Origin of the sequence: Myroides sp. N17-2 (assembly GCF_002286775.1) — a bacterium.
Lineage (GTDB): Bacteria > Bacteroidota > Bacteroidia > Flavobacteriales > Flavobacteriaceae > Flavobacterium.
Genome location: NZ_NSGJ01000040.1, coordinates 1 through 47,700 on the forward strand (window position 1 = coordinate 1; position 47,700 = coordinate 47,700).

Sequence of the window (47,700 nt, forward strand, 5' to 3'; positions counted from 1 at the left end):
CTTCTTCGGATAACCTATTTACAGGTGTAAAGATCGGTTATCCGAGTTAAGAGGATGATTTAAAGCATATTATAGATATGAAAAGCTCCGATAAAAGTTTTTATCGGACACTGATGATTAACAAATTAATATTTTAAATAAATGGACTTGAATTTAGATTATTTCAAGTCCTTTTTTATTATATACATGCTAAGCACACCTAAGAAGGAACTATCTTTAGGAAACAGCTCCTTCTTTACATATAAATAGACTTTTAAAACATTTTTTCAACCTCACTCATTTAAGAATTCGATATACTCCCCTTCGAAAGAAAAATGCTCCATTACTTCATTACTTTTTTTTACTATACATTTATTTGAATTCTCAAATTTTATAATACTGTCGCCAACCTCAGCATATCTTCCAATAATATTAGTAGGAAATATATTTATAAACTCATCACTTTTAATTCTTATTTTTAAAAATGTATGAGGCAGTTTTTCACGTGGATTAAATTTTTCCTCTACCACTCCTTTAAATCCTGTACTATAATTAGTTAACACTTTATTTTCTCGTTGCAAATTAGTATAATATCCAATAACAAAAAAATGCAATGCTATTATAAGTCCAACTATAATTTTCTTCTTCATAATATAATTATTTTAGTATAGCTTTTTTTATGTATGTCCGTTTGATGTAATAAGACGAGAGTAATGTTGTAACTAGATAATTAAACTAGATAAAACCATTTTTTTTAAATTACTGTTTCTTGACTACTTACGTTTTTATATAAACAGTTCCTTTGCCCTATAAACTATCAGTATGACACTAATCGGAGATACATCTTTTTTTTATTAATATATCTCAAAATAAACAATAATCCTTATAGTAATCACTATTTTTGTTGTGTAGTACGATTTACAAAGACAAATGGCAAATTCAAAAGAACATTGGGAAGGTGTTTATAAGACAAAATCTCCTGATCAGGTAAGTTGGACACAAGTAGAACCGATTAACTCCTTGCGTTTAATAGCAGACTTTAATATCGCTAAAGATGCTAAGATTATAGACATCGGAGGAGGTGATAGTAATCTAGTTGATTTTCTTTTGACACAGGGATACACTGATATCACTGTATTAGATATATCAGGAGAAGCACTGGAACGTGCTAAGGCTAGATTAGGGGATAAAGCAAGTCAAGTTACGTGGATAGAAAGTAGTATAACTGACTTTGTACCTACTGAGAAATATGCTATTTGGCATGACCTAGCTGTGTTTCACTTTTTAACTAAAGAAGAAGCTAAGCAATATGTAGATTTAGTTAGCAAGGTGGTTAAAAAAGGAATTGTAATCGCTACGTTCTCTAAGCAAGGCCCTCTTAAATGTAGTGGATTAGATATTATTCAGTATAATGCTGAAGATTTAAATACACTATTAGAGCAGTCTTTTACTTTAGAAGAAAGCTTTTATGATGATCATACGACTCCTTTTAGTACTACACAAAACTTTGTCTATTGTCGTTTTTTAAAAAAATAAATAATTATAAATATGGGATTTAGTAGAGATATCCAATTTTCATCTGACAGACTATCTTACCTTATCGTAAATGATAGATTTAAAGAAGATATATTTCATGCATTAACACCTACAGTTGCTAAGTTTTTACCGTTCATACCTACAGGAAAACTAGAAGACACTCAAGGGTTTATAGACTATAGCTTAGGTGTTTTAGATCAAGGGACTGACATCACGTTAGTCGCTGTAGATAAAGACACTAAGGAGTTTATCGGATGCTGTGGTATACACGATATAAATGACGAGTCAATATCACTTGGAATCTGGTTAAAAGAATCAGCTTTCGGTAAAGGATATGGTCAGGAGCTTATCACTGCTTTAGAGACGTATGTGAATAAAAACCTTCCTGTTGATTACTTGATCTACAATGTAGAGAAAGACAACCATGGAAGTATTAAGATAGCTGAGAAACTTGGGTATATTTACCACAGTGATTTCGTAAGAAATATCAGCGAAGAGAAGATTCTTAATATGCTTCAATACCGCAAAGACAACGTAAAGAAATAATAAATGAGAAGTTCAAAAGGCATCCTGCTTTTTGAACTTTTTTTACAATAGAACAGCACAAGATTATGCAGTACAAAACAACAGAATTAGAACAAATCGACTTTAATACAATACCGTGGGAATCATTAGTTCACTATAACGGACGAGCTGATGACCTTCCGCCTCTACTTGATCAAGCGATAGGTAGTGATATTAGAAACAGTAGATATGCGCTATTCTCTATTGCGAATAATATCGAACATCAAGGTGGAGTGATTACTGTCACGCCAATTGTATTAATTCGCTTATTTCAATTGTTTGCAGAGACGCCACATAATCAAGATATGTTGCTTCGCATTATACTAAAAGTTGCTAAGGCTATTGGCTCACAGTGGGATCGTTTTAGAGATAGTGATGAGTTTGCTAATATCTGTTCTATACAAGATAGCTATAGTGACAAATCTCCTTTTTTATGGCCTGAGTTTGAAGACAGAGAACAGGATGCTTTAACATGGGCGTCTATGGATATGCAGAAAGTCTTTGATCACGCTTGGTTTTACACCAAAGAGGTTCTATGTGCATATCAACCTGCCGTAGAGCAAATCATCGCTCGTGATGACATTGAGCAAGGGCTAATCTATGATATCCTTACGGTTATCAAAATGGTTAAAGATCAAAAAAGAAATAGCTTATCTCTAGATAAAAAGTGGGCAAGTGATCGTCTAACTTATATCGTTATCAATGATACCTACTTAGACGATTTTATCACTCATCTAACACCTGAGATCACTAAATACCTCAGCTTTGACGCAAATGGCAATCGCCCTTTATTAAGCGAATACATCAGACGCTCGCGTATTGAAATCAACAATGGTACTGCTCTAGTCCTTGTTATCTTAGATAAAGAAACAAATGCGTTTATAGGAAGTTGTGGCCTAAGTGATATCAATGATGAGTCAGCAGAGATTGGCCTATGGTTAAAAGCTTCAGAACAAGGGAAGGGATATGGAACTGAAGTGACTAATACATTAATAGATATTACTAAGAATGAGATTAATACCTCATCTATCTTATATGCTGTAGAGAAAGGCAATCAAGCCAGTGAAGTCCTACCTCTTAAGTTTGGTTTCACACATAGCTATGATTTTATTATTGAACCAAGCCCTTTAAAAAACAGATTGAGAGAGATGCAACAATTCACTTTAATAATCAAATAATATGAATAACTCATTACCAATCACTTTTGCCATCAATAAGTCAAAGGTTGCTCTTTATCTTAGCGGTTCACTGTTATTAGTTATTGCAGGTATTTTTGTTTTTTACAATTGCTTAAATGGACAGGGAAGATATGTTCTTGGTTCTATCGAACTAACTTATGTTATCGCAATACTGTGTATTGTATTCTTTGGTTACGCCTCTGTTATGTTCCTCGTTAAACTATTTAGCAACAAACCAGGCATAGTCATTAACGAGCAGGGAATTATAGAGAATGCTACTGCTGTAGTAAATGGGTTAATACCTTGGAAGGATATTCAATCTGTTGAGTTATATACATTGCAGAGTCAGAAGTTTGTATTAATCTATGTACATAATCCTGAGGAATATATCGCTAAACAAAAGAATATCATTAAACGCAAGTCTATGCAGGCCAACCTTAAGACACATGGTACCTCGATATTCATTAATACGAATATGCTAAAGGTATCTGATGTAGAGCTTGCAATAGAAATAAAAAGACAACTAGAGTTACGACATTCTTAATCCATTAACCATGGCTAGACCTACTAATAAAACAGCATTATTAACGCATGCTGAAGCACTATTTGACAAGCTGATATCAACAATCAATTCACTTGACTCAACTCGTTTAAATGAAGATTTCAGTACAGATAGCCTTAATAAAAATATTAGAGATGTACTTATGCATTTATACGAATGGCATCAGATGTTTCTAACTTGGTATGAAGTAGGAATGAGTGGAGCTAAGCCTGTAATGCCTACTCATGGCTATACTTGGAAGACTACTCCGGAGCTAAACATTGCTATTAATCAAAAACACCAAAATACCACAGCGCTAGATAGTATCAAGAAGATCACTGAATCTCATCTAGCGGTACTTGCCATCATTAGACAACACAGTAACGATGAGTTATTCGAAAAGAAAAAGTACTCTTGGACAGGCAGTACTTCACTAGGTGCTTATTTAGTATCATCTACCTCTAGTCATTATGATTGGGCAATAAAATTCTTAAAGAAGAATGGCATCAAATAAGTGCCTGATGTTATTTTAGTTAAATACCGTCAACTGTCAACCGCTCCGCAAAGTCTCCCGACTTTGAGGAAACTTATCTCAAACTATTTCCACACATCGCATATTTCGGATTAAATACTAAACTGTAAACTATACCCCATAAACTTCTTAGCCTTACCTTGGTATGCAGCAGTTCTATGTGGGTAATTGACTTCTATTACCTCACTTATTAATAAAATATCTTCTCTATACTTCTTCCCTAATAACATAAGTATATCCATAGCAAAAGCCTCTGTTGCAACCTTAGAGTTATTAGATAACCAAAGTAGTGACACATCTACTAATTGTCTCTCTTGTTTCGTGGTCCTCACTACCTTCTTACTCTTGGCAACTAGCCAACAAATACGGCTTATTAAGCGTTTACTAGATTCATTAGTAATATCCTCTACTCTATCTAAGAAAGTAGCTAAGTAGGGCTTAATTCTAGTTATATCTTTATCTAAAATATCTTGTAACAGTACGCTACTCATGACATGAATAGGATCTTTAGTCTCAAAGCTATACTCAAGTAGAAACTGCAATACCTCTTCATCATTACCAATAACGGCTAATGTGTTCATCCTACTCTTAACGTGGATATCTGTCGCTAATACTCGCTGATAAAGTTCTGTATCTGTCATACTGTTTATTACTGATGTTCAAATATAACCATAATCCGCTCCTCAAAGTCTCCCGACTTTGAGGAATTACAATATTATGCCTTTATTTACTGTGACACGCAAAGTATTGCGTCTCTACCAACCTTTGCTCCGCAAAGTCTCCCGACTTTGAGGAAACTTATCTCAACGTATTTACACATATTCCGATTTAGCACTGTTAACTGTAAACCGCAAACCGTTAACCAAAAAAAAGCCCCAGTAATATCTACTAGAGCTTTCTTATTTTTATTCTGTAATACTATTTATGCTAATACTGGTATTATATGTTCCCAGTTTAACTGTTTTGCATAGTCCACTGGAGTTTTTCCTTCAGCATTCGGTTCGTTTTTATTCGCTCCTTTTGCTAATAACACCTCTACACTTGTTAAGTTACCTGAGATAACTTCTTTGTGTAAGAATGTATACCCTGCTTCATCTTTATTAGTCACTTCATCAGGATTCTCATCAATAAACTTCTCTAGACTTTCCTTCATATTCTTACTCATCGGATGCTCTATGATGTTCTCTGGATGCTCTCCTTGTTCGAATACATAGTTTACGTGATTAAAATCTCCGAAGTCTAATCCCCAAGCCTCATCGTGTTCTTTTCTTTCCTCTTCAGTCATGACAGAGCGCATAGCTTGTACTGTATATCCACCATACGTTTTACCATCACTGATAAACATCCAGTCACTAATCTGATCAAGTGTTACTCCTAACTCATCACCTTCTTTGATATCCGTGATTAAGTTTGGTTCATTTAATAACTCTCCATAAATAACATCTCCATCGAAGTCAACACTTCCTATCCACATATGCTCGATAATAGGCTCATCTTGGCCTTCTACTTCTTGTGTGAAAGCTACCTTTACACTCGCCATATCTAATCCTGGTACTATTCTTCTATATTCCCATGATAACTCTCTCCAAAAGTATTTGAATGTATCTTGAGCTTTCTTATATGCCTCTACTAAAATAGGGTCATCTCCTTTAGCGTAAAAAATCTTGTTCTCGTTTTCCATATTATATGCTTTATAATCTCAATAGACCTAACTGTGATCTGTTCTTACTTCAACACAATAGTGCATTGCTTTTGCAAAAATACTTATCTCTTTCGCTTATTCAAACGAATTCCTAAATAAACTCCTGTAATTGCTCCTAATAAGTGACCTTGCCACGAAATATTATCTCCTACCATCATCGGAAGCATTCCATAAACGATTCCTCCGTAAACAAAGAAGATAACAACGGATAATAACATTAACCAAAACTTCTTACTTACCCATCCACTTACGAATAAATAGAAAGCCAACATATAGATCACTCCACTAGCTCCTATATGACAAGAGTACACATCATTCTGTATCGCATTAAAGTTAGGTAACAGCCATACTCCCAATCCTGATAATAGCCAACCTGCTGTTAATACAGTCTTCGCTGACTTAGGATAAAACTGTAATGTCAAAAAAGACAAAACTAAAAAGGGAATAGAGTTACTCAATATGTGGTCTAGGCTTCCGTGAAAAAACGGAGATAATACAATTCCTTTTAGCCCTGTCACAGTCCAAGGAATTACTCCATAGCAACTCGTAAAAACACCTATATATTGCATAAAATACACTACCCACATTATCCCTACTAAGACAAGTGGGATAACTAAGGTCTGCTTCTGAATGTATACGCGTTTTCTCATTATTCTTTATTTTGAAATATATTTTGGATCAATGTAATCTGTAAGCCACACGCCATTAGCAGATAGATAAAACGCTATTCCATCCTTATACATCTTCTCTGCTAATATGGTCAACACTACTACTCTTCCATGACGAGAACCTACATTAGTAGCAGTTTCTTTGTCTTGACTAAGGTGTACATGTTGCCTGTTCATTTTCTTAATTCCTTCACTATTTATAGCACTTAAGAATCGGTCTGCTGTCCCGTGATATAAAAACGGTGGCGGACACTGTGATTCGAACTCTAGATCTACTGTGATAGAGTGTCCCTGACTAGCCCTAATCTTAGTACCATCCTCACTATAGGCATATCTCTTCTTATTATTGGTCTCTACTATTTCATCTAATTCTCCTCTAGTAAAAGATCTCTTGTGTTTACCACATTTATTGATTAACTCTTCCACATCTGCCCATCCATTATCATCTAAGGTTATTCCTATCTTACTAGGTTCGTGTCTAAGTATTAAACTCAGAAACTTACCTATACTTTTCTTTCTTACTTCATCCATTATTCTTCTAAATCTTTAAAACTCATACCTAATTCAGTTAATCTATGTTGTAGATTAATTAGGATATAGTTTTCTACTTCACTCTCTTTGTATTTCTTATATACCTCTTTATAACAACTTACTAATCGCTCATCATGTACACCTGCTAACCCTTGTATTGTATAGAGTATTACCCTTTCGTCCTGATCATATAGACATTGAATAAAGTAATCTAGATACACTTGCTTATTCTTTAATTGTCCTAAGGTATAAATAGCTTGCCCACGTATTTCTTTATTTGGAGATTGCAACCCTGCCAATACTAATTCACCATAATCAGGTGTCGCATCAGTCAGCACATAAGTATAAAAACGATAAGTTTCTTCATCTTCTATACTAGCACTATTGGCTTTAAGCAGTGGTAGCCAATATGGTTTATCCTTTCCATACCAATGTATTCTTTGCAATACATGTAGCAAGTTCTCACTCACTTGTTGTTCTAAAAAGGGAATTGCCTTAGTGAAGTTCTCTTTAGACAAAATAGTAGTCAAGTTCAACGCTATTGACTCCGGAGTATTCGGAATAACATCTATAATCTCTTGAATGATACATGCTTCAATAGTACTCTTTTTTAATAAGCCATCTAACAATGCCAATTGCTGTGTTTCATCAAGTGTATTTTTATAAGAATCCCATAAGAACGCACTATTTCCTCCTATCGAATAACCAAACCAACCCGCATCTTCACTTACTAAATCTCCCGAAATCACTTCGTCTAACCATCGTTCATACCAATCCAAGAAATGCTCTTCATAAGCAAAGACGGGCTGATAATCCTCGTTTAAATAGACTATTCTACCTCTATATTCTCCATTTAACACAAGACAAGTAGTGATCGCACATCCTTGAGTACCTATAGCTAATAATCCACTATATAACTTCTCTAAAACAGCATAGTAATCCTCATCCGAAATATCTTCTACACATAAGCTTTTAGAGTACTCATCCCATTCTTCTTCTTTCATACCCGGATGTAAGATAGACGATTTAGATATCGCACATTGAATATCTTCTACATTCACATCATCTAAGCACTCACCTAAGGGATAGATACCATAATAAGGTCCTGCGGCACTACCCATATAAGCATCTTCCACTACATTACCATTTCCTACTTGAGTTAGAAACGCTACATAAGCTTCAGGTAATTGGATAGTATATTTTTGTTCAAAATCACGTATTACCTTCTCACTAACGACATCTCCTATCTTATACTGATGAGCATCTGCACCAAAAACGATTAAATCCTGATCGCAGTCTGCTACTCTAGACAATTTATGTTTTATTCTCTCTATCTGTGTATTCATCTAACTTCTTTCTTTTCTCTGCAAATAAAATGATTATATATCAAAAGTTAGCTGTTCAGTCAGATTATAAGCTACCAAACTCTTTCTTGTACAAACTAAAGTTCTCAAAATCATAACAGACAAAGATTACCTCTTTGATAGCGTCATTACTATCTAAGAATGATTTTACAGTATCAATAGCTACTTTAGCTGCCAATTCTTTAGGAAAACCGTAAATACCTGTGCTTATATTGGGAAAAGCAATCGTGTTACACTGATTATCTACAGCTAGCTTAAGGCTATTGAGATAACAGTTCGCTAACATTCTTTCTTCTTCTTTCTCTCCCCCATTCCATACAGGACCTACTGTATGTATGACATAGTTAGCAGGTAGTTTCCCCGCAGTTGTGATTACTGCCTCACCTGTTTTACACCCACCTTGTTTGGCTCTTATAAGTCTACATTCTGCCAAGATGTCCTCTCCTCCAGCACGGTGAATAGCACCATCTACTCCCCCTCCTCCTAATAACGAACTATTAGCAGCATTAACGATAGCATCTACTTTCTGTTGAGTGATATCTCCTTGTATTACTTTCATCTTCTCATTCATATACTTTTATTTAAAAATTCTCTCGTAAAAATATTCAAATCAACACCTCTACACTCAGGCATAAAGTGCTTAATAATCGGAACGTAAGCATCATGCATACCGCTATATTCCTTAATCTTTTTTCTATTCTTTAGAATATACCCATCATAAAAACAATTCTTATCTTCTCCTACAACATGAATCACTCCTATATCAAGATAGGGATGCTTTCTACTAAAATATTCTAGCTTAGTATCATATTCATACACTTCCTTTTCTGCATTCTCATCATTTAATAACGCTTCTATATCCTTAAAAGCAATCAGAAAACGTTGAGTATGATAATCTATATTCACTACTCTACAAAAAGGAAACAACTCACTTAACTCTGCATTAAAGGCATTCTCATTATAATCAACTAATGGTAATAGGATATAAGACGCTTCCATAATAATTTGTTTTAAAGTTCTGATAACCTAATTTACTCTAAATAACGGATTGTATCGTAAACAAATCCTTAAGTAATCATAACTAAAACATTAAAATTACATCTTATACAAGATAAATAAAATATTTTAACCCTAACCTTACAGATTATAAATTAATCTCAATAATATTTTATTCTTTTAAATTCAGAATACACTATATACAGATAAACGAAAAGTACCTATACAGAAAGACCTACCAATATGCTATAATAGCCTCTTGACTGAGTTGCACCTCCATTACCTCTGCTTCTTTATTATCTACTAATAAACAGTCATACTTATCTAATGTGAAAACTTCTTTATTCAGTGTAATTTCACTTCTCTCAATAGCGAATATACAGAGTACTCTTTGCTTTATACTAAAAGAGGCATCACTCACCATTACTACCTCCTCTGTAATACTATTATGTAGCATTAGATTAAAATCTTTGCCTTCAGAATAGGAAGTAATTCGATCAGTAGAATTGAATGCAAAAAGAGTATTATTTGCATAATACTCTTTCTTATCATTTAAAACTAAGTTAAGATCTCCTTCTAACATCACTAAATATCTGTGATACCCATCAAATCTAGTAAACTCCGAAGGTACTGATTCAATAGTCGCACTGCTAATTCGAAATTCAAAATATCTATCTGCATATGCAGCTCCTTTAGGATAGATAGCGTACTCATGAGTCTGTCCACCTGTCCATAAGGCAGGAATGACTTGCTCTTTTCTTATTATCTCAATATTCATCAATAATCTTTCTTATTTTATCTAAAGGTAGTCTTATAGTGGAAGAAAACGTACGTCTTTTTCGTATGTTTTATCTACTACTAATATAACACAAGGGTGTGTCGTAAAAGTCCTAACCTCATCCTCTTGCTTAATCACATAAGTCAATTCTAGAGCGTCACCATTCTCTACTAATTTAGCGATTTCGAATGTAGTATCTTTCTCTGATGGTTGACCTACTAATGCTAATACAAATGATTTTTTAAAATCTATTTCAGTTGGTTTACCATCTTTTCCCATCACTGTAGCCATCCCAAAGAAACGATCAAAGTGATCTTGAGAAGTAATACGCAAGCTCTCTACCTTCTCATTCTTCACTGTATTAAGCACATAATACCCTTTAGCTACTCCATAAGGGACGGCTTCACTTTTAGTTTCTTCCTTTGTCTCTATGGCATTCACTCCATCAACTTTCTCATTCTTTGCTGTATTGCAACTTCCAAGTGCAATTGCAAACATCGCTATAACCAATACGTTTTTTATCATAACATTATTTTTATATATAACTTATTAAAATTGATTTTATTGTAATTCTATTCAACTTAAACTCTTAATTATTATGTCAATTTTAAACTTTCTGTATTAATATACTTTACTAAAGTATGCAAATAAACCTAATAATAGTATAAAAAAACAAAGCTTTTTTGACATTTATCGTCACTATTCAAAGATATTACTATATTTATCCCAAACAAATGATATCTATCATCACAATCGATTAACTATGAAAAGAACAACTTTTTTTACAGGAGCTATACTTGCTTCTACTTTCACCTTTATGACGCTGACTGCGTGTAACAGTGATGATAATAACAATAGCAACAACGGAAAAGAATATGTCTCTGAGAAAGACTATTCAATGACTAAGCTAGATGAAGCTAGTTCAATAAAAATAATGACATATACTATGCCTTATCTAAATGGTAAGACACAGAATGCAACAGCCTTAATTATGTATCCTAAGACACCTAAACCTACAGATGGTTATCGTATCGTAGTTTGGGCTCATGGTACAGTAGGGGTAGCAGATGCCTGCGCTCCTAGTCAGAACCCTTTAGGTGAAAACTTCAAAGTAGCTGCTCAGGCCTTATTAGCACAAGGATACGTTATCATAGCCCCTGATTATGAAGGGCTAGGTACACCAGGTATTCATCCTTATTTACATCTAGCTAGTGAAGCTAACTCTGCATTATATGCTGTGAAAGCTGTAAAAAGTCAGTTTAAAAAAGACTTTAACGGAGCGTGGATGTCTGCAGGACAATCTCAGGGTGGTCAAGCATCACTTGGGATAGCTGAGTTTGCTAATAATGACGCTTCTTTTAAAGGAGCAGTAGCAGGTGCACCTGCTTCTAGTTTAGGTAAGATTATCCTAGAAGTAGCCCCTATAGCATTAGCAGGTCTTGAAACTCAAGAAATAAAAATGAATCAACCTCTAGAACAGAGAAGTTCTGTATCAGCTTATTCTACTTTACTAGCGTATGCAGCACTAGCTGGTGTAGGTATTAAAGCAGAGAAGCCTTCTTATGATTATACTTCTATATTTGAAGATAGAGCTAAGGGATTTGCTAAACTTGCAGAAGGTACTAATGGAGATAATGGTGACTGTCTTGATGGTGTTCGTCAAGCTTTTATGGCTGACATTATAAAGTTCATGAAAGAAGATCCTAAAAACAAAGTAATGCAATATCCAGGTCTTAACGCTGACAAATTTAAGAATGACCCTATTATTAAACAATTCTTACTAGATAGTCAGCCAGGTACTAAAAAGATAGACAAACCTGTATTAGTTATCCAAGGGAAAGCAGATACTAATGTACCTGCTGTCGTAACTTCAGCTATGGTAAAAGGACTACAGGATTTAGGTTCTCCTAATATAGAGATTATCCTAGTAGATAATGCAGGACACACACAAGCTATTGTTTGGAAAAACAAAGAACTAGTAGAATTTATCAATAAATATATGCCTGTTAAATAAGCATTTATCTAACGATAACAACAATAAAATAAGGTCACTAACATAACGCTAGTGACCTTATTTTATTTATATACCTTTAATACCCAAGAGTATTTAAGCACATTCTTAATTAAATTTCGTGTTGTAACACAAAGAACTTGTTATAAGTCTCTTTTCTAGGTTTTCTAGGATAGAATACTATACCTACTGTACCATCAGATACAGGGCTAATACCAGATAGAACCAAATCATTATTATCAATAGACAACACTTCTTTAGTTAACAAGTTTTGGTATCCTTTCTTATTCTTGTTATAGAATAGCTCTACTAACTCATCATCTTTAATCACTAACCATCCGTTACCAAACTCTGTAGTGAACTGTACTGCATTAGCATTATCGCTAACACGTTGTGGTTGCCAAGTACCGAAGAACTCATCTCCTATATTAAACAAGTCTCCATACATCCCTTCTCCATCTGCATCTATCTCTACGATACCTACTTCTCCATTCTCTTCACATAATAAGAATGACTTCTCATCAAAAGATAGTGTCAAGGCCTCATGTACAAATGGGAAATCGAACTCTAATAATCTTCTTCTGATCTCTTCTCCATTTACATCTATTTGGCGGTGTAACCATCCGTCTTCAACCTCAGTGATCAAGTGAATCTCTCCATTGCGTACACAGATTTTATTGTCCTTAGGAAATGGTATCGCAACTTTATTCTCCTTTACTAATACTCCATCTACATACTCTAATACACTCATCACATCACCTGCCTTATCACTCCAGATATCTACATTATAGAAGATACTGTGATTAGCTGTACATCCTACGAAACGTCCGTCTAACGACTTACTTCCCTTAAATCCTTTTGTACTTTTATCCAATACTGCATAAGAGAACATCTCTTCTACCTCTTCGTCAGTACTGACTAAAGAAACAAAATTCTCTTTACTAGGGCTTAAAAACAAAATAGGCAATACTCCTCTTGTCTCTTTCTCCTCCGTTGTATTTCCCTCTTTATCTATGATAGTATATACTAATTCGTATGGACTAGTAGCACCCTCATTAGAGTTAACATAATTCGCGACTAACAATCCTTCTTTACTCCAACAGCTCCCTTTCACACTTAATGCATGAGGTACTTCTATTGTAGATATTAATCCAAAAGGTGTTTTTTCGTTCATAAGATTTTGATCATTTTTAATTCATCACAAAGGTAACAAAAACAATACAGACATCTGATGTCTATCACACAAAACTTGTTAGTCTACTATTTCAAACTAGATAACCTAAAAAAAAACATCTTAGTCAGAAATATCAAAAGGCGTTTTTTTGTGATGGCGTGATGATGTTGTCTGAAAGTTTAATAATCTTGTTATATACAAACTACTTTTTCAAAAAAACAAAAAACCGAAATCACAAAAAAACAGTAAAGTAATTAAATAACCACGTCCCCTATCTCATTTGCCATTTTCTTAAACATAGCAGAAGCAAATGGACATAGCGGTAATACTTTAATCTGTTTCTCTCTTACATAAGGAATAACACCCTCTAGTAAAATAGCCTTCCCTACTCCCTTTCCATTAAATGCTTCTTCCACACCTGTATGATCAATAATAATCTTATCTGTACCTGCCACAGAATAAGTCATCTCTCCTGCACGTTGTCCATCTATATAAGCTATAAATGCTCCTTTATTCTCTTGAGCTTCATGTTTTATTTCCATAATCTTTTATTTATTGGTTAATGTTATAGTAAGCTTCTATTTTCTGCCGCTAGTTCCCTAAATCTAAATAGCTAATTCCGTATTTATAGTCACTTCGCCTGTCAATACCTTATGTACAGGACATTTATCAGCTATCATATATAATCTCTTCGCTATATCAGCATCTAAAGAAGCTCCTTCGAAATACACTTTTCTATTAAAAGTAGTTTTCGTACCAGAACCATCCCTAGTCATCGCCACCTCAACGATAATCTTATCTGCCTTCCATTGTTTTCTATCCATATACATACGCAACGTCGCAGCAGTACAACTCGCAAGAGAAGTTGCTAATATCTCAAAAGGGTTAAATCCCTTATTTTGTCCTCCAAGATCTGTAGGTTCATCTGTAATTAAAACATTTGTTCCTGCTGTAACCTCAGTATAATATAATTCGTTGCCTAATACGGCTTTCACTGTAATATCCATCTCTTATTTTGTTTTGTTTTTAAATGATTTCATTCCATCAGGAAAAGGTACATAGCTATCACTATCGCCCTCAATTAATGGAAATACCTCGTAATTCTGATTAATCCAATCTTGTTTTGCTTGTTCTAATTTATCTGTATCGTGCGATACGAAGTTCCATAAGATATAACGCTCTTCAGGCAGTGGATGGCCTCCGAAAATATACACTGTTGTATTTGGCATCATCTCAAACTCACATAGTGTACTATCATTTGCTATCAGTATATTTTTAGATTCATACTCATGCTCACCACTCTTCACGCTTCCTTCTAAAATATACATCGCTGCCTCTCCAAATAAACCATTACCTATGCTAATCGTTTTTTGTTCTGTTGACTTTATCTCTATATAATATAAAGGGCTGTAGACAGGTACAGGTGATTTCTTTCCTAATGCCTCTCCTGCAATAAGTTTATAAGACACGCCATCCTCTTGCCAACTCGGCAACTCTTGAGCTTCTATATGCACAAAAGAAGGTTCTATATCTTCAAGCTCTTTTGGCAGAGCTATCCATATCTGCAATCCATGTAAGATTGTATCCGGTTTATTAATTCGTATATCATCAGGCATACGCTCTGAGTGCACCACTCCCTTACCTGCTGTCATCCAGTTAACCGCGCCAGGAGTGATACGCTCTATACTACCAATACTATCACGGTGCATAATCTCTCCTTCGAATAAATAAGTTAACGTAGAGAGCCCAATATGCGGATGAGGATCTACATCTAGGTTATCGTGATCTACCACTGAGATAGGTCCCATGTGATCTATAAAAGTAAATGGTCCTACTGAGCGCTTCTGTCTAAAAGGCAACAATCTACCAACTAAAAAATTACCAATACTCGCTGCACGCTCTTCTATAACTAAATCTACATTTGACATAACATATATATTATTAATTGATAAAATATCTAATTGTAAAACTAAGAAAGATCTAACCACTACGAGTTAACATAGATTAAGAACCACTCTTATCTCCTAAAGATACGGATTCTACAAAAAGTATAGACTTAAAAACGCCTTTTAACTTTTAATATCAAGCTGTTTCAACAAATAAATACAGTTTGATTAAGAGTTGATACAATGGTTATATTGACTTTTAAAAAATAATAATCCATTTACCCCAGAATCAATGATAGACATATAAATGAAGAGTAACTATATAAGATAGATGTGAATTAGTGATTTCAGCATACTATAGTATAGTTATAGAGCTAATGAAAAAGCCATAAAGTAGAATGGCTTTGTAGTAGTTGGCTAATATGAGTCTTGGATTTAAACATCCTCTTTCATATACACTCAATTTAAATCCGTAAATTTGCAATTCTACTTAATTAGAAATCTACTATATTAATCTAACTAAGGATTACAGATTCTATCACTTATCTCAAGACAAAAATCACCTTATTACCTACTCATCTCTATGAAGTTGCTATCTCTCTTTGTATGAATGTATATTGACAGCATCGTGTATCCATACTGTCTCCATTAAAAAGACTGTTTTAATGGACTCACTATGGACTCATAATGGACTCACTATGGACTCACCCAAATCTAAATAGCATAAAAGCACGTATTATATCCTAACAATGTATAATCTGATTAATTTTAAGAAATAGCCTTGAAGATTGGCCTAAAAAATATAATAAATATTGATATTCATAACTTTACAAAGATATGTATTTAAAACCAAACCTTTTTAACACACCTTTAGAAAAAGGTCTAAAAAAATAAAGCATAAGTATGGAAGTACCTATGCTTTATAAACAAAACCTAAATAATAAAAATTTTATTATTGGTTTGATGCTAATTAACCTTGTTAACATCACTCAAAAAAAATAACTATGAAATATAATACTACGTTTATAGTATTACAAATGCCGTGCCAAAAACACACAATTAACTAGTTTTCAGTGTTTTTTCAACCCAAATTACGCGATAGACATATAAACGAAAAGTAATTATACAAGATAGGTCTGAATTAGCGACACAAGCATACTTTAGTATGGTTTTAGAGCTAATGAAAGAACTATGAAGTAGAATTGCTTTGCAGCATTTGGCTAATGCGTAATCTAGGTTTAATCCCATTGATGATTAGAAGAAATAGCTAGTCTACCTGCTCCTGTAAAAAATAGACCTACTGCTACTAAGGCATAGATACCTAATAGTTCTACCTTCCACCCGCCGTTATCATTTAGACTAAATACGTCTGCACTCTGTACTAATAACATAGCTGTAATACAATTAATAGCAAAGACTAAACTCGCTAATCTTGTTCTATATCCTATCAATAATAAAATAGGTGCGATAACTTCTCCAACATATACACCATAGCCAAAAAATGCAGGTAGGCCTCGGTCTACTAATATTCCTTGGATAAAAGATATCCCATTAAACAACTTACCTAAACCGTATAATAACATTGGAAAACCAATACCTATACGCATTACTAATAACCCTACGTCTTGATTCTTATTCATCTCTTATAAATTTACTTTTGCGAAAACACCATAATTTTCTAAGTGCTTCCATGAATTATTAAACTGTTCTAAATTAGTGGCTAAGCCAAAACTATATTGCTCATATTTTACCCCTAGCCTAATGTGTTGAAAACCTCTTGTATACTCCTCTTTATTTACATTTCCCACAGCAGATACTCTAAAAAGTCCCTTCACTTTATCAGTGATACTAGGTGTATATTCAAAAAGAATAGACTGTTCTAATGTAAAGCCTGCTTGATATGTTGTCCCCACAGAATAAGAGAATAGCATTTCCTTTCCTACCACCTGATACTGAACCAACATACTGGCGAACTTACCCGGATTCTTAATACCTATAGAGGTATTAAGACTAAAATATTTAGAAAATTGATACACTAAAGTATTGCGCATAAATAGGATATTATGCTTGTCATTATCATATTCGGTATCAAATAAGATTAGGTTTTGAAGTTTTACCTTATCACTAATTTGATAATTAAAGGTATGCGTATAAAAATAAGAACGGTTACCTACCATTCCTTCAGGAGTGAATGAAAACTTCTGTGCGAATACTGTCTGTCCAAACACTATAAAAAATAGAGTATAAAAAAAAGCTAATCTCATCTGCTTACTATTGTTGTTTTGTGTAAGGCAAATGTATTAGCTCGTGATAAGGTGGTTCTTAAGATAACTTAAGAAACGCGTTATAGGTGTTTTTTCTTTAAATAACTAAGAAACTCTGGGGTAACACCTAAATAAGAAGCAACGATATACTGTGGCACACGTTGTTCTATATCTCTATACTCTTTAATAAACTTCTGATAACGTGTATAAACCTCTGTACTTAAATTTTCTATCATACGCTCTTGAAGAGCTACATAGGCACTCTGAATCTTAATACGAAAAAAGGTAGAGATTTCAGGAACATCGATATAAAGTTGCTCTAGATTAGATTGACTGATTTGTAGAATAACGGCAGGTTCTATCGCTTGGATATACATCTGCGAATCTTTCTGAGTAAGAAAACTATATAAATCATTCACCCACCAATTCTCTATTCCTATCTGAAGAGTATGTTCTTGACTATTTTCATCTAGATAATAACATCTTGCACTTCCCTCTGCAATGAAACGCATATGTTTAGAAGGTTGCCCTGGAGTAAGTAATAATTCTTTTCTCTTTAACTTTACTATTTCCACTGCTTCTAACACCCTGTTCACAGCATTATCATCTAATTGAATTGTCTGCCTTAGGTGAGCGCTAAAAATCTCTAAGTATTGTTCATTCATTGTTTACTAATCTTATTACAAGGGACAAAGAAAAGGCATCTAAAGCACATAAGAAATAATAACTTTAGCTTCTAAATGATCTATTAATGAATATATTCAAATATTTTAAGATAAAACTATCACAGAACAAATAAAGGTATTTCATATTTAAAATAACATACTTACTTTTAACATATAACAAGTAGATATCATATTTAATAAATTCCATAATAGCACACATAACAACACAATTAGCTACTTTTTCATTACTAAAAAAGGGACTTTCATTGTTTGATGAAAGTCCCTTTTGTTTTGGATACAACTATAAATTCAAGTTAGGATTTACAGTCTATAGTATATTGTTTATTCTCTAATTATGAAGCAGCTACTACTTTAAGTCCTATAATAGAACCTATCAATGTTGCGATAAAGAACATTCTCCAAAATGTAGCTGGATCTTTAAATACAAAAATACCTACTAATACAGTTCCTACTGCTCCGATACCAGTCCACACAGCATAAGCTGTACCTAATGGTAATGATTGAGTAGCCTTTACTAATGCTGCCATACTCAATACTAATGCTAGTAAAAAACCTGCATACCAGCCGTAAGATTCTACTCCAGATGTTTCTTTCGCTTTACCTAAACAAAATGTAAATGCTACTTCGAATAGTCCACCTATCACTAAAATAATCCAGTTCATTTCTCTTTAAAAATTTAGGGTGCAAAGGTGAATAATAAAAATGTTTTATTTTTTATCAAATGAAAATAAAAAAGTTAATTATTTTTAGTATTACTCTGCTATCTACATACTACAAGACAGACAAGAGTTCGCAAAAGACAGAATACTCTTGTTCAAACAGGTATATAACTGCTCTGATAACCTTATATAAACCTGCTCTTGTTCTTTAGAGCTAAAACCAGCTATATCATTCCAAGATCCCATACCACTGAATACATACGCTCTATCTGACGCTTCCATTAAAGCTAATGCTTCATCTGTATATATCCCCTCTACTATCATATCCTTTAGATAGGTAGAGGTAGACGGCTTGCCTTTAAGCAGCACTTCTCTTGCTCCTTTAAATATATTCTTCCAATTATCTAAATCCTCAATAGTACAGAAGTCTACTAGGTTTTCTAGAATAGATTTTAACTCATCTATCTGCTGCTTTATATCGTACACTTCACTAGGTAGCTGATCGACAGGAGCTAGTTTATACGTCACTGTCCAGATTCGGTTAGAACCAAGCTTGCGTTGATCCTCGTCTACGACCCATTTACTGTACCAAAACTCTGACTTCCCCTCTAAAACGACCTCTACCATCCATACTCCTGCCCCACCTACAAACCCTGCAGACATACGTTCTGGAATATTCTGATTAGGAATAGCCTTATAAAACAGTTTTACTTCCTTTACTCCTCGATACTTTAAAGATATAAACCAATCAATTGGTGCCTGTGTAGTATATTGATTCTCATTTCCCACTACAGGAACGTGAAACAATACTTTATTACAGTACATCGAGATCTTTTCTCCTTGATTAGATATCTCTGGCAACTGATCACTAAGATAAGCATTAGAATAGCTCACTATACTAACCATCTGAAGTATGGATACATTCATTGTTCTAAAATTATTGCCACTAAATTAAATGAAAACTCGCTTATGAACAAGAAATGTAACAGAATATAAGATAGTATTATGCCTAATAAATTACCAAACCTCACAAAGACAACTTATAAAAAGTAAAATAAAAACAGTACCTTTCCGGAATAGATTACTCCATATATTTTCACAGATGCCTAGTCCAGTAAAGATACCTTACCAGAGCTTTATCAAGATAGATAGAAGTTCCTCTACAGCCATTTATATGCAGATAGCTAATCAGTTTAGCAATGCCATTCAACGCAATTTTATACCTGAGGGAACTAAACTACCTGGCACTAGAACCATCGCAATTCTATTAGGTGTAAATCGAAATACTGTAGTAGCCGCCTTTGAGGAAATAACGACTCAAGGATGGATAGAAATGATTCCTAACAAAGGATGTTTTGTCTTAAGCAAGAAATCTTACAGTCCTAACAAATCAAACGAAATAGATTATAAGACTATTCAACAATACCCTGTCAAAACAGGATACTCTTTTCAGTCTAATAATATTCTTGATTCTCCTCATGAAGTTACTCACTGTGACAATCTATTTAACGATGGGTCTACAGATACACGCATCATTCAAATAGATCAATTATCCTCATTCTACAGCGCTAATCTAAAGAGGAAAAGCAATCGAAAAAAGTTATATCATACGGCTTATGAAGACAACTATTCTTTTAAAAAGAATATGGCTAATTACCTCAACTTATCAAGAGGTCTTCACGTAACAAACAAGAATATATTAATCACACGTAGCACTGAGATGAGTATCTACATTGCTTGCCGTGTACTACTCTCTAAAGGGGATAAAGTATTAGTAGCTAATCTTAGTTATTACGCGAGTAATATGACGTTTCAAGAAGCAGGCGCACAGGTATTAACTGTCCCTATAGATGATGAAGGTATTGATGTAAAAGCAGTAGAGAAGATGTGTAAAGACCACACTATACGTATGCTTTATCTAACTCCTCATCACCACTACCCTACTACTGTCACGCTAAGTGCACAGCGTAGAGTGCAGCTTTTAAACCTTGCTAATAAGTATGATTTTATTATTTTAGAAGATGATTACGACTATGACTTCCACTATGATAAGAGTCCTGTACTTCCACTAGCAAGCGTGGATACAGAGGGTATGGTCGTTTATGTTGGTTCTTTTGGCAAGTCATTAGCTCCAAGTTTTGAGAATGGTTTTATCGTAGCACCAGAGAGTGTATTAGTAGAAATGCAAAAGTATCTTTACCTACTTGATCCAAGAGGAGATGTTGTTATGGAACAGGTTTTAAATGAACTTATAGAAGAGGGTGAGATATTTAGATATTTAAAGAAAGCTTCTAAAATATACAAAGAACGAAGAGATACTTTCGCTCTCTTATTAGAGCAGTACTTCAGTGATCATATCACCTTTAAAGTTCCTGCAGGTGGGTTAGCGATATGGACAGAATGGAATACTCCTATTAATCTTATGCATCTACACAAAGAATGTAGTAAGAACAATCTGTTTTTGCCTAAAACGCTTTTATATCAAGATAGAAAACTCACAGGAATAAGACTAGGATATGGCCATCTAAATAAAGAGGAGATGGAAGTCAACTTAGATATACTATATCGTTCTATTCATACTATATCAGCCAAATAAAGGTAGCATACGAATAACCAACACACTTCAACAATAGAAGTATTTTAGCTATATTTGTTTATTATAATATTTTTTAACACCAAATATGAAAGCAATTAAGATTTTTAGCTTCGTTATATTAAGTATAACCTTATTCGTTAGTTGTAAAAAAGAAGAAAACTTTACACGTCCAGAAATGAATGAGCAAGAAGCTGTAGCTGCAAAGTCTGTTCAAGGAGAATGGACTGAGTTTACTCCTTTTAACGCAGACAAACCAAAGAGTTTTATACTAAATGAAAATGGGGAAGCATCTTCTACCAACATCATTAATAATGAATATAAAAATTGGTGGGTATCAAATCACTATTTATATGTAATCTCTAAGAATGCTGAAAGCAAAAATGATACACTGATCTTAACGATGAAAGCGGTAAGTGATGATGTTATTGTATTAGAACAAAACGGTCAAGAATATACTTATAAGAGAGTCTCTAAATAATAAGCTCTTCATCATAAACAAGGCGAGTATAGTTACATTCTATACTCGCCTTGTTTACTTTATATTATATCAAGATAGGTATCTTGTGAATATAAGCTATCTGAAATACCTTATCTGTAACAGCATCACTAACGAGGAAACCTTTATACTTAGGAGAACTCATTTCTTTATACACTCGTTTTGCCTGACTACTTAAGCCTTCTCGCTTTAGATAGTTATTAAACCCTGTTACATTCTGCTCGTGTGAAGCAAAGCAACACATAAAATCAATAGGATACACAAAATGTTCTGAAGACATAAACTCGTTTAACCTCCATCCATATTCAATAATATGGTTTATCAACTCTTTTTCATTTATAAAAAGATCAAAGATAGTCTCTACATAATTAGCAAATAAAGATGCCATAGTATCTCTAAACTCTGATACGTTCTTCTGTGTAATGTCCCAACTAAACTTCTTAGGCATCTCAGGAATTATCTCTTGTAGTTGGGCTATAAATACTGTATCTACTGCTAGATCGCGACTTCTATACTTGTTTAGTCTCCATTCTTTTAATTGCTCAGAGAGTACCATTATGACACAAGAGATAGCCATACTCTCTTTCACTTCACTATTAATAATGTGAAACTTAAGTACTAATTCAAATCCATTACTAGCAATAGTATGTTTTAAGACTAGTCCTTTCTGAGTAGATATAAAACCTCGCTGAACATAAGTCTGCCCAATATCATTTACAAGATTCAAAACTGTTTGTTTCCCTATCATAATCAGATATAAATCAATCGCCTTACTCTCTCACTAATTCAATACAATCTGTAGAATCACCTCTATTCTCTAGCTCCATCTTATAGATTAGCGCTTCTAATTTTCTATAGAAATTAAAGTAAGAAGCAAATAGTAAAATAGTAATTAATATCACTGTATGAATAAGAATACCTAGCTTAACAATATACATCACATCAAGAATAGCCATAACTCTATACTGATACATACGCATAAAATATATTAAGATAAAACTAATCCATATAAGCAATATCCAATAAGGCTTAAACTTTTTTAGTCGTACAGTAGTGCGTTTTTGTATATACAACACTGCACAGATAGTCATCTTATTAAGTAATCGATAAGGCATAATAAAATTAAACACAGGTACTAACCACCCGAATAACACCCAATACTTAGAATCTTTAAGTCTAGGGTCAACACGTTGCATATTAACATAGGCTCTAAAAAACCAAACGATAAATAGGATTAAAAAGAATACACTAGCTACCATATTAAATATTGTAACGATGTAGTTTATTGTTTCGAATCTCATCAGGTCTTTATTGGAATAGTGAATCCCTGCACTTACATTATTATAAATCACATACTGAATGAACAAGCAGTTTAGGCTTGCTACAGATGAAATAATCAACAACTTAATAGCAACTGCTAATACATTACCTCTACTAACATTAGACAACAACATAGAATATACATTTATCTCCAAAGTTCTTGACTTTGAATCTTGATTTCTTTTACTTTATTCTTTTCTTTATCTCCTATTTTTTCTTCGCAGACTACCCAATACATCAGCTTTCTATTACTCTTAGGGTTTGTATATACACAACTTAACAATGGAGACTCAGGATTATTACCCTTGCCATTTTTATAATTCATAGGCGTGGTACAATAAGGCATTAGTTCATCCACTGTCGTATTGTATAAATAGGCTTTATCATTAAAAGTCACTTTACCTGATGCATCTTTCTTATATCCACTGTCTATTAAGAACTGAAGAGTATAGTACAGTTTATCCCCTTGCTTTAGCTTCTCTACGGAAAAACGAGGTTCTTCTGCTGTTTTATAAGGAATATAATACAGTGTATCTCCTTCGAAGTCATCATATATGCTGTAGTCCATCTTTCCCTCTTGCATCTCTTTAGGTGCTATAGCTAAAGTCTTAAGAATATCACGTACTTGTGCATTATCTACATGCTCTGCTGTGACTAATTCCATTAACTTGCCTATCTTCTGACTAAATGCCTTTTCTTGTGCTTGTATAGTGATAACACTAAACAAAGCTATGATACTCCATATCGCTTTATACATAACTATCTATTTGATTTCTCTAAATTATAACAATTGATGACTAACACAAAACTCTAATACGTATATTTATCTATATATACCTGTCTTTTCTCTTTGCTTATGCCTAACCCCGTAGTGATATAACTATCCATCGTTCCATATTTGCCTTCGATTCCCTTAAACATCGCTTCTATATAAATAGGCTTTATCCATGAGAAGTTTTCTATCACTTGATAGTCTATTTTAGGATAAACCACCTTTCCTATCTTCGCCAGCTTTAAGCGACTCTCTACTTCTTTGGCTCTATAATTATTAGACAACATATACTCTGATATAATCGTCTCTCTATCTACCTCTAAGATACTCAGTACAAGTGCACCTATCATACCTGTCCTATCTTTACCAGCCGAGCAGTGAAATAATACAGCATCATCCGTATCGAATAACTGATCTACTATGCCCTTGACTAATTGAGGATTCTCAAGCATATATAGCTTATAGAACTCCATTACTAAGCTGTCTGCTTGAACAGGAGTTATCTTCCCTTTTAACACCTCTTTCTTTGTCTTCGAGAACATATCTTCAGAGTCATCATATACTTGTACATTACTATATGATACACCTGCAGGTACTCTATCAGGCTTCTTTGCTAACTCTTTATCAGTACGCAAGTCTATGACAGTCTTCACATTTATAGCCTCTAACTTAGCATATTCACTATTCTTAAGCTTAGAGAGTTGTCCACTCCTAAAGAAGTGTCCCCATACAATCTGCTTCCCTTCCTTATTTCTAATTCCTCCCATATCGCGGAAGTTGTGTACTTTCTTAAACTTTAAATGTCTATTAGACAAATAAGAAGTATCCTTGTCAGATACTACTTTATATACATTTCTTTCTTTAGTAGGAAGTTGAACATCTTGGTCTACTACATCTATAGAAGTATCATTATCTAATAATATTTTACCACCAGTAGGTAAGTGTGCTGTATATCCTTTTTTATTCTCAATAATATATTGTTTTGTATCTAAATCAGAAAAAGCAATTGGTTGATAGGCTTTATAAGAACACCCTGCTAATAAAAAAGAAGTAATTGTAAATAGTAAAATATGTGTATGGCGCATAACTTTCTTAGGATTTGGTTACTAACAAAAATAAGTATAATATTCTAGAATCAAGAAAAGAGACCCTATCAATAAGTAAAAAAGCCCCTACTATCTACTGATAGCAGGAGGCTTCTCGGGGTATTATAAATAACTATTATGAATTCATATGTTTGCTTACATCGAAGTTTAAGCCTTGAGCAATTCTCATCCCTAACTCCGTATTTGCTCTAAACCAGTGACACAGTTGTCTACCGATAATCTCATCACGTTTAGGTCCATCTACACCACCCATAGCTGCTACGATATTAGCTACTGTATTTGTTTTCTGATCAGCAGTCATAATTTCGTATAACTTACCCGGTTGGCTAAAGTGATCATTCTCTCCTTCTCCATTTCTATCAAATCTATCAGCCATCACACTGTTTAACTCTTGAGCAGGCTCAGCATAGCTCTGATCTACTTTGATATTATCAAAACTATTAGGGTAATAGTTAGGAGCATCCTGTCCATTACCATCCGTTCTCATATATCCATCTCTTTGATAATTATTAGTCATAAACGGGCATCGGTTAACAGGTATTTGTTCATAGTTAGTACCTAATCTATAACGCTGTGCATCAGGATATGAAAGAATACGTCCTTGCAACATCTTATCAGGTGAGAATCCAATACCATCCACGATATGCGCAGGAGCAAAAGCAGCTTGTTCTACATCTTGGAAGTAGTTATGAGGCATTTTATTTAATTCTAATACACCTACAGGGATTAGTGGATAATCTGCATGTGGCCATACTTTAGTAACATCGAATGGATTTACTACAGCATCCTTAGCTTGTTGTTCTGTCATCACCTGAATATTAAGATTCCACTTAGGGAAGTTACCATTCGAGATGTTTTCATATAGATCACGTTGTGCATAATCCATATCTGTCGCTCTCATCTGATCAGCCTCAGGTCCAGTAAGGTTCTTAATTCCCTGTGCTGTCTTAAAGTGGAACTTCACAAATACTCTTTCATTATCACTGTTAATCATAGAGAATGTGTGACTTCCATATCCATTCATATGTCTAAATCCAAATGGAGTACCTCTATCTGACATCAAGATCAATACTTGGTGTAAACTCTCAGGGTTTAAAGACCAAAAATCCCAAACCATTGTCGCTGACTTTAAGTTAGTCCCAGGGTGTCTCTTTTGTGTATGAATAAAGTCAGGGAATTTCTTAGCGTCTTTAATAAAGAATACAGGTGTATTATTACCTACTAAATCCCAGTTACCATCTTCTGTGTAAAACTTTACAGCAAATCCGCGTGGATCACGCTCAGAATCTGCTGATCCTTTCTCCCCTCCTACTGTAGAGAAACGCAAGAATACGTCAGTCTGTTTACCTATTTCACTAAATAATTTTGCTTTAGTATATTTAGTTATATCATTCGTCACTGTGAATGTTCCATAAGCTCCAGATCCCTTAGCGTGAACGATACGCTCCGGAATACGCTCTCTGTTAAAATGAGCTAATTTCTCATGTAATATATAATCTTCTAATAACACAGGCCCTCTAGCTCCTGCTGTTAATGAATCTTCGTGATCTGTATAAGGTCTTCCTGAAGCTGTAGTTAACTTTTGTTCTTTCATATTCTTTGTTTTTAGTTTATTTCTTATTTTTCTTTTACAAACATACAGATATAAAACACTGATAACGAATACTAAGCATACTTTTACTTAATACAACTATAGATAAAACTTATCAAAATATATAAATTAAATAAGAAATACTAATACCAGTATAAACACCTATAACTTTAGAAACAAATTTCACGCCAAAAAACAAGTAAAACGCAAGCTACCAAAGACCTTACACTGATATCTTCTTAATGTGAATGAGTTAGCAGTAATTAAAATTTATATAAATTTATACCAATAAATGCAGTACCTTTCTAACTTTATTTATCAACCCCATATATAGATAATCTTTTAGAGAGAAATGAATACAACTGAATTTAACTTTGTAAAGTATGATGCAATTCAAACTCCACAAATAGAAGTCCTACTAAAAAAAGTAGATCAGTTAGATGGTAATCCTAAATATTTGCAATATGACAGTATTAAAAGTCGTTATTGGAAGTTAATCTATAGAAACTTTTCTTCTCAACAATTCTTTGTTTTTGACAACAATACATTAGTTGCTGTTGTAAACTGTGTTCCCTTACATTTAACTAAAAACGAAATAAGTAATCTATCAGATGATGGTTGGAGATGGGCATTAGAGAAATCGTTTGCTGATGGAGAGAGAGGATTAACTGTGAATACACTATGTTGTTTATCAATAAAAACAAATAAAGACTATAGCCAAAATCACTTACAACAATACATCATACAACAGTTAAAAAACATAGCTACTCAACAACAATTCACTGCTATCATAAGTCCTATACGCCCTAAAATGAAACAGTTCTATCCCTTACAGGATATAACGAATTATGCACAGTGGATTAATAATTATGGATTGCCATATGATGTAGGTATACGTACACATGTAAAAAATGGGGCCGTAATAGCGAAAGCATGCATCAGATCTATGCAAATAGAGGGAAGCGTTGCACAATGGGAAGAATGGACAGGCTTTACATTCCAAACGACAGGCGAATATATACTACCGAAAGCTTTAAGCCCTCTAAGAATCAATGTAGAATTAAATAAAGGATACTATAACGAACCACATATTTGGATGTTATACAGACTTTAATTAAAAGTAATTTCAAAAGTTATAGATGTTCCTATCCCTTTTCGGCTTCTCAATACTAACTTAGACCCTAAGAGATAAAGTCTATCTTCTATGTTCTTTAATCCAAGTCCTCTATTTACTGTTTTTACATTAAAACCTTTTCCTGTATCCAACACTTTTACTTTGAATACTGATTCAGATACATATTGAAACTCTAATATACACTCTTTCGCTTCAGCATATTTCTGTACATTCTGAAACACTTCTTGTAAAATACGATAGATATTTACTTTCACACGATGAGTAAGTACCTCTAAATCTAACTTAGGATCGATAGTATAGGTAAATGTTGTAGTTACATTTCTATTCTGCATCGTGACTAATTCTTCTATAAGTTGCTTATAATCACCCACTAAAAACTTCTCATCATTATATAAGGTATGAGAACTATTCCTAATAAAACTCTCCACCTCTTTCACTTCATTAGCCAACACTTCTTTGGTCAACTCTAAATTATCACGCTCTAATTGTAACAAAGAAAACCTAGTTACAAATAATTTATTCAATACTCCGTCATGTAGCTCTTTAGCAAACTTCTTGCGCTCTAACTCCTGTGCTTTAGTTATTCTATTCTGAATATGTATGATAGAATCATAATATCTTTCTGTATCTTTTTGATACATTTGAATCATCGAGATTTCTTTTGCCTTGTTTCTAAAAAAGACAACAATTAGCACCCCTAGAAAGAGTAAGATTAAAAGAATACTAACAATTACAATTAAGTCATTCTGATCCTTTAATACTTTATTAGAATGAATTAAAGAATCTGACTCATATTTTAATCGAGCGAACTTACTTCGCACCATATTCATCTCATTGCTAATAACACTATTTATCTTGCGATAAGCTGCGAAGTTCTCTTTCGAATTTGCCTTATCATAAATCACTAATAACTCTAAAGCTTTCCTTTGTGTATCTAGATCATTATTTTTCCTAGCTGAATCAAGTACCCCCCCTAATACATATACTCCTGCAGCAATAGCCCTTTGCTTAAAGAAATACTCCGCATACACAAGGTTATCATTATTAATAGAATAATGATTATTAAATGCAGTATTGATACTTTTTGATTGCTGTATTAGATTTAATACAGATTTATAATCATCAGATGCTAGCTTTACTTTAGCGAACTTATGAAGAATTAAGGGATAGAATAGATTCTTATCTACCTCTCTAACATTAGCTAATTCCTCTAAGGCTAAATTAAGCATCGCCTCAGCTTCACTATATTCTTTGCGATAAATATAAATTTTAGCTAAGTAATTCTTAATAGAGATACGATTTAGGCTAATCTGATATGCATTAAAGTAAGCTTCTATTTCTTTAGACTTCAATAATTCGTTTGCTTCTTGAAATAGTCTAATTGCCTTGTCATATTTCTCTAAACCTAGTTCTGCTCCCGCTAACACATACTTCTGACTATAAAGTTTATATACATTCTCCTTTTTACTATTAAGAGCGATAGCATTCTTTATCTGAATCTCTGCTTCTGGGTATACTTTATTATCACTTAACAGTATACTTAAATAAAGATATGTCTGTTGCAGTTTTAAAGTATCACGAAGATGGTTAAAATATTGGGTTGCTCTATTATAATAAAGATAGCTGCTATCCGCAACTATGTTATATTGATAATATTCACCTAGTCTAAAACTAGCATGAGCTAAGCCTATAGTATCTTTATTCTGTAATGCGTTTGAGTAACGTTGTCTTAATGAACGAGAATTTACATTCTCTTTAAAAAAAACAACTTCGCTATTAGTATTAAGTGTATGTCCAAAAGTTAATATATGTTTCGTTAAACGATTATGCTCACTCTTATAAAGTGAATCATTTAATGAAAAACTCTTGTACTCTATTGCCTTTTCATTATCATTAATATCGATCTGATTATCAACCTTCTTAGAACATCGTAAAAAACTAATACAAATCAAACTATATAATAAAAATCTCCTAAACATGATTATTGAGAGTCACATTAAAATTAAAGGCTAAATATATAACATTTAACACAAAATATGCGATAGACAGATAAACGAAAAGTAATTATACAAGATAAGTATCCTCTCTTTTCAATGGTTTTTATTTTAGGTATAATACATCACAGTAAATGGTCGTTATATATTCCCTAAGGCTTTCTTAAACGCAGACAACACGCGTTCTCTTGCAAATTTATGTTCTACTATAGGTTGTACATAGGTCAACTCTCGCCATTCAGGAACCCATTTATCTAGATAAACTCCATCTTTATCGAACTTCTTAACCTGTTCTGTTGGGTTAAATACTCTAAAGTATGGTGCTGCATCACATCCGCATCCTGCTACCCATTGCCAATTGCCATTATTAGAAGCCAAATCATAATCTAGTAACTGCTGCGCGAAGTAGGCTTCTCCCCATCTCCAATCAATCAGTAGGTGTTTAGTCAAAAAACTAGCAACAACCATCCTCACTCGATTATGCATAAATCCAGTAGTATTAAGCTCTCGCATACCCGCATCTACGATGGGATACCCCGTCTGCCCATTACACCAAGCTTCATATTCTACTTCGTTATTTCGATATTGAACAGCTTCATATTTTGCTTTAAAACAATTATTCTCTACTTGTGGATATAAGTATAGTATCTGACCAAAGAACTCTCTCCATATCAGTTCTGATAACCATACTGCATTCTCCCTCAATGCTATTCTCACACAATGTCTCACAGATATAGTACCGAAGCGAAGAGCTACACCTAACTTGCTCGTTCCTTCTACTCCTGGATAGTCTCTATATTGATCATAATTAGAGACTATAGACAGGTCGACCTGTGGAACATCATATCTGACTTGACTTGGCTTATAACCTACTTCTTCTAAAGTAGGTAGGACACATTCCATTGTATAAAGCATCTCACGCTTTAACTCAACAGAATAATTAAACAAATGGCGTTCAGTCAATAACAGCCTCCATTGTTTAGCATAAGGAGTATACACTTGATAAGGTGTCCCATCTTGTTTTAAGATCTCTCCTCCTCTAAAGATAACATGATCTTTATATCTATTTAACGGAATACTTTGATTTGCTAAAAGCTGTTCTACTTCTGCATCCCTTTTAATCGTACGGGGTTCATAATCCTCATTAGTATAAACAGCTTTCACTTCATACTCCTGCATTAGAGAGGCAAATACTTCCGTCACTGTATTATGAAAACATAGTACTCCTGTACCTAGTTTTGACAAAGTATCATTCACTCTAGACAATGCTTGATGAATATATTCTAAGCGCTTATCAAATGGATCTGTAAACTGCTTCAATATGTCTTTGTCAAAAATAAAGATAGGTAGTATACGATATCCACTTTGCAAAGCATAATACAAAGCAACATTATCTTCTAAACGCAAATCACGTCTAAACCAAAAAACAACTATTTCTTCTCTATTCATATCTACATAACTTCTAAAGTATTCCCAAAAAAAATGAGCTAAGTACTCTTTTATTCTCGAAAGATATAAAAGAATACTTAGCCCACTAAATCAAATATAAACTACTTTACTAAAAGGCACTTATTAAACTCATCCAACTCGTACCTACTACTAGATAAATGATTAATAACATTACTCCTATGATTAATCCGTAGGTCCACCATGACTTTAACTCTACATAGCCACTTCCGAAGAATACAGGTGCAGGTCCATGTCCATAATGTGTTAATGTTCCATAAATAGATCCCATAAAACCTAACATCATAGCTAGTAAAACCGGAGGTACACCTAGCGAAACTCCTACTCCTAACAATGCTGCATACATCGCTGCAACGTGAGCAGTAGCACTCGCAAAGATATAGTGACTAAAGAAGTAAACAATCACAATAATCGGGAAAGCATAATGCCAATCCATATCGCCCATTTTACCTTTTACTAAATCACTAAACCATCCGATAAATCCTAATTTATTTAATGAACTCGCCATCATTACCAACACTGCGAACCATACGATAGTATCCCAAGCTCCTTTTTCTGCTTTGACATCTTCCCAAGTTAATACAGAGGTTAATAATAATATAGCTAATCCGATAAATGCTGTTGTAGTTGCATCGATACTAAATAAATCTCCTGTAATCCATAATGCTAATAAAATAACGAATGTCACTAACATTAGAATCTCTGGTATAGATAACTTACCCATCTCTTTTAATTTCTCAGCTGCTACTTTAGGAGCATCACCTGTTTTCTTAAGTTCTGGTGGGAATATCTTATAAAGTACGATTGGAGTCAAAATAAAAGCAACTAATCCAGGTACAAAACCTGCAGCAGCCCATGACATCCAAGAAATATTAATCCCCATATCAGCAGCGAACTTCTGACACATAGGGTTACTTGCTGTACCTGTTAAAAACATTGAAGAAGCAATCAAGTTCATATAGTAACAATTCAATGTTAAGAATGACCCTAATTTCTTATGTGTCTCTGGTTTTGCAGCATCAGAACCGAAGTTCATTGCCATTGACTTCATGATAGGATAGATAATACCTCCTCCACGCGCTGTATTACTTGGGATAGCAGGTGCTAATACTAAATCTGCTAATCCTAATCCATACGCTAATCCTAAAGTACTTTTACCAAAAGCACGGATAAATAAAAATGCTATTCTATTTCCTAATCCTGTTTTAATAAATCCTCTGGCAATAAAGAATGAAATTCCTATCAGCCAAATTACTTTATCTCCAAAACCACTTAAACTAAGGGCTATTGATTTACCAGGATCTCCAGGCGCTAATAATTGAAAGAATGCTGTTAGACCTACTGCTAACATACACATCGTTCCCATCGGTGCTGCCTTTAAGATAATACCTAAAATAGTACTAACGAAGATGGCAAATAAATGCCATGCATCTGGTGTTACTCCTTCTGGAATAGGGCAAAACCATAGGGCGATACCGACTACTGCGGTAATCGCGAGATTCTTAAGATTTACTTCTTTCATATGTTTAATATCTTAATGCTACGATTAGAATCTACATTGTAATTGTACAAAGGCTAGATTAGAATTGTACGTTTTTGAATTCTCTATGTTCTCTTTAAAGTTGTCAATCTGCATACCTATTTGTATTCTAGCTCCATAATTCTTTAAGAATTCTAAACTAAACATTGGGGTAAGTGATTGGCGAGCATTTGAATTCAACTTTGATTCTGCATCAAGATATTCATAACGACACGCAAACTCTATGGCTTGGAAGTGTTTCTTACCTACTTCATATCGAATATTAGGTAGGATATAAAAACTCTTCATAATGTAATTATCTAACTTTCCAAGGCGTTTATCTGCCTCTAATTTAAAGAACGCATCGTGATTCGTTCCTTGTTTTGCTTCAGTTTGGAAGTCTAAACACCAACGATCATTGATTGGAAATTTAGCTGTTGCTTCCACACCTACAGCATACACATTTTCTTTTTGTACTTCTCCGATACCTCCACTTACACCTACATTAAGATTGTGTTTCTTATCTAGGTTAAATAAGAATCGAGAAGAGTAATGTTTACCATCGTCACTATCTGACTTATTCTTTCCATTTCCATTAGTTACAGAGAAACCATAACTCATAGGTACTTTACCTAGATCCACACTACCAGTGATCGCTGCTCCAACTTGAAAACTCATCCATCCATTGTTTCCAAAAAGATAATAAGAATTAGAGTAGTCGATAGACTTCACGATGTCTACTGGGTAAGTTTCTTCCATCCCAAACAGTGGTCTGAACTGTCCTACTGTAATTTGAAAATAACGATTAACAGTATACTTTGCATACGCATTTTCTAAAACTCTTGTACTTACGTCCTTGTTTTTAAAATCCGCAAAGTTAACTAATGTCGTTACCTCTAGATTTTCAGTAATCTTAGCATTCATTGACACACGCATCCTTTTGATATCAAAAGAATTATTAGAATAAGTAGTCTTCTCTGGTGTTGATGAGTGATGTTGTCCATCGATATCAACACCCTTTTTAAAGTTGTCTAGATATCTTGTTTGGAATACACCTCCTACTTTAAACTGAGGATACTTCTGTGGCTCTGGATTAAGAATAATCTTGTCTTCAAAGACTTTGATTGTATCATTCTCTACCTCTTGGGCAAAGGATATAGTGGAGCAGATTAAACCTGCTCCAACTAATAATTTCATTTTTAAGCTATTATTGAGTGTGAGAGTTCTCATAGGCTTATATTTTTATTTTTTAAACTTCAAAAAGCTTGCACGATTATATTCATAATTCATACGTGCGATATTAAGGACTGAGATACCTTGTGGACATTCTACTTCACACGCTTCTGTGTTAGAACAGTGTCCAAAGTCCTCAGCATCCATCTGAGAGATCATTCTCAATGCTCTTTCTTTACGCTCTTCTTGTGATTGAGGTAAGATAGCTAATTGAGTAATCTTAGCAGATGTAAATAATGCAGCACTACCATTCTTACATGTAGCCACACAAGCACCACATCCGATACAAGCCGCAGAGTCAAACGCTGCTTCTGCTGTCTCATGTGATACTGGAATAGTATTAGCTTCTGGCGCTTGACCAGTATTAACTGATACATATCCTCCTGCAGATATAATACGGTCAAACGCACTTCTATCTACTTTTAAATCCTTCTTAACAGGGAATCCTTTTGCTCTAAAAGGTTCTATCAATACAGTTTCACCATCTTTAAACTCACGCATATGCAGTTGACAAGTAGTTGTATTCTCTAATGGTCCATGTGGATTACCATTAATGACTACACCACACTGTCCACAAATACCTTCTCTACAGTCGTGGTCAAACTCTACTGGTTCTTCTTTATTTACGATTAATTGCTCATTTAATGTATCCAACATCTCCAAGAAAGACATATGTGGATTCACATTTTCTAACGTATAATCAACAATTTTACCTTGTGATTTACGATTTTTTTGTCTCCATATTTTTAAATGCAGTTTCATAGACTTTCTAATTATTTGTAACTACGGATAGTTGGTTGTACGAATTCGAATTTTAACTCTTCTTTGTTTAAGATTGGTTCCTGTTCTAATGATCCTGGCCATTCCCACGCCGAGATATATTGGAAATCAGCATCATTACGTTCTGCTTCCCCTTCTTCAGTTTGGAACTCCTCTCTAAAGTGTGCTCCACAAGATTCATTTCTTGTTAAGGCATCATAGCACATTAACACTCCTATTTCTAAGTAATCTGCTACACGTCCTGCTTTCTCTAATTCAGCATTCATTGTATCATTTTCCCCAGTAACATTAACGTTTTTGTAGAATTCATCTCTTAACTTTTTAATCTCTTCAATAGCAAAAGTTAATCCCTCAGCAGTTCTAGCTAAACCACAATAATCATACAATAACTTACCAAGTTTTTTGTGGTAGTAGTCAACTGACTTATCTCCCTTGATACTTAATAATTGGTCTATTTTATCTTGATTCTCTTTAATTACTTTATCGAACTCAGGGTGATCTGTAGAGATATGACCTACTCTAATCTGATCCGCTAGATAATTAGCTATTGTATATGGAGCAATGAAGTATCCATCTACAGAAGCTTGTAATAATGAGTTAGCACCTAATCTATTAGCACCGTGATCAGCGAAGTTAGCTTCACCTAATGCAAATAATCCAGGGATAGTAGTCATTAATTCATAATCTACCCATAGTCCTCCCATAGAGAAGTGAGCTGCAGGTGATATCTTCATTGGTTCTTTATATGCATCGATACCTGTAATCTTCTCATACATACGGAATAAGTTACCATACTTCTCAGCGATTTTAGGTTGCCCTTGTTCTTTAATAGCCTTAGAAAAATCCAAGTATACTGCATTTTTTAATGGTCCTACACCATGTCCAGCATCAATACGCTCTTTCGCTGCACGAGATGATATATCACGAGGAGCTAAGTTACCGAATGCAGGGTAGCGACGCTCTAAGTAGTAATCTCTTTCTTCTTCAGGAATATCATTAGCTTCTCTAGTATCATCTGCTTTTTTAGGAACCCAAATACGTCCATCATTACGCAATGACTCAGACATTAATGTCAACTTAGATTGATAATCCCCAGATTGAGGAAGTGATGTTGGGTGTATTTGTGTCCAACTTGGTGAAGCGAAGTATGCTCCTTTTTTATGTGCTCTCCAGATCGCAGATCCATTACATCCCATCGCTAATGTAGATAGGTAATAAATCTTACCAAATCCTCCTGTAGCTAATACCACAGCATGCGCTGAATGCTTCTCTATTTCTCCAGTCTCTAGATTACGCACTACAACTCCTCTAGCTTTACCATCGATAACTACGATGTCAAGCATCTCATGAGAAGAATATAACTGTACAGATTTCTTATCTACTTGGCGCATTAACGCTTGATAAGTACCTAATAATAATTGTTGTCCCGTTTGACCTCTAGCGTAGAATGTTCTACTAACCTGAACACCACCGAATGATCTATTGTTTAAATATCCTCCATATTCTCTACCGAAAGGAACTCCCTGAGCTACTGCTTGGTCGATCAAGTTAAGAGAACACTCTGCTAGACGATATACGTTAGCCTCACGTGCTCTAAAATCCCCTCCTTTTAATGTATCTATAAACATACGGTACACACTGTCACCATCGTTCTTATAATTTTTAGCAGCATTCACCCCTCCTTGTGCCGCTACAGAGTGCGCACGACGAGGAGTATCTTGAAAACAAAAAGCTTTTACATTATACCCCATCTCTCCTAGAGATGCACCTAATGAACTTCCTGCTAATCCAGTACCGATTACTATAACATCTAATTTCTTTCTGTTCGCAGGGTTAACTAAACGAGCAGTTTTTTTATAATTAAGCCATTTTTCTTCTAATGGTCCTTGTGGTATTTTTGCATCTAATTTCATAACTATAGATTAAGAGGGTTAGTGATGTACATAAAGACTGGCATTGCAGCAAAACCTACACAGATAAGTACTGAATAAGCAACTCCAATAATGTTTACCCAACGTACGAACTTAGGGTGAAACAAACCTAATGTTCTCACTCCACTACTAATACCGTGGATTAAGTGGTAACATAATGCTATCATAGCAATAACATAAATCACTACTAACCATAATTGTTGGAAAGCTGTTGCTACTACAAGATATAGATCTTTATTTCCTGCTAAATCTAATTCTGTTTGACCGAATTTATATACATACCAAAAATTGGCGAAGTGTAATACAATAAAGATTAAAACTATTGTACCAAGTACTCCCATATTACGGCTATACCATTTGCTAGCTCTACCTCTATTGTCCTTTTTATAAGTACCTCCAGAAGCTTTATTCTTAGAAGTAATTATTAAAGCATAGATAGCATGCCCTATGATAGAAGCATATAAAACATAAGAAACCATCTTTACTAATGGGTTTCCTGTTAAGAAATGCGAATACGCATTAAAACTTAATCTTGCTTGTTCTGGCTCCATAAATAATTGCATATTTCCTAAACAGTGAATCAATAGGAAAAAGCAAAGAAATAATCCTGTCGCGGCCATTACAATCTTGCGTGAGAGTGTGTTCATCTTTGTACCTTGTTTTTAATAATTAATGAATCCTTATTATCGTTATAAATATTTATCTTTTATAATATGTTAAAAGTATAACTTTAGTATACCTGCTAAGCTGACATATATCAGCCCTTTTTCGCTTTTCCACACTAGCTACATACATTAACTAACATCTAAAAAATATCATACCTTTTCTGAATAACTATTTAAAATTATCAAATATTTTTAACATAATTAAGTTTCTATGAAAAAATAAATACCTTTAATAAAGTATAGAATCAGTATAAATAGTATTAAAACTTCTACATATACTATTATTTAATTAACATAAACACAACTTTTATACCACAAACAACTATTTTAAGCAATTAATTAGCTTTAACAGAGTAAACCAAAGCCTACATCTGATTATTTATTATATTATTCGAACACAAAACCCTCTCAAACCTAGTAAAAACAACTATTCTCATTAATATTCTTATTTATCTAAACACTCAATAAAAATATAGTTCACGAAATGAGATTTTTTAATATTTCAGCAATTAATCATAGAGGACACATTATACGACTAGAGGGCAAAACCTTGTAGACTTCACTCATTTTTCTCAATCGATGCACAAAAGAAAACTTGCTGTTTTTATTCAAAATCACACATTATTCTCTTTTAACAACAACCCCCTCTTGTCTCAAAACAACAAAAAAAACTACCCTAGACATTTTAGCACAAAAAAAAACTAGTGATATAGTAGTTTTCGTGCTTTTCTATAATTGTTAAAACTGTACTTTCTATTTCTCCTTTATTCATCCCCTTTTTAATTCCTCTCTTCAGTTAGTCGTAGATTTCCTATCAATACAAGAACCATTACTCGACTAATCTTTTTCAGAGCGACTATTTACGACGAATACTCGAGCAACTGTCGAGCAGCTTAGCATGAGTACTGACTCCTGTTGGGATTGAGAGGGGTAATAGAAAAAGGCTTAGCGAAACAAAAAACAGTTAAAACAATAAATATCAAATACTTAATTAAAAATACCAAACAAAAAAAGTAAGTGACTTTTTTGAAAACTATGCCTTATAAGTCCATATTGAAGGTATTTTAGAAAAAAAAGTAGGAAAGTCACTGCTATATTGGAGTTTTAGAACGGTAAGATAAGAATAAAACAAAAAAAGTATTTCTCTTTTTTTGTTTGTAGCAGTCGGTTTATAGTCTAGTGATAGGATATAAAGTAGAGAGAAATAACTAAAGAGTTAGAAAATCATCCCAAAATTGGTGAGGGCGATCCTGAAGAACTTAAATATCAACTTAAAGGTTTATGGTCACGAAGAATTAATAAACGAGACCGACTTATCTATCAAATTAATGATACTGAAATAACCGTTACAGTAATAGCCGCATTAAATTACTATTCTGATAAATGAAAAATACAAAAAAGCCACTAACCTCAGTTAATGACTTCTATAATTATCTTAGATGTTTAACTAGATATTTAGGCACCTCTTCATACCCCTGTCTAAAGTAAAAACGATGAGCATCTGCTCTTCTACTATGACTGTGAAGCTCTATTCTATCACATCCTCTAGCATTAGCTAGCTCTGTGATGTGTTCTTCTACAAGCCTACCAACGCCTTTACTGCGGATATTCTGATCTACCGCAAAGTAACTTATCCTAGCGAAGTCACCTTCTAACGCGATCTGAGGAATGAAATGAACGGATATAAAAGCAATTACTTGTCCTTCCTCTTCTACCACTAATAATGCTTCTCTATCACACTGACTCATCTGCTCTATTCTATTTGGCAAGAAATGTTCTGTATTGGGATATCCCATTTGCTCTAATAAGTCTGCTACTGTAGTAGCATCCTTTACTTCCATATTTCTGATTTGCATAGCATCGATTCTATATTCTAAAATAGTACTATTTCTATAGTTATACAAAGAATGGAATTATTTATTTCTTGTCTTCAGAGTATACTCTACTTCCTGACATACTAGCGCCAGCATCTTTACTTAATTTTGTAAATACAAAACTAGAAAGTACTGTGATAGTTCCCATCACTAAAAAGGTATATCTAAATACAGCTATACTATCTCCTGAAGTAGCTACTGTACTGTTCTGAAACATCATCAGTACCATAGAAGATAACGAAATACCTAAACTAACTGCTAACTGCTGTGTCACGGATAATAAGCTATTTCCTTCACTAGATGTCTCTTGATCTAAATCTGCAAGAGATATTGTGTTCATTGACGTGAATTGTATTGCGTTAAACGCTCCATTACCTATCATTAAGAGGATAATAACCCAATATGGTGTATGAGGTGTAACGAAGAAGAAACAACTTATTAAAAGCCCTGTCATTATTGTATTAGTTATTAAAGTACTTCGATACCCAAACTTTCTAACAATAGGCACAACGAAGTTACGTGATACGAGATTAGATAATGCTTGGGGGATCATCATCAGTCCAGCATACATGGCTGAATATCCATATCCTACTTGAAGTAATAAAGGAATCATCAGTGGCATCCCTCCTATCCCAAATCTAGTAACTAGATTACCAATAAGGCCTAAACGCAAAGTCATTATTTTAAATAGGCTAACTTTTATCAGTGGATCTTTAACCATCTTAGCATAGAATACGTAGGCTACTCCCATTAATACAGCTACGATAAATAGTGTGACTAATTGAGCAGAAGATATACCTGGGCTATTCCACTTCTCGATAACTAAAGTTAGCGTAGTTAATCCTCCACTAAAAAGCACCCAACCGAGTAAGTCAAAACGCCCTACAGTATTTGTGAAGTTAGGAATAATCTTACGCGCAAAGATAACGGCGATAATCCCCACTGGTACGTTAATTAAGAATATCCAGTGCCAAGACAGCTTCTCTACTAAGAATCCTCCTACTGCAGGACCTAGCATAGGACCAATCAATCCTGGTATAGTAATAAAGTTGATTACTTTAAGCAATTGATTTTTGGGATAGGCATATATCAAGGTTAAACGTGCTACGGGTACCATCATCGCTCCTCCGATAGCCTGAAAGATACGCGCTAAAACTAGTTGATCTAAGGTCATAGCGATAGAACAAAAGACAGATCCTAAAGTAAATAACCCTACGGCTAGTATAAAGATATTCTTAGTTCCAAACTTATCTGCTAACCATCCACTTAAGGGAATTAACAAAGCTACTGTAAGGGTGTAGGATACGATGACACTCTGCATCCCTAAGGGTGATTCACCTAGACTCTTGGCGATAGAAGGTAATCCCGTGTTTAATATAGTAGCATCTAATGCTTGCATAAATATCGCTAGAGCACCTAGCCAAGGTAAATATTTACGTGTTCTCTCATCTTTTATTACTCCTGCTTTCATCTTATCTTAATCATTATGTAATTAACAAATCTCTTTTAACACTGCAAAATTAAGGCTTCCTTACTCCTTTATGCTATAAACTAGATAGATATTTCTGATCTACAAAATGATATAAAACAATGTGAAATTAGGTTATTTGCCAATTATTTATTCTAAGTTACTATAATTGATAATTTGTTTTTTTAGCTATATTATATTTATCAGATAACCAATAAGGACATTTAAATCCCCTTATTTGACGATAAACTTACTCTATAGTATATTCCTTAAATCTGCAACTGACTTTTAACTAGGCTATTTATAAACTAAAATACAAGTGTAGTAATGGAGGATTACTGTTGAATCCAATTGTCAATAATATCCTTACCATGTGAAGTAATGAAAGATTCGGGGTGAAACTGTACTCCTCTGATATTATATTCTCTGTGACGTATCATCATCACTACTCCATCTGCACTCTCTGCTATAATATCGAGTTCGGTAGAGAAGTTATCTTTAGACAATGCCCATGAGTGATACAGTCCTACTGAGATAGACTCTGTTATATCACCTATTAATAAATCTGGACTAAGTATATGAAGTACACTAGACTGTCCGTGATAAACAGAAGGAAGATTAATTAAAGTAGATCCAAAATATTGACCGATAGTCTGATGTCCTAAGCATACTCCTAAGATTGGTTTTACGCCTTTATACCTATCTAAAATTTGAAATAAGATCGGATAACTACTTGGCACATCAGGTCCGGGAGATAAAACAATCATATCGAAGTAATCTAAAGACTCTAGTACTACCTCATCTTCAGGTATAACTGATATAGAACAGTACTCGTTCTCATCAAACAACTGAACTAAATTATAAGTAAATGAATCGTGATTATCTATTATAACAATTTGTTTGATTTCACTCATAAACTATTTTTGTACTTTTGGAATCTTAAATTTGATATGATTAATATGCTGCTCAAAGATACAACTATCTCACTTATGAACTCATTAGGAGCTCAGAGAATTCCCTTTCTTTTTATCATTAGTTATAACGGAAAAGAGTGTATCATAAAGCCGTTATCAGAAGTCTCTGGTGATGAGATTAAATACAACTTCCAAGGTGTCAGTAATCACCTATCAGAAGTACCTTCTCACACACCTATAATCGAAGCATATCCTCTTAGTTTCGAAGCATATCAGCGTAAATTTGACATTGTAAAACGAGAGCTACAATTAGGCAATACATACTTAACAAATCTAACGGTAGCAACACCTTTAGCTTATTCAGGCTCCTTAAATGAAATCTATAATACTGCTAAGGCAAAGTATAAATTATGGATTAAAGATCAGTTCACTTGCTTCTCTCCTGAGATATTTGTTCAAATTAAAGACAATACAATCTACTCTTTTCCAATGAAAGGAACGATAAAAGCAGATATCCCCAATGCTAGTGAAACGCTCCTAAGTGACAAAAAAGAAACAGCAGAACATTATACTATCGTTGATTTAATTCGCAATGATTTGAATATTGTTTCTAAAAAAGTCAGAGTAAACAGATTTAGATACCTTGATCAACTAGAGACTTCTAAAGGTCCTATCCTACAGATGAGTTCTGAGATTGCAGGAGATTTGACTCCCGATTGGCATGATAGAATAGGTTCTATACTCAATAAACTTCTTCCTGCAGGTTCTATCACAGGCTCTCCTAAAGAAAGTACGATTAGAATCATTAATGAATCAGAACAATATAAGCGTAACTATTACACTGGTATCTGTGGTATCTATGATGGAGAACATTTAGATAGCGCTGTAATGATCCGCTTTATAGAACAACAAGGTAATAATTATGTCTATAAAAGTGGTGGAGGTATAACTTCTTCTAGTAATGTTACGATGGAGTATGAAGAATTACTTCAAAAAATATACATCCCGAACTAATAAATGCTAATAATTTTATGGTAATTACCATATAAATGCATTTTTATCATTTTAAAGGCGATAAAGACATCTTACTAATAAAAACAAAAAAAACATAATACTGCAGTCCCTTTAGATTGCACTATTGCCAATATACTACACTTTTAATTGTATTTTATTTAATCATTTTCTTTCTAAACAAGCATTATACCTATAATATTTTCATTTTTAAATTTTTATATACATCATAAATCTGTATATTCCCATAACCAAAAACTAATTTAAGAATGAAAGATTTGTATAAACAAATCGGTGAATTACTCATCGATCAGGATTACGATGCCTTACATGATCTAAAAATCGAGAAGCCTGAGTATTTTAACTGGGTACAAGAAGTGTATGAAGATATACACGTAACAGAGACACCTGAGAAGACTGCATTATTATGGACAGATGGAGAGGTGACTCATCATTATACATTCCAAACACTACACGACAGGTATAACCAATTAATCAACTTTCTACGTTCTAAGGGAATTGAGAAGGACGATGTAATCCTTACACAGATGATGCTTCAACGTATTAACTGGGTTACACACTTAGCAGCTATTAAGGCAGGATATAGACTATCTCCTGCAGCTAGTATATTAGGAGTAAAAGACTTGGTATACAGATTCCAAAAGATTACACCTAAGGTTATATTAGCAGATAGCGATAATGTAGAGAAGATAGATCAGGCTGAGAAAGAGTCTGGTATTACTATCCCTGTTAAGATTATCGTAGATGGGCAGAGAGATGGATGGTATCCACTAACCGTATTAGATGAACAAAGCAAGGAAGCTAAAGGTGAAATGACTAAACCTGATGACACCTTATTTTTATTCTTTACTTCAGGTACTACAGGTATGCCTAAGATCGTATGTCACACACAATTAAGCCAACCTATCGGTCATCTAACAACTACCGCTTGGATAGGATTAACACGTAACGATATTCACTATAATATATCACAGCCTGGATGGGCTAAGTTCGCTTGGAGTAGTTTATTTGCTCCTTGGAATGTAGGTGCTACAATATTCGCTTTTGCTACTAAAGAGCGATTTAATGCTGCCAAAACATTAGAAATGATAGAGAAACATCAAGTAACTTCTCTATGTGCACCTCCGACTGTATTGCGTTTCTTTGTTCAAGAAGATTTAAAGAAATACAACTTTAGCTTAAAGAAATGTGTAGCTGCAGGAGAACCGTTAAACCCCGAGATTATAGAGGAATGGAAAGAGGGAACAGGACTTATCATTAGAGATGGTTTTGGGCAAACAGAGAGTACTTGTATGATTGCTAACTATCCTAATGCTAAACTGAAGTATGGCTCTATGGGTAAACCTACATTCTTATATGATATCGTTATCGCTGATGAAGATGGGAAAGAAGTAGCTATCAATGAAGAAGGTAATATCTGCGTTAAGACAGGTACTGATCAGTTAAACGGTATCTTTAAAGAGTATCTGTATGACAAAGTAAAACAAGCTGAAGTATTCAAACATGGATTATACTACACTGGAGATAAAGCTTATAAAGATGAGGATGGTTATATCTGGTTTATCGGTAGAGATGACGATGTTATCAAAGCATCTGATTATCGCATCGGGCCATTCGAGGTAGAAAGTGTATTATTAGAACATCATGATGTGGTAGAGTCTGCCGTAGTAGCAAGTCCACATGCTGTGAAAGGCTTTGAAGTAAAAGCATTTATTATTCTAAGTGATCATACTAAAGCTACTAAAGAGCTAGCTACTGAGTTATTTAAATACTCACGTGAGCACTTAGCACCTTATAAAATGCCTAGAAAAATAGAGTTTGTAACTGAGTTACCTAAAACGATTAGTGGTAAGATTAAGCGTGTAGAACTTAGAGCACTGCAAGCTGAGCGCATCGCTAAAAAACAAGAAGTAGCATTAGAATATGACTATACAAAATAAGAAAAAAGGGCTGTCAGATAACTGACAGCCCTTTTTTAAATATAAAAAACTACTATTCTAATGAAAAGCTAATAGATACATTAGAAACAACTTCTAATTCACCTAAAGCTAAAGTTTGATCATTCATATCACCTGCAGATGCTTTCATCATATACATCGGTCTAACGATGATAGGTGAATTAGCACTACTATCAGATACTAAGATAGCCTTACCTACTTTTTGTCCTAATGCGTTAGCGTAATCAGTTGCTTTTTGTTTAGCTTCTTTTACAGCTAAAGTACGAGCTTCTGCTTCATACATTGCAGTTTTAGACGATTGGAAGTCTACTCCTTCTATTTTATTAATACCTGACTCTGTAAGACCTATCATTAACTTCTCATACTTAGCTACATCAGTAAGTGTGATCGTTAATGTCTGAGAAGCTGTGAAGTAATCTTTCTTCTCTTCGTAATCTCTAGATTTATAAAGGCTTACTCTTTGAGTCTGTAAGTCTTTATCTTCTATTTTCATTGATTTGATATACTTGATAACTGTAGCAATAGCTGCATCATTTGTCTTTTTTGCAACAGCTGCAGTTTCATCTCTATTATCTACTCCTACTCTGATAATTACTTTATCTGGTGTTACACTTACTTTACCTATCCCATTCACTTGGATCTGCGGAGCGATTACACCGTGATTATCTTGTGCTACGATTGCTGTTGTTGTCATTAATATAGACGCGAACATGATTGACATTTTTTTCATAATTGACTTTCTTTTTGCTTTTCTTAGTTACAAATGTATCTAAAAAAGGTTCTGTTCAAAGTTCCCTTATCATAAATAATTGCCAAAAAAAGTCTATTGAAGTCTATTGCTTCTATACATCCCAACTAAGATTGCCATTGGGATAAGCAGTATACCTATTAATTTATATTCTGTTTGTAATAGTACGGGATACTTTATCAGCATCAATACTAATCCTGCTATAGCACCTCCAATATGAGCAGTATGTCCTATACCATCATTATTCTTCTTCATCCCGTAAAGTGAATACAATAAATACCCTACTGCAAATACATACGCAGGCACCGGTACAACAAAGAATATTCCTAACATCATATCAGGATTTAGCATAATAGCAGCATATAATACCCCCATAATAGCACCTGATGCCCCAACAGCTCTATAATAAGGTTTTGCTTTATAAAACTGATAGGTCAATACATTCCCTACTAAAAGACTCACTAAATAAATAACAAGGAAATAAAAGACTCCTGAAGTATATATAATGATATCAGCGAAGAAATACAGTGTCAACATATTAAATGCAAAGTGCATCCAATCAACGTGTAAAAAGCCCGCTGTAAAAAAGCGATAACGCTCTCCTCTATTGATCTGATTGATATCAAAGCAATACTTATTAAAAAAATTAAAATCATTCAACCCTTGATAGGTTACTAAACCATTTAATGCCAATAGCACTAAAGTAACTGTAGAGATATCTCCCATAAAAAACATTTTGATAAAAATAAGAATTGTTCTGCACTCATCTATTAAATTTGTGTTAGATTATTGTATTACCTTAAATCTGCAAAAAACATTTAAACGAGAATGAATTATACAAAACAGAGTAAGATTAGTAATTAAAGCACACTGTAGTGTGGTTTTAGAGCTAATTGAAGCTATGTGAAGTAGAATTCATTCGCAGTAAAGGGTAGTTGCAGTTTTAAGGTATTCCCCTATCTTTGCACAAAACAGAACAAATGAATTTCATTATATATATAATCGCTTACCCTATAATCTGGTTAATCTCAAAGATGCCGTTTCCATTGTTTTATTTTATGTCTGATGTATTTTACTTTTTGTTATACACTGTTGTCGGATATCGAAAAAAGGCAGTACGTGAGAATATTCGTCTGACTATGTCTGAACTATCAGATCAAGAAGTTAAGCGAGTTGAAAAAGAGTCTTTTAAACACTTATGTGATATCTTCTTAGAAATGGCAAAGACACTGACGATCTCAGAAGAAGACTTAAAAAAGAGATTTACATTTACCAATCTAGACACCGTATTAGAAGTAGAAAAACAAGGTAAGAGTATATTAATGTTCTGTGCACATTATGCTAATTGGGAATGGATGATTATCCTAGATAAATACATTAAGTTTCAAGGATATGCTGTTTATAAAAAGATAAATAATCCTTACTTCGATGGATTATTTAAAAAGATGCGTTCTAGATTCGATACTATATTAGTAGAAATGAAAGAAACTATCCGTGTAATTAGACAAAATGAGGTAAATAAGAATCATGGTATTTATGCTTTTATAAGTGATCAATCACCTATGATAAGTCAAGCCAACTGTTGGCAAGACTTTATGGGAATAGAAGTTCCTGTGTATACAGGTGGTGAAGCACTATGTAAGAAGTTTGATATGATACCAATGTATCTTAAAGTGGAATATGTAAAAAGAGGACACTATCAGACCACTTTTGTTCCCTTGCTAAAAGAGGGAGAATCATCTAAAGATATTCCTAACTATGAAATCACACAACGCTTCTTAGCAGAAGTAGAAAAACAAATTAGAAAAGCTCCTGAATATTACTTCTGGACGCATAAACGATGGAAGCACAGAGGCCATAAGCCTGAAAACATAAAATAACAAATTATACAATCCTCTTCTGATCAAGAGGATTTTTTTTATTTCTTTATTTTTTTATCATCAGTGTCCGATAAAAACTTTTATCGGAGCTTTTCATATCTATAATATGCTTTAAATCATCCTCTTAACTCGGATAACCGATCTTTACACCTGTAAATAGGTTATCCGAAGA

49 protein-coding genes are annotated in these 47,700 nt (G+C 33.9%); 13 read left to right on the plus strand and 36 right to left on the minus strand.

Translation table 11 applies throughout. The features are described 5' to 3' along the window. Positions 1 to 272: 272 nt before the first annotated feature. Complete coding sequence (locus tag CF599_RS14870) at positions 273 to 629, minus strand: hypothetical protein (protein WP_121966787.1); 357 nt, start codon at positions 627 to 629, stop codon at positions 273 to 275. Positions 630 to 909: 280 nt separating this feature from the next. Here CF599_RS14870 and CF599_RS14875 point away from each other — a divergent pair, with 280 nt between their 5' ends. From CF599_RS14875 to CF599_RS14895, 5 genes are all read left to right on the plus strand, one after another. Continuing rightward, the gene (locus CF599_RS14875) at positions 910 to 1,515 is read left to right on the plus strand and encodes a class I SAM-dependent methyltransferase (protein WP_121966788.1); all 606 of its coding nucleotides are present in this window, start codon (positions 910 to 912) and stop codon (positions 1,513 to 1,515) included. A gap of 12 nt (positions 1,516 to 1,527) precedes the next feature. After that, positions 1,528 to 2,061 carry a GNAT family N-acetyltransferase gene (locus tag CF599_RS14880; RefSeq protein WP_121966789.1) on the plus strand — a complete coding sequence of 178 codons (534 nt, stop codon included), beginning with the start codon at positions 1,528 to 1,530 and terminating at the stop codon, positions 2,059 to 2,061. A 65-nt stretch (positions 2,062 to 2,126) separates the two neighbouring features. Further along, complete coding sequence (locus CF599_RS14885) at positions 2,127 to 3,257, plus strand: GNAT family N-acetyltransferase (RefSeq protein ID WP_121966790.1); 1,131 nt, start codon at positions 2,127 to 2,129, stop codon at positions 3,255 to 3,257. A gap of 1 nt (position 3,258) precedes the next feature. Further along, a complete protein-coding gene (locus tag CF599_RS14890; RefSeq protein WP_121966791.1) occupies positions 3,259 to 3,801 on the plus strand; it encodes an STM3941 family protein in 543 nt (180 codons plus the stop codon). A gap of 10 nt (positions 3,802 to 3,811) precedes the next feature. Next, entirely contained in the window at positions 3,812 to 4,312 is a 501-nt protein-coding gene (locus tag CF599_RS14895; RefSeq protein WP_121966792.1) for a ClbS/DfsB family four-helix bundle protein, read from the plus strand. A 110-nt stretch (positions 4,313 to 4,422) separates the two neighbouring features. Here the strand turns inward: CF599_RS14895 and CF599_RS14900 are convergent, their stop codons facing one another. From CF599_RS14900 to CF599_RS14940, 9 genes are all read right to left on the minus strand, one after another. Then, on the minus strand, positions 4,423 to 4,971 hold the full coding sequence (locus CF599_RS14900) for a hypothetical protein (RefSeq protein WP_121966793.1): 549 nt from the start codon (positions 4,969 to 4,971) through the stop codon (positions 4,423 to 4,425). Positions 4,972 to 5,252: 281 nt separating this feature from the next. Next, the gene (locus tag CF599_RS14905) at positions 5,253 to 6,011 is read right to left on the minus strand and encodes a DUF2314 domain-containing protein (protein ID WP_121966794.1); all 759 of its coding nucleotides are present in this window, start codon (positions 6,009 to 6,011) and stop codon (positions 5,253 to 5,255) included. Between the two features lie 83 nt (positions 6,012 to 6,094). After that, a complete protein-coding gene (locus CF599_RS14910; protein ID WP_121966795.1) occupies positions 6,095 to 6,682 on the minus strand; it encodes a rhomboid family intramembrane serine protease in 588 nt (195 codons plus the stop codon). A 6-nt stretch (positions 6,683 to 6,688) separates the two neighbouring features. Continuing rightward, positions 6,689 to 7,231 carry an RNA 2'-phosphotransferase gene (locus tag CF599_RS14915; protein WP_121966796.1) on the minus strand — a complete coding sequence of 181 codons (543 nt, stop codon included), beginning with the start codon at positions 7,229 to 7,231 and terminating at the stop codon, positions 6,689 to 6,691. Next, the gene (locus CF599_RS14920) at positions 7,231 to 8,577 is read right to left on the minus strand and encodes an SMI1/KNR4 family protein (RefSeq protein WP_121966797.1); all 1,347 of its coding nucleotides are present in this window, start codon (positions 8,575 to 8,577) and stop codon (positions 7,231 to 7,233) included. Before CF599_RS14920 ends, CF599_RS14915 begins: the two co-directional genes overlap by 1 nt. Positions 8,578 to 8,641: 64 nt before the next feature. Continuing rightward, a complete protein-coding gene (locus CF599_RS14925; RefSeq protein ID WP_121966798.1) occupies positions 8,642 to 9,166 on the minus strand; it encodes an O-acetyl-ADP-ribose deacetylase in 525 nt (174 codons plus the stop codon). Then, positions 9,163 to 9,594: a hypothetical protein gene (locus CF599_RS14930; protein WP_121966799.1), complete on the minus strand. Its 432-nt coding sequence runs from the start codon at positions 9,592 to 9,594 to the stop codon at positions 9,163 to 9,165. Before CF599_RS14930 ends, CF599_RS14925 begins: the two co-directional genes overlap by 4 nt. Positions 9,595 to 9,826: 232 nt before the next feature. After that, complete coding sequence (locus CF599_RS14935; protein ID WP_121966800.1) at positions 9,827 to 10,369, minus strand: HutD family protein; 543 nt, start codon at positions 10,367 to 10,369, stop codon at positions 9,827 to 9,829. A 33-nt stretch (positions 10,370 to 10,402) separates the two neighbouring features. Next, the gene (locus tag CF599_RS14940; protein ID WP_121966801.1) at positions 10,403 to 10,894 is read right to left on the minus strand and encodes a hypothetical protein; all 492 of its coding nucleotides are present in this window, start codon (positions 10,892 to 10,894) and stop codon (positions 10,403 to 10,405) included. A 238-nt stretch (positions 10,895 to 11,132) separates the two neighbouring features. Between CF599_RS14940 and CF599_RS14945 the strand changes: the two genes are divergently transcribed. Further along, complete coding sequence (locus tag CF599_RS14945; protein WP_121966802.1) at positions 11,133 to 12,383, plus strand: S9 family peptidase; 1,251 nt, start codon at positions 11,133 to 11,135, stop codon at positions 12,381 to 12,383. A gap of 109 nt (positions 12,384 to 12,492) precedes the next feature. Here CF599_RS14945 and CF599_RS14950 read toward each other — a convergent pair whose 3' ends face one another. The 9 genes from CF599_RS14950 to CF599_RS14995 all read right to left on the minus strand — a co-directional run bounded on the left by CF599_RS14950 (position 12,493) and on the right by CF599_RS14995 (position 19,976). Further along, the gene (locus CF599_RS14950; protein WP_121966803.1) at positions 12,493 to 13,554 is read right to left on the minus strand and encodes a hypothetical protein; all 1,062 of its coding nucleotides are present in this window, start codon (positions 13,552 to 13,554) and stop codon (positions 12,493 to 12,495) included. 254 nt (positions 13,555 to 13,808) lie between these two features. Beyond that, positions 13,809 to 14,096 (minus strand): GNAT family N-acetyltransferase, encoded by a 288-nt coding sequence (locus CF599_RS14955; RefSeq protein WP_121966804.1) that lies wholly within the window; start codon positions 14,094 to 14,096, stop codon positions 13,809 to 13,811. A gap of 63 nt (positions 14,097 to 14,159) precedes the next feature. Further along, positions 14,160 to 14,561 (minus strand): OsmC family protein, encoded by a 402-nt coding sequence (locus CF599_RS14960; protein WP_121966805.1) that lies wholly within the window; start codon positions 14,559 to 14,561, stop codon positions 14,160 to 14,162. Positions 14,562 to 14,564: 3 nt separating this feature from the next. Then, positions 14,565 to 15,482: a pirin family protein gene (locus tag CF599_RS14965; protein WP_121966806.1), complete on the minus strand. Its 918-nt coding sequence runs from the start codon at positions 15,480 to 15,482 to the stop codon at positions 14,565 to 14,567. A gap of 1,196 nt (positions 15,483 to 16,678) precedes the next feature. Beyond that, positions 16,679 to 17,080, minus strand: a complete 402-nt coding sequence (locus CF599_RS14975) for a DoxX family protein (protein WP_121966807.1) — start codon at positions 17,078 to 17,080, stop codon at positions 16,679 to 16,681. A gap of 3 nt (positions 17,081 to 17,083) precedes the next feature. Beyond that, positions 17,084 to 17,704 carry a hypothetical protein gene (locus CF599_RS14980; protein WP_121966808.1) on the minus strand — a complete coding sequence of 207 codons (621 nt, stop codon included), beginning with the start codon at positions 17,702 to 17,704 and terminating at the stop codon, positions 17,084 to 17,086. Positions 17,705 to 17,784: 80 nt separating this feature from the next. Further along, the gene (locus CF599_RS14985) at positions 17,785 to 18,369 is read right to left on the minus strand and encodes a Crp/Fnr family transcriptional regulator (protein WP_121966809.1); all 585 of its coding nucleotides are present in this window, start codon (positions 18,367 to 18,369) and stop codon (positions 17,785 to 17,787) included. 353 nt (positions 18,370 to 18,722) lie between these two features. Continuing rightward, positions 18,723 to 19,052 carry a multidrug efflux SMR transporter gene (locus tag CF599_RS14990; protein WP_121966810.1) on the minus strand — a complete coding sequence of 110 codons (330 nt, stop codon included), beginning with the start codon at positions 19,050 to 19,052 and terminating at the stop codon, positions 18,723 to 18,725. 102 nt (positions 19,053 to 19,154) lie between these two features. Next, the gene (locus CF599_RS14995; protein WP_121966811.1) at positions 19,155 to 19,976 is read right to left on the minus strand and encodes a hypothetical protein; all 822 of its coding nucleotides are present in this window, start codon (positions 19,974 to 19,976) and stop codon (positions 19,155 to 19,157) included. 175 nt (positions 19,977 to 20,151) lie between these two features. On the opposite strand from CF599_RS14995, the gene CF599_RS15000 reads away from it, so the two are divergent. Beyond that, complete coding sequence (locus CF599_RS15000; protein ID WP_121966812.1) at positions 20,152 to 21,645, plus strand: PLP-dependent aminotransferase family protein; 1,494 nt, start codon at positions 20,152 to 20,154, stop codon at positions 21,643 to 21,645. Positions 21,646 to 21,730: 85 nt separating this feature from the next. Further along, complete coding sequence (locus CF599_RS15005; RefSeq protein ID WP_121966813.1) at positions 21,731 to 22,123, plus strand: lipocalin family protein; 393 nt, start codon at positions 21,731 to 21,733, stop codon at positions 22,121 to 22,123. Positions 22,124 to 22,187: 64 nt separating this feature from the next. Here the strand turns inward: CF599_RS15005 and CF599_RS15010 are convergent, their stop codons facing one another. The 5 genes from CF599_RS15010 to CF599_RS15030 all read right to left on the minus strand — a co-directional run bounded on the left by CF599_RS15010 (position 22,188) and on the right by CF599_RS15030 (position 26,933). Then, the gene (locus CF599_RS15010; protein WP_121966814.1) at positions 22,188 to 22,889 is read right to left on the minus strand and encodes a hypothetical protein; all 702 of its coding nucleotides are present in this window, start codon (positions 22,887 to 22,889) and stop codon (positions 22,188 to 22,190) included. A gap of 22 nt (positions 22,890 to 22,911) precedes the next feature. Next, positions 22,912 to 23,595, minus strand: coding sequence for a DUF4328 domain-containing protein (locus CF599_RS15015; protein ID WP_121966815.1), 684 nt, complete (start codon positions 23,593 to 23,595; stop codon positions 22,912 to 22,914). 11 nt (positions 23,596 to 23,606) lie between these two features. Then, positions 23,607 to 24,218: a hypothetical protein gene (locus tag CF599_RS15020; protein ID WP_121966816.1), complete on the minus strand. Its 612-nt coding sequence runs from the start codon at positions 24,216 to 24,218 to the stop codon at positions 23,607 to 23,609. 53 nt (positions 24,219 to 24,271) lie between these two features. Further along, a complete protein-coding gene (locus tag CF599_RS15025; RefSeq protein WP_121966817.1) occupies positions 24,272 to 25,318 on the minus strand; it encodes a tyrosine-protein phosphatase in 1,047 nt (348 codons plus the stop codon). 136 nt (positions 25,319 to 25,454) lie between these two features. Continuing rightward, entirely contained in the window at positions 25,455 to 26,933 is a 1,479-nt protein-coding gene (locus CF599_RS15030; protein WP_121966818.1) for a catalase, read from the minus strand. A 349-nt stretch (positions 26,934 to 27,282) separates the two neighbouring features. On the opposite strand from CF599_RS15030, the gene CF599_RS15035 reads away from it, so the two are divergent. Continuing rightward, positions 27,283 to 28,044: a hypothetical protein gene (locus CF599_RS15035; RefSeq protein ID WP_121966819.1), complete on the plus strand. Its 762-nt coding sequence runs from the start codon at positions 27,283 to 27,285 to the stop codon at positions 28,042 to 28,044. Here the strand turns inward: CF599_RS15035 and CF599_RS15040 are convergent. From CF599_RS15040 to CF599_RS15070, 7 genes are all read right to left on the minus strand, one after another. Next, a complete protein-coding gene (locus CF599_RS15040; RefSeq protein ID WP_121966820.1) occupies positions 28,041 to 30,044 on the minus strand; it encodes an ATP-binding protein in 2,004 nt (667 codons plus the stop codon). The two genes, CF599_RS15035 and CF599_RS15040, sit on opposite strands and share 4 nt — an antisense overlap. A 156-nt stretch (positions 30,045 to 30,200) precedes the next feature. Further along, positions 30,201 to 31,508, minus strand: coding sequence for a deoxyribodipyrimidine photo-lyase (locus tag CF599_RS15045; RefSeq protein WP_121966821.1), 1,308 nt, complete (start codon positions 31,506 to 31,508; stop codon positions 30,201 to 30,203). A 109-nt stretch (positions 31,509 to 31,617) separates the two neighbouring features. Then, entirely contained in the window at positions 31,618 to 33,048 is a 1,431-nt protein-coding gene (locus CF599_RS15050; RefSeq protein ID WP_121966822.1) for an anion permease, read from the minus strand. 24 nt (positions 33,049 to 33,072) lie between these two features. Further along, positions 33,073 to 34,275 (minus strand): porin, encoded by a 1,203-nt coding sequence (locus CF599_RS15055; RefSeq protein ID WP_121966823.1) that lies wholly within the window; start codon positions 34,273 to 34,275, stop codon positions 33,073 to 33,075. Between the two features lie 12 nt (positions 34,276 to 34,287). Beyond that, the gene (locus CF599_RS15060; protein ID WP_121966824.1) at positions 34,288 to 35,040 is read right to left on the minus strand and encodes a succinate dehydrogenase/fumarate reductase iron-sulfur subunit; all 753 of its coding nucleotides are present in this window, start codon (positions 35,038 to 35,040) and stop codon (positions 34,288 to 34,290) included. An 11-nt stretch (positions 35,041 to 35,051) separates the two neighbouring features. Further along, the gene (locus CF599_RS15065) at positions 35,052 to 36,971 is read right to left on the minus strand and encodes a fumarate reductase/succinate dehydrogenase flavoprotein subunit (RefSeq protein WP_121966825.1); all 1,920 of its coding nucleotides are present in this window, start codon (positions 36,969 to 36,971) and stop codon (positions 35,052 to 35,054) included. A gap of 2 nt (positions 36,972 to 36,973) precedes the next feature. Then, the gene (locus CF599_RS15070; protein WP_121966826.1) at positions 36,974 to 37,636 is read right to left on the minus strand and encodes a succinate dehydrogenase cytochrome b subunit; all 663 of its coding nucleotides are present in this window, start codon (positions 37,634 to 37,636) and stop codon (positions 36,974 to 36,976) included. Positions 37,637 to 38,858: 1,222 nt separating this feature from the next. Here CF599_RS15070 and CF599_RS20085 point away from each other — a divergent pair. Next, entirely contained in the window at positions 38,859 to 39,041 is a 183-nt protein-coding gene (locus tag CF599_RS20085; protein WP_121966834.1) for a Txe/YoeB family addiction module toxin, read from the plus strand. A gap of 43 nt (positions 39,042 to 39,084) precedes the next feature. Here CF599_RS20085 and CF599_RS15080 read toward each other — a convergent pair whose 3' ends face one another. The 3 genes from CF599_RS15080 to CF599_RS15090 form a co-directional block, all read right to left on the minus strand. Further along, a complete protein-coding gene (locus tag CF599_RS15080) occupies positions 39,085 to 39,510 on the minus strand; it encodes a GNAT family N-acetyltransferase (RefSeq protein WP_121966827.1) in 426 nt (141 codons plus the stop codon). A 61-nt stretch (positions 39,511 to 39,571) separates the two neighbouring features. Continuing rightward, positions 39,572 to 40,999: a multidrug transporter subunit MdtD gene (mdtD, locus tag CF599_RS15085; RefSeq protein ID WP_121966828.1), complete on the minus strand. Its 1,428-nt coding sequence runs from the start codon at positions 40,997 to 40,999 to the stop codon at positions 39,572 to 39,574. A gap of 332 nt (positions 41,000 to 41,331) precedes the next feature. Then, positions 41,332 to 41,910, minus strand: a complete 579-nt coding sequence (locus tag CF599_RS15090; protein ID WP_121966829.1) for an aminodeoxychorismate/anthranilate synthase component II — start codon at positions 41,908 to 41,910, stop codon at positions 41,332 to 41,334. A 45-nt stretch (positions 41,911 to 41,955) separates the two neighbouring features. Between CF599_RS15090 and CF599_RS15095 the strand changes: the two genes are divergently transcribed. Both CF599_RS15095 and CF599_RS15100 read left to right on the plus strand, forming a co-directional pair. Next, positions 41,956 to 42,924, plus strand: a complete 969-nt coding sequence (locus CF599_RS15095; protein WP_121966835.1) for an aminodeoxychorismate synthase component I — start codon at positions 41,956 to 41,958, stop codon at positions 42,922 to 42,924. Positions 42,925 to 43,190: 266 nt separating this feature from the next. Beyond that, complete coding sequence (locus CF599_RS15100; RefSeq protein WP_121966830.1) at positions 43,191 to 44,882, plus strand: acyl-CoA synthetase; 1,692 nt, start codon at positions 43,191 to 43,193, stop codon at positions 44,880 to 44,882. A 52-nt stretch (positions 44,883 to 44,934) separates the two neighbouring features. Here CF599_RS15100 and CF599_RS15105 read toward each other — a convergent pair whose 3' ends face one another. Beyond that, positions 44,935 to 45,630: an SIMPL domain-containing protein gene (locus CF599_RS15105; protein ID WP_121966831.1), complete on the minus strand. Its 696-nt coding sequence runs from the start codon at positions 45,628 to 45,630 to the stop codon at positions 44,935 to 44,937. A gap of 93 nt (positions 45,631 to 45,723) precedes the next feature. Then, positions 45,724 to 46,374, minus strand: coding sequence for a rhomboid family intramembrane serine protease (locus CF599_RS15110; protein WP_121966832.1), 651 nt, complete (start codon positions 46,372 to 46,374; stop codon positions 45,724 to 45,726). 254 nt (positions 46,375 to 46,628) lie between these two features. Here CF599_RS15110 and CF599_RS15115 point away from each other — a divergent pair, with 254 nt between their 5' ends. Next, positions 46,629 to 47,528: a lysophospholipid acyltransferase family protein gene (locus tag CF599_RS15115; RefSeq protein WP_121966833.1), complete on the plus strand. Its 900-nt coding sequence runs from the start codon at positions 46,629 to 46,631 to the stop codon at positions 47,526 to 47,528. Positions 47,529 to 47,700: the final 172 nt, after the last annotated feature.

What these genes read in the sequence shown, in the direction of transcription:
- CF599_RS14870 (WP_121966787.1), bottom strand. Translation starts at nt 629, where the DNA reads ATGAAGAAGAAAATTATAGTTGGACTTATAATAGCATTGCATTTTTTT.
- CF599_RS14875 (WP_121966788.1), top strand. Translation starts at nt 910, where the DNA reads ATGGCAAATTCAAAAGAACATTGGGAAGGTGTTTATAAGACAAAATCT.
- CF599_RS14880 (WP_121966789.1), top strand. Translation starts at nt 1,528, where the DNA reads ATGGGATTTAGTAGAGATATCCAATTTTCATCTGACAGACTATCTTAC.
- CF599_RS14885 (WP_121966790.1), top strand. Translation starts at nt 2,127, where the DNA reads ATGCAGTACAAAACAACAGAATTAGAACAAATCGACTTTAATACAATA.
- CF599_RS14890 (WP_121966791.1), top strand. Translation starts at nt 3,259, where the DNA reads ATGAATAACTCATTACCAATCACTTTTGCCATCAATAAGTCAAAGGTT.
- CF599_RS14895 (WP_121966792.1), top strand. Translation starts at nt 3,812, where the DNA reads ATGGCTAGACCTACTAATAAAACAGCATTATTAACGCATGCTGAAGCA.
- CF599_RS14900 (WP_121966793.1), bottom strand. Translation starts at nt 4,971, where the DNA reads ATGACAGATACAGAACTTTATCAGCGAGTATTAGCGACAGATATCCAC.
- CF599_RS14905 (WP_121966794.1), bottom strand. Translation starts at nt 6,011, where the DNA reads ATGGAAAACGAGAACAAGATTTTTTACGCTAAAGGAGATGACCCTATT.
- CF599_RS14910 (WP_121966795.1), bottom strand. Translation starts at nt 6,682, where the DNA reads ATGAGAAAACGCGTATACATTCAGAAGCAGACCTTAGTTATCCCACTT.
- CF599_RS14915 (WP_121966796.1), bottom strand. Translation starts at nt 7,231, where the DNA reads ATGGATGAAGTAAGAAAGAAAAGTATAGGTAAGTTTCTGAGTTTAATA.
- CF599_RS14920 (WP_121966797.1), bottom strand. Translation starts at nt 8,577, where the DNA reads ATGAATACACAGATAGAGAGAATAAAACATAAATTGTCTAGAGTAGCA.
- CF599_RS14925 (WP_121966798.1), bottom strand. Translation starts at nt 9,166, where the DNA reads ATGAATGAGAAGATGAAAGTAATACAAGGAGATATCACTCAACAGAAA.
- CF599_RS14930 (WP_121966799.1), bottom strand. Translation starts at nt 9,594, where the DNA reads ATGGAAGCGTCTTATATCCTATTACCATTAGTTGATTATAATGAGAAT.
- CF599_RS14935 (WP_121966800.1), bottom strand. Translation starts at nt 10,369, where the DNA reads ATGAATATTGAGATAATAAGAAAAGAGCAAGTCATTCCTGCCTTATGG.
- CF599_RS14940 (WP_121966801.1), bottom strand. Translation starts at nt 10,894, where the DNA reads ATGATAAAAAACGTATTGGTTATAGCGATGTTTGCAATTGCACTTGGA.
- CF599_RS14945 (WP_121966802.1), top strand. Translation starts at nt 11,133, where the DNA reads ATGAAAAGAACAACTTTTTTTACAGGAGCTATACTTGCTTCTACTTTC.
- CF599_RS14950 (WP_121966803.1), bottom strand. Translation starts at nt 13,554, where the DNA reads ATGAACGAAAAAACACCTTTTGGATTAATATCTACAATAGAAGTACCT.
- CF599_RS14955 (WP_121966804.1), bottom strand. Translation starts at nt 14,096, where the DNA reads ATGGAAATAAAACATGAAGCTCAAGAGAATAAAGGAGCATTTATAGCT.
- CF599_RS14960 (WP_121966805.1), bottom strand. Translation starts at nt 14,561, where the DNA reads ATGGATATTACAGTGAAAGCCGTATTAGGCAACGAATTATATTATACT.
- CF599_RS14965 (WP_121966806.1), bottom strand. Translation starts at nt 15,482, where the DNA reads ATGTCAAATGTAGATTTAGTTATAGAAGAGCGTGCAGCGAGTATTGGT.
- CF599_RS14975 (WP_121966807.1), bottom strand. Translation starts at nt 17,080, where the DNA reads ATGAATAAGAATCAAGACGTAGGGTTATTAGTAATGCGTATAGGTATT.
- CF599_RS14980 (WP_121966808.1), bottom strand. Translation starts at nt 17,704, where the DNA reads ATGAGATTAGCTTTTTTTTATACTCTATTTTTTATAGTGTTTGGACAG.
- CF599_RS14985 (WP_121966809.1), bottom strand. Translation starts at nt 18,369, where the DNA reads ATGAATGAACAATACTTAGAGATTTTTAGCGCTCACCTAAGGCAGACA.
- CF599_RS14990 (WP_121966810.1), bottom strand. Translation starts at nt 19,052, where the DNA reads ATGAACTGGATTATTTTAGTGATAGGTGGACTATTCGAAGTAGCATTT.
- CF599_RS14995 (WP_121966811.1), bottom strand. Translation starts at nt 19,976, where the DNA reads ATGAATGTATCCATACTTCAGATGGTTAGTATAGTGAGCTATTCTAAT.
- CF599_RS15000 (WP_121966812.1), top strand. Translation starts at nt 20,152, where the DNA reads ATGCCTAGTCCAGTAAAGATACCTTACCAGAGCTTTATCAAGATAGAT.
- CF599_RS15005 (WP_121966813.1), top strand. Translation starts at nt 21,731, where the DNA reads ATGAAAGCAATTAAGATTTTTAGCTTCGTTATATTAAGTATAACCTTA.
- CF599_RS15010 (WP_121966814.1), bottom strand. Translation starts at nt 22,889, where the DNA reads ATGATAGGGAAACAAACAGTTTTGAATCTTGTAAATGATATTGGGCAG.
- CF599_RS15015 (WP_121966815.1), bottom strand. Translation starts at nt 23,595, where the DNA reads ATGTTGTTGTCTAATGTTAGTAGAGGTAATGTATTAGCAGTTGCTATT.
- CF599_RS15020 (WP_121966816.1), bottom strand. Translation starts at nt 24,218, where the DNA reads ATGTATAAAGCGATATGGAGTATCATAGCTTTGTTTAGTGTTATCACT.
- CF599_RS15025 (WP_121966817.1), bottom strand. Translation starts at nt 25,318, where the DNA reads ATGCGCCATACACATATTTTACTATTTACAATTACTTCTTTTTTATTA.
- CF599_RS15030 (WP_121966818.1), bottom strand. Translation starts at nt 26,933, where the DNA reads ATGAAAGAACAAAAGTTAACTACAGCTTCAGGAAGACCTTATACAGAT.
- CF599_RS15035 (WP_121966819.1), top strand. Translation starts at nt 27,283, where the DNA reads ATGAATACAACTGAATTTAACTTTGTAAAGTATGATGCAATTCAAACT.
- CF599_RS15040 (WP_121966820.1), bottom strand. Translation starts at nt 30,044, where the DNA reads ATGTTTAGGAGATTTTTATTATATAGTTTGATTTGTATTAGTTTTTTA.
- CF599_RS15045 (WP_121966821.1), bottom strand. Translation starts at nt 31,508, where the DNA reads ATGAATAGAGAAGAAATAGTTGTTTTTTGGTTTAGACGTGATTTGCGT.
- CF599_RS15050 (WP_121966822.1), bottom strand. Translation starts at nt 33,048, where the DNA reads ATGAAAGAAGTAAATCTTAAGAATCTCGCGATTACCGCAGTAGTCGGT.
- CF599_RS15055 (WP_121966823.1), bottom strand. Translation starts at nt 34,275, where the DNA reads ATGAGAACTCTCACACTCAATAATAGCTTAAAAATGAAATTATTAGTT.
- CF599_RS15060 (WP_121966824.1), bottom strand. Translation starts at nt 35,040, where the DNA reads ATGAAACTGCATTTAAAAATATGGAGACAAAAAAATCGTAAATCACAA.
- CF599_RS15065 (WP_121966825.1), bottom strand. Translation starts at nt 36,971, where the DNA reads ATGAAATTAGATGCAAAAATACCACAAGGACCATTAGAAGAAAAATGG.
- CF599_RS15070 (WP_121966826.1), bottom strand. Translation starts at nt 37,636, where the DNA reads ATGAACACACTCTCACGCAAGATTGTAATGGCCGCGACAGGATTATTT.
- CF599_RS15080 (WP_121966827.1), bottom strand. Translation starts at nt 39,510, where the DNA reads ATGCAAATCAGAAATATGGAAGTAAAGGATGCTACTACAGTAGCAGAC.
- mdtD (WP_121966828.1), bottom strand. Translation starts at nt 40,999, where the DNA reads ATGAAAGCAGGAGTAATAAAAGATGAGAGAACACGTAAATATTTACCT.
- CF599_RS15090 (WP_121966829.1), bottom strand. Translation starts at nt 41,910, where the DNA reads ATGAGTGAAATCAAACAAATTGTTATAATAGATAATCACGATTCATTT.
- CF599_RS15095 (WP_121966835.1), top strand. Translation starts at nt 41,956, where the DNA reads ATGCTGCTCAAAGATACAACTATCTCACTTATGAACTCATTAGGAGCT.
- CF599_RS15100 (WP_121966830.1), top strand. Translation starts at nt 43,191, where the DNA reads ATGAAAGATTTGTATAAACAAATCGGTGAATTACTCATCGATCAGGAT.
- CF599_RS15105 (WP_121966831.1), bottom strand. Translation starts at nt 45,630, where the DNA reads ATGAAAAAAATGTCAATCATGTTCGCGTCTATATTAATGACAACAACA.
- CF599_RS15110 (WP_121966832.1), bottom strand. Translation starts at nt 46,374, where the DNA reads ATGGGAGATATCTCTACAGTTACTTTAGTGCTATTGGCATTAAATGGT.
- CF599_RS15115 (WP_121966833.1), top strand. Translation starts at nt 46,629, where the DNA reads ATGAATTTCATTATATATATAATCGCTTACCCTATAATCTGGTTAATC.